Source organism: Planomonospora alba (assembly GCF_039534085.1).
In the GTDB taxonomy this organism is placed as follows: Bacteria; Actinomycetota; Actinomycetes; order Streptosporangiales; family Streptosporangiaceae; genus Planomonospora_B; species Planomonospora_B alba.
Map to the genome: position 1 here is coordinate 1 of NZ_BAAAUT010000001.1, position 55,471 is coordinate 55,471.

At 73.7% G+C, this 55,471-nt stretch carries 54 protein-coding genes and 1 pseudogene (1 of these 55 cut by a window edge); 32 read left to right on the plus strand and 23 right to left on the minus strand.

Going from position 1 to position 55,471, the window contains the following annotated elements:
- Together ABD823_RS00005 and ABD823_RS00010 are read right to left on the minus strand one after the other, a co-directional pair.
- A partial coding sequence (locus ABD823_RS00005) for a M28 family metallopeptidase (protein ID WP_344854418.1) occupies positions 1–1,082 on the minus strand: 1,082 nt, incomplete at its 3' end.
- 162 nt (positions 1,083–1,244) lie between these two features.
- Positions 1,245–2,801 (minus strand): M28 family peptidase, encoded by a 1,557-nt coding sequence (locus tag ABD823_RS00010; protein WP_344854420.1) that lies wholly within the window; start codon positions 2,799–2,801, stop codon positions 1,245–1,247.
- A gap of 257 nt (positions 2,802–3,058) precedes the next feature.
- On the opposite strand from ABD823_RS00010, the gene ABD823_RS00015 reads away from it, so the two are divergent.
- Both ABD823_RS00015 and lipB read left to right on the plus strand, forming a co-directional pair.
- On the plus strand, positions 3,059–3,247 hold the full coding sequence (locus ABD823_RS00015) for a PspC domain-containing protein (RefSeq protein WP_344854422.1): 189 nt from the start codon (positions 3,059–3,061) through the stop codon (positions 3,245–3,247).
- 75 nt (positions 3,248–3,322) lie between these two features.
- Positions 3,323–3,958 carry a lipoyl(octanoyl) transferase LipB gene (gene lipB / locus ABD823_RS00020; protein ID WP_344854424.1) on the plus strand — a complete coding sequence of 212 codons (636 nt, stop codon included), beginning with the start codon at positions 3,323–3,325 and terminating at the stop codon, positions 3,956–3,958.
- A 112-nt stretch (positions 3,959–4,070) separates the two neighbouring features.
- On the opposite strand, the gene ABD823_RS00025 is transcribed toward lipB, so the two are convergent.
- Positions 4,071–5,630 (minus strand): amino acid permease, encoded by a 1,560-nt coding sequence (locus tag ABD823_RS00025; protein WP_344854426.1) that lies wholly within the window; start codon positions 5,628–5,630, stop codon positions 4,071–4,073.
- On the minus strand, positions 5,584–6,603 hold the full coding sequence (locus tag ABD823_RS00030) for a phosphotransferase (RefSeq protein ID WP_344854428.1): 1,020 nt from the start codon (positions 6,601–6,603) through the stop codon (positions 5,584–5,586). The genes ABD823_RS00025 and ABD823_RS00030 overlap by 47 nt, the downstream gene beginning before the upstream one ends.
- A gap of 74 nt (positions 6,604–6,677) precedes the next feature.
- Here ABD823_RS00030 and ABD823_RS00035 point away from each other — a divergent pair, with 74 nt between their 5' ends.
- From ABD823_RS00035 to ABD823_RS00060, 6 genes and pseudogenes are all read left to right on the plus strand, one after another.
- Positions 6,678–9,299, plus strand: coding sequence for a GcvT family protein (locus tag ABD823_RS00035; RefSeq protein ID WP_344854430.1), 2,622 nt, complete (start codon positions 6,678–6,680; stop codon positions 9,297–9,299).
- A gap of 873 nt (positions 9,300–10,172) precedes the next feature.
- Positions 10,173–10,706, plus strand: a complete 534-nt coding sequence (locus tag ABD823_RS00040; RefSeq protein ID WP_344854432.1) for a hypothetical protein — start codon at positions 10,173–10,175, stop codon at positions 10,704–10,706.
- A gap of 303 nt (positions 10,707–11,009) precedes the next feature.
- Positions 11,010–12,068, plus strand: a complete 1,059-nt coding sequence (locus ABD823_RS00045) for a hypothetical protein (protein ID WP_344854434.1) — start codon at positions 11,010–11,012, stop codon at positions 12,066–12,068.
- A 50-nt stretch (positions 12,069–12,118) separates the two neighbouring features.
- Complete coding sequence (locus tag ABD823_RS00050) at positions 12,119–12,400, plus strand: metal-sensitive transcriptional regulator (protein WP_344854436.1); 282 nt, start codon at positions 12,119–12,121, stop codon at positions 12,398–12,400.
- A 112-nt stretch (positions 12,401–12,512) separates the two neighbouring features.
- A pseudogene (locus tag ABD823_RS00055) lies at positions 12,513–12,719 on the plus strand (heavy-metal-associated domain-containing protein); the annotation flags it as partial.
- Between the two features lie 284 nt (positions 12,720–13,003).
- Positions 13,004–15,226 carry a heavy metal translocating P-type ATPase gene (locus ABD823_RS00060; RefSeq protein ID WP_344854438.1) on the plus strand — a complete coding sequence of 741 codons (2,223 nt, stop codon included), beginning with the start codon at positions 13,004–13,006 and terminating at the stop codon, positions 15,224–15,226.
- Between the two features lie 66 nt (positions 15,227–15,292).
- Here ABD823_RS00060 and ABD823_RS00065 read toward each other — a convergent pair whose 3' ends face one another.
- From ABD823_RS00065 to ABD823_RS00080, 4 genes are all read right to left on the minus strand, one after another.
- Positions 15,293–15,940: a Pr6Pr family membrane protein gene (locus ABD823_RS00065; RefSeq protein WP_344854440.1), complete on the minus strand. Its 648-nt coding sequence runs from the start codon at positions 15,938–15,940 to the stop codon at positions 15,293–15,295.
- A gap of 84 nt (positions 15,941–16,024) precedes the next feature.
- The gene (locus tag ABD823_RS00070; RefSeq protein WP_344854443.1) at positions 16,025–16,639 is read right to left on the minus strand and encodes an HAD-IA family hydrolase; all 615 of its coding nucleotides are present in this window, start codon (positions 16,637–16,639) and stop codon (positions 16,025–16,027) included.
- Positions 16,599–17,273 carry a thymidylate synthase gene (locus tag ABD823_RS00075; protein ID WP_344854446.1) on the minus strand — a complete coding sequence of 225 codons (675 nt, stop codon included), beginning with the start codon at positions 17,271–17,273 and terminating at the stop codon, positions 16,599–16,601. Before ABD823_RS00075 ends, ABD823_RS00070 begins: the two co-directional genes overlap by 41 nt.
- Positions 17,274–17,327: 54 nt before the next feature.
- The gene (locus ABD823_RS00080) at positions 17,328–18,011 is read right to left on the minus strand and encodes a hypothetical protein (protein ID WP_344854448.1); all 684 of its coding nucleotides are present in this window, start codon (positions 18,009–18,011) and stop codon (positions 17,328–17,330) included.
- 322 nt (positions 18,012–18,333) lie between these two features.
- Between ABD823_RS00080 and ABD823_RS00085 the strand changes: the two genes are divergently transcribed.
- Both ABD823_RS00085 and ABD823_RS00090 read left to right on the plus strand, forming a co-directional pair.
- Positions 18,334–18,972 carry a LysE family translocator gene (locus ABD823_RS00085; RefSeq protein ID WP_344854450.1) on the plus strand — a complete coding sequence of 213 codons (639 nt, stop codon included), beginning with the start codon at positions 18,334–18,336 and terminating at the stop codon, positions 18,970–18,972.
- Positions 18,973–19,174: 202 nt separating this feature from the next.
- A complete protein-coding gene (locus ABD823_RS00090) occupies positions 19,175–20,266 on the plus strand; it encodes a calcium:cation antiporter (RefSeq protein WP_344854453.1) in 1,092 nt (363 codons plus the stop codon).
- 103 nt (positions 20,267–20,369) lie between these two features.
- Here ABD823_RS00090 and ABD823_RS00095 read toward each other — a convergent pair whose 3' ends face one another.
- The 3 genes from ABD823_RS00095 to yczE all read right to left on the minus strand — a co-directional run bounded on the left by ABD823_RS00095 (position 20,370) and on the right by yczE (position 23,198).
- Entirely contained in the window at positions 20,370–20,615 is a 246-nt protein-coding gene (locus tag ABD823_RS00095; protein ID WP_344854455.1) for a hypothetical protein, read from the minus strand.
- Positions 20,616–20,729: 114 nt separating this feature from the next.
- Positions 20,730–22,490: a glycoside hydrolase family 15 protein gene (locus tag ABD823_RS00100; RefSeq protein WP_344854457.1), complete on the minus strand. Its 1,761-nt coding sequence runs from the start codon at positions 22,488–22,490 to the stop codon at positions 20,730–20,732.
- A gap of 87 nt (positions 22,491–22,577) precedes the next feature.
- Positions 22,578–23,198 (minus strand): membrane protein YczE, encoded by a 621-nt coding sequence (gene yczE / locus ABD823_RS00105; protein ID WP_344854459.1) that lies wholly within the window; start codon positions 23,196–23,198, stop codon positions 22,578–22,580.
- Between the two features lie 76 nt (positions 23,199–23,274).
- On the opposite strand from yczE, the gene yczR reads away from it, so the two are divergent.
- Complete coding sequence (yczR, locus tag ABD823_RS00110) at positions 23,275–24,708, plus strand: MocR-like transcription factor YczR (RefSeq protein ID WP_344854461.1); 1,434 nt, start codon at positions 23,275–23,277, stop codon at positions 24,706–24,708.
- Between the two features lie 54 nt (positions 24,709–24,762).
- On the opposite strand, the gene ABD823_RS00115 is transcribed toward yczR, so the two are convergent.
- Complete coding sequence (locus ABD823_RS00115; RefSeq protein ID WP_344854463.1) at positions 24,763–25,377, minus strand: trimeric intracellular cation channel family protein; 615 nt, start codon at positions 25,375–25,377, stop codon at positions 24,763–24,765.
- A gap of 243 nt (positions 25,378–25,620) precedes the next feature.
- Here ABD823_RS00115 and ABD823_RS00120 point away from each other — a divergent pair, with 243 nt between their 5' ends.
- Both ABD823_RS00120 and ABD823_RS00125 read left to right on the plus strand, forming a co-directional pair.
- A complete protein-coding gene (locus ABD823_RS00120; protein ID WP_344854465.1) occupies positions 25,621–27,459 on the plus strand; it encodes an AMP-dependent synthetase/ligase in 1,839 nt (612 codons plus the stop codon).
- 134 nt (positions 27,460–27,593) lie between these two features.
- A complete protein-coding gene (locus ABD823_RS00125) occupies positions 27,594–28,385 on the plus strand; it encodes a hypothetical protein (protein ID WP_344854467.1) in 792 nt (263 codons plus the stop codon).
- 60 nt (positions 28,386–28,445) lie between these two features.
- On the opposite strand, the gene ABD823_RS00130 is transcribed toward ABD823_RS00125, so the two are convergent.
- Genes ABD823_RS00130 through ABD823_RS00140 form a run of 3 tightly spaced genes read right to left on the minus strand, consistent with a single transcriptional unit; the run spans position 28,446 to position 31,080 of the window.
- Positions 28,446–29,459 carry an NAD(P)/FAD-dependent oxidoreductase gene (locus ABD823_RS00130; RefSeq protein ID WP_344854469.1) on the minus strand — a complete coding sequence of 338 codons (1,014 nt, stop codon included), beginning with the start codon at positions 29,457–29,459 and terminating at the stop codon, positions 28,446–28,448.
- Positions 29,456–30,004 carry an isoprenylcysteine carboxyl methyltransferase family protein gene (locus ABD823_RS00135; protein ID WP_344854471.1) on the minus strand — a complete coding sequence of 183 codons (549 nt, stop codon included), beginning with the start codon at positions 30,002–30,004 and terminating at the stop codon, positions 29,456–29,458. The genes ABD823_RS00130 and ABD823_RS00135 overlap by 4 nt, the downstream gene beginning before the upstream one ends.
- Positions 30,005–30,015: 11 nt before the next feature.
- Positions 30,016–31,080, minus strand: a complete 1,065-nt coding sequence (locus ABD823_RS00140) for a type III polyketide synthase (protein WP_344854473.1) — start codon at positions 31,078–31,080, stop codon at positions 30,016–30,018.
- Between the two features lie 152 nt (positions 31,081–31,232).
- On the opposite strand from ABD823_RS00140, the gene ABD823_RS00145 reads away from it, so the two are divergent.
- Together ABD823_RS00145 and ABD823_RS00150 are read left to right on the plus strand one after the other, a co-directional pair.
- On the plus strand, positions 31,233–32,132 hold the full coding sequence (locus tag ABD823_RS00145) for a UbiA family prenyltransferase (protein WP_344854475.1): 900 nt from the start codon (positions 31,233–31,235) through the stop codon (positions 32,130–32,132).
- 228 nt (positions 32,133–32,360) lie between these two features.
- On the plus strand, positions 32,361–33,548 hold the full coding sequence (locus ABD823_RS00150) for an RtcB family protein (RefSeq protein WP_344854477.1): 1,188 nt from the start codon (positions 32,361–32,363) through the stop codon (positions 33,546–33,548).
- Between the two features lie 66 nt (positions 33,549–33,614).
- Here ABD823_RS00150 and ABD823_RS00155 read toward each other — a convergent pair whose 3' ends face one another.
- Positions 33,615–34,619 (minus strand): alpha/beta fold hydrolase, encoded by a 1,005-nt coding sequence (locus ABD823_RS00155; protein ID WP_344854479.1) that lies wholly within the window; start codon positions 34,617–34,619, stop codon positions 33,615–33,617.
- A 668-nt stretch (positions 34,620–35,287) separates the two neighbouring features.
- Here ABD823_RS00155 and ABD823_RS00160 point away from each other — a divergent pair.
- The 4 genes from ABD823_RS00160 to ABD823_RS00175 all read left to right on the plus strand — a co-directional run bounded on the left by ABD823_RS00160 (position 35,288) and on the right by ABD823_RS00175 (position 38,588).
- The gene (locus ABD823_RS00160; RefSeq protein ID WP_344854481.1) at positions 35,288–35,683 is read left to right on the plus strand and encodes a GNAT family N-acetyltransferase; all 396 of its coding nucleotides are present in this window, start codon (positions 35,288–35,290) and stop codon (positions 35,681–35,683) included.
- A 105-nt stretch (positions 35,684–35,788) separates the two neighbouring features.
- On the plus strand, positions 35,789–36,631 hold the full coding sequence (locus tag ABD823_RS00165; protein WP_344854484.1) for a helix-turn-helix domain-containing protein: 843 nt from the start codon (positions 35,789–35,791) through the stop codon (positions 36,629–36,631).
- A gap of 131 nt (positions 36,632–36,762) precedes the next feature.
- Positions 36,763–37,743, plus strand: a complete 981-nt coding sequence (locus ABD823_RS00170; RefSeq protein ID WP_344854486.1) for an ATP-binding cassette domain-containing protein — start codon at positions 36,763–36,765, stop codon at positions 37,741–37,743.
- Entirely contained in the window at positions 37,740–38,588 is an 849-nt protein-coding gene (locus tag ABD823_RS00175) for an ABC transporter permease (protein WP_344854489.1), read from the plus strand. The genes ABD823_RS00170 and ABD823_RS00175 overlap by 4 nt, the downstream gene beginning before the upstream one ends.
- A gap of 123 nt (positions 38,589–38,711) precedes the next feature.
- Here ABD823_RS00175 and ABD823_RS00180 read toward each other — a convergent pair whose 3' ends face one another.
- Entirely contained in the window at positions 38,712–39,371 is a 660-nt protein-coding gene (locus ABD823_RS00180; RefSeq protein ID WP_425566549.1) for a formylglycine-generating enzyme family protein, read from the minus strand.
- Positions 39,372–39,547: 176 nt separating this feature from the next.
- On the opposite strand from ABD823_RS00180, the gene ABD823_RS00185 reads away from it, so the two are divergent.
- Positions 39,548–40,342 (plus strand): SDR family NAD(P)-dependent oxidoreductase, encoded by a 795-nt coding sequence (locus ABD823_RS00185; RefSeq protein WP_344854494.1) that lies wholly within the window; start codon positions 39,548–39,550, stop codon positions 40,340–40,342.
- Positions 40,343–40,443: 101 nt separating this feature from the next.
- On the opposite strand, the gene ABD823_RS00190 is transcribed toward ABD823_RS00185, so the two are convergent.
- On the minus strand, positions 40,444–40,743 hold the full coding sequence (locus tag ABD823_RS00190; protein WP_344854497.1) for a hypothetical protein: 300 nt from the start codon (positions 40,741–40,743) through the stop codon (positions 40,444–40,446).
- Positions 40,744–40,977: 234 nt separating this feature from the next.
- On the opposite strand from ABD823_RS00190, the gene ABD823_RS00195 reads away from it, so the two are divergent.
- The 4 genes from ABD823_RS00195 to ABD823_RS00210 all read left to right on the plus strand — a co-directional run bounded on the left by ABD823_RS00195 (position 40,978) and on the right by ABD823_RS00210 (position 43,608).
- Entirely contained in the window at positions 40,978–41,523 is a 546-nt protein-coding gene (locus ABD823_RS00195; RefSeq protein ID WP_344854499.1) for a DUF3995 domain-containing protein, read from the plus strand.
- 175 nt (positions 41,524–41,698) lie between these two features.
- On the plus strand, positions 41,699–42,688 hold the full coding sequence (gene moaA / locus ABD823_RS00200) for a GTP 3',8-cyclase MoaA (RefSeq protein ID WP_344854811.1): 990 nt from the start codon (positions 41,699–41,701) through the stop codon (positions 42,686–42,688).
- Between the two features lie 120 nt (positions 42,689–42,808).
- Positions 42,809–43,354, plus strand: a complete 546-nt coding sequence (mobA, locus tag ABD823_RS00205; RefSeq protein WP_344854502.1) for a molybdenum cofactor guanylyltransferase — start codon at positions 42,809–42,811, stop codon at positions 43,352–43,354.
- The gene (locus ABD823_RS00210; protein ID WP_344854504.1) at positions 43,351–43,608 is read left to right on the plus strand and encodes a DUF6457 domain-containing protein; all 258 of its coding nucleotides are present in this window, start codon (positions 43,351–43,353) and stop codon (positions 43,606–43,608) included. Before mobA ends, ABD823_RS00210 begins: the two co-directional genes overlap by 4 nt.
- Before the next feature lie 244 nt (positions 43,609–43,852).
- Here the strand turns inward: ABD823_RS00210 and ABD823_RS00215 are convergent, their stop codons facing one another.
- Complete coding sequence (locus ABD823_RS00215; protein ID WP_344854506.1) at positions 43,853–44,173, minus strand: DUF3099 domain-containing protein; 321 nt, start codon at positions 44,171–44,173, stop codon at positions 43,853–43,855.
- A gap of 74 nt (positions 44,174–44,247) precedes the next feature.
- Here ABD823_RS00215 and ABD823_RS00220 point away from each other — a divergent pair, with 74 nt between their 5' ends.
- Together ABD823_RS00220 and ABD823_RS00225 are read left to right on the plus strand one after the other, a co-directional pair.
- Entirely contained in the window at positions 44,248–44,460 is a 213-nt protein-coding gene (locus ABD823_RS00220) for a dodecin (protein ID WP_344854508.1), read from the plus strand.
- A gap of 66 nt (positions 44,461–44,526) precedes the next feature.
- Positions 44,527–45,621 (plus strand): linear amide C-N hydrolase, encoded by a 1,095-nt coding sequence (locus ABD823_RS00225; RefSeq protein ID WP_344854511.1) that lies wholly within the window; start codon positions 44,527–44,529, stop codon positions 45,619–45,621.
- Positions 45,622–45,729: 108 nt separating this feature from the next.
- On the opposite strand, the gene ABD823_RS00230 is transcribed toward ABD823_RS00225, so the two are convergent.
- Together ABD823_RS00230 and ABD823_RS00235 are read right to left on the minus strand one after the other, a co-directional pair.
- Positions 45,730–47,097, minus strand: a complete 1,368-nt coding sequence (locus ABD823_RS00230; protein WP_344854813.1) for a metallopeptidase TldD-related protein — start codon at positions 47,095–47,097, stop codon at positions 45,730–45,732.
- Between the two features lie 44 nt (positions 47,098–47,141).
- On the minus strand, positions 47,142–48,641 hold the full coding sequence (locus ABD823_RS00235; RefSeq protein ID WP_344854513.1) for a TldD/PmbA family protein: 1,500 nt from the start codon (positions 48,639–48,641) through the stop codon (positions 47,142–47,144).
- 77 nt (positions 48,642–48,718) lie between these two features.
- On the opposite strand from ABD823_RS00235, the gene ABD823_RS00240 reads away from it, so the two are divergent.
- Positions 48,719–49,423, plus strand: a complete 705-nt coding sequence (locus tag ABD823_RS00240; RefSeq protein WP_344854515.1) for a beta-ketoacyl-ACP reductase — start codon at positions 48,719–48,721, stop codon at positions 49,421–49,423.
- Between the two features lie 124 nt (positions 49,424–49,547).
- Complete coding sequence (fabI, locus tag ABD823_RS00245) at positions 49,548–50,312, plus strand: enoyl-ACP reductase FabI (protein ID WP_344854517.1); 765 nt, start codon at positions 49,548–49,550, stop codon at positions 50,310–50,312.
- A gap of 125 nt (positions 50,313–50,437) precedes the next feature.
- Here the strand turns inward: fabI and ABD823_RS00250 are convergent, their stop codons facing one another.
- Both ABD823_RS00250 and ABD823_RS00255 read right to left on the minus strand, forming a co-directional pair.
- Positions 50,438–51,358 carry a hypothetical protein gene (locus ABD823_RS00250; RefSeq protein ID WP_344854519.1) on the minus strand — a complete coding sequence of 307 codons (921 nt, stop codon included), beginning with the start codon at positions 51,356–51,358 and terminating at the stop codon, positions 50,438–50,440.
- Between the two features lie 277 nt (positions 51,359–51,635).
- On the minus strand, positions 51,636–52,580 hold the full coding sequence (locus tag ABD823_RS00255) for an aldo/keto reductase (protein WP_344854522.1): 945 nt from the start codon (positions 52,578–52,580) through the stop codon (positions 51,636–51,638).
- A 65-nt stretch (positions 52,581–52,645) separates the two neighbouring features.
- Between ABD823_RS00255 and ABD823_RS00260 the strand changes: the two genes are divergently transcribed.
- The 4 genes from ABD823_RS00260 to ABD823_RS00275 all read left to right on the plus strand — a co-directional run.
- Entirely contained in the window at positions 52,646–53,344 is a 699-nt protein-coding gene (locus ABD823_RS00260; protein WP_344854523.1) for a histidine phosphatase family protein, read from the plus strand.
- 10 nt (positions 53,345–53,354) lie between these two features.
- Complete coding sequence (locus ABD823_RS00265) at positions 53,355–53,930, plus strand: DUF3090 domain-containing protein (protein WP_344854525.1); 576 nt, start codon at positions 53,355–53,357, stop codon at positions 53,928–53,930.
- Positions 53,927–54,688 carry an SCO1664 family protein gene (locus ABD823_RS00270; RefSeq protein ID WP_344854527.1) on the plus strand — a complete coding sequence of 254 codons (762 nt, stop codon included), beginning with the start codon at positions 53,927–53,929 and terminating at the stop codon, positions 54,686–54,688. Before ABD823_RS00265 ends, ABD823_RS00270 begins: the two co-directional genes overlap by 4 nt.
- A 135-nt stretch (positions 54,689–54,823) precedes the next feature.
- Positions 54,824–55,471, plus strand: the 5' portion of a protein-coding gene (locus ABD823_RS00275; protein ID WP_344854529.1) for an NRDE family protein. Its footprint extends 93 nt past the window's final position; 648 of the gene's 741 nt are visible here — the first part of the coding sequence; the start codon lies at positions 54,824–54,826; its stop codon lies off the right edge, out of view.

A 55,471-nucleotide genomic window follows, 5' to 3' on the forward strand; every position in this document is an offset into this window, starting at 1 on the left:
TGCCCGGAGGTGGCGGTGTCGGTGCCGGACGGGTCGACGGTCCAGCCGGTCGCCGCCTCGAAGTCGTCGGCGTAGACCGTCGTCGCCGGTGGGGCGGCCGCGGCGATCGTCCACACCGCGTAGGCGATCGCGTCGGCGTTGCGGTCCAGCGCGGTGTCGTCGATGTTGGCCGTCGTGTCGCAGGAACGGTGGTAGCAGGGGTCGAAGGCCCGTCCCGCCGTACCGCCCCAGAGCGCGGCCTGCGCGCTGGTCTTGACGCCCTCGGCGCCGGTGAACGTGCCCCCGGCGGGGATGCCGACGCCGATGAACGGGCCGTAGTCGGAGCGGCCGTCGAAGTCGGTGCCCCGCGTCGGCACGCCGATCGAGGCGAAGTAGTCCTGGAGCGTCCTCTCCAGCTCGGCCGAGCCCGCCGGGCCGGGGCCGGCACCGGTGCCGTCGGAGTCGTCGCCGTCGTAGACGAAGTAGCCGGCGTTGGGCGAGCCGACCATGTCGAAGTTGAGATAGCCCTTGATCTTCGAGCGCTCGGCGGCCGGGAGGGTGTTCACGTAGTGCCGTGACCCCCGCAGACCCAGCTCCTCGGCACCCCACCAGGCGAAGCGCAGGTGCTTGGCCGGGGCCAGGCCCTGGCGGGCGACCTCCAGCGCGGTCTCCAGGATGGCGGCGCTGCCGGAGCCGTTGTCGTTGATGCCGGGGCCGGAGGCGACGCTGTCGAGGTGCGCGCCGACCATGAGGACGTCGTCCGGGTCGCCGCCCGGCCAGTCGGCGACGAGGTTGTAGCCGGTCGCGCCGTTGTAGGTGAACGACTGCACGGTGGTGGTGAAGCCGGCGCCGTCCAGCAGGCCCTTGATGTAGTTCACGGAGGCCAGGTAGCCGGGGCGGCCGTGGGCCCGGTTGCCGCCGTTGGCGGTCGCGATGGACTGGAACTGGCTCAGATGGGCCTTGACGGCCGCCAGGGAGACGTCCGGCGGGGCCGCCGCCGAACCGGTCGCGGAGGTCGCGGCCGACGAGGCGGTCAGGGGGGCGAGCACCAGGGGGACGGCCAGGATCGCCGCCGTCCCGATGGTCCGGAGAGTGCGCATCATGCTCCTCGGGTCGGAGGTGGAGGGGGGTGTTCCCGAGCGGCGCGCACCCGGGGTGCGGGTGCGCGCCGTACAGCGTGGTGGTGCGCGGGGCGGGCGGCCCGTCCCGGAGGGGGGAGGGCCGCCCCGAGGCGGACGGCCGGTCCTGTCCGGCCGTCCCGCCGGTTACCTGGCCGCCTCGCCGTGCGCGTGGGCGCGGGCGGGCGCGGCGGCGGACTTCGCCAGGGCGGCGGCGTTCCGGTCGGGGATGCCGGACAGGTCGTAGGCGTAGTAGGCGGTCGCGTAGGCGACGGCCTTGGAGTTGCGCTCCAGCGCGGCGGCGTTGATGTTGGTGATGCCGTCGCAGGCGGCGTGGTAGCAGGGGTCGTACGGGGCGCCGGCGGTGCCGCCGAACCTCGCCGCCTGCTCCGCCGTCTTGACGCCCTCGGCGCCGGTGAAGACGCCGCCGGACGGGATGCCGTTGGCGATGAACGGGCCGTAGTCGGAGCGGCCGTCGAAGTCGGTGCCCTCGAACGGCAGCTTGCGCTTGCCGTAGAACTTCTCGAAGAGCTTCTCGATCTCGGCGGAGCCGGCCGGGCCGGGGCCCGCGCCCTCGGCGTCGGAGTCGTCACCGTCGTACAGGAAGGTGACGTCGTTCGGGGAGGCGATCATGTCGAAGTTCAGGTAGAGCCGGATCTTGTCCTTCTCCGCCTGCGACAGGCCCGCGACGTACTGGTCGGAGCCGAGCAGGCCGAGCTCCTCGGCTCCCCAGAAGGCGAAGCGGAGCTTGTGCTTGGTCGGGACCTTGGCCAGCTTCAGCGCGGTCTCCAGGACGGCGGCGCTGCCGGAGCCGTTGTCGTTGATGCCCGCGCCCTCCGGCACACCGTCCAGGTGCGCGCCGACCATCACGATCTCGCCCTTCTTGCCCCACCGCGAGTCGGCGACGAGGTTCTTGGTGGTGCCGACCGTGGTCTCGGCGTCCACCTTCAGGCGCACGGTGGTGCCCGGGCTGTCGGCCAGGTCGAGGCCGACGGCGGTGCTCGCCATCACGATCGGGAAGCCGAAGCGCCACTCGACGATGTCGAACTCCAGCGGGTCGGTACGGCCCGGCTGGCCCTCGTTGAAGAAGATCACACCGGAGGCGCCCGCGGCCTTGGCGTTGGTCGCCTTGTCGACGAACGGGCAGGTGCCGCGCTGGATCAGCGCGATCCGGCCCGGCACGAAGCCGGCGAAGTCGGAGGCCTCGCAGCCCGCGGTGGAGGTGTTGGGCTCCGCCGGCGTCGGGATGATCGCGTCGACCACCTGGACCTGCGCGGTGACGTCCCCGCGGCTGGAGGAGTGCACGGTCACGAAGTCGGTGCCGGCCGTGTAGCTCTTGGCCTCGGGGGAGACCTGCTGCAGCACCGCGGGGGAGAACTCCTCCCACTTGACCGGGAACTCGACGTCGGTGGTGGTGGTCTGATATCCGGCCCGGCGCAGCTTGTCCTGCACGTAGGCGAGGGAGGCGTCGTAGCCGGGGGTGCCCGCGGCGCGGTTGCCGCCGTTGGCGGTGGCGATCTGCTGGAACTTCTCCAGGTGCTTGTGCACGTTCTTGCCCTTGACCTGGTGGGACAGGGCGGTGGCGAGGATCTCCGGGACGTCGGCGGCAGCCGCGCCGGCCGCCGGGGCGAGGGAGAGGGGAAGCGCGAGGGCCGCGGCGAGGGTGACGCCTATGGCCGCTCCGCGTCGGAATCTCAGGCGCATGACGCTCCTTGGGAGGTTGCTGGGGGGTTCCCATTCCGTACTAGAGCGGAACGTACCGTGATCGATCATTCGCGCCTAGGGCCCCCGGAGGAGATGCGCGAAAGTTACGGAATCCGCCGGCTGCGGCGTCCGGGTGTCACGTTTCCCGTGTGGCCCGTCCCCGACCCTGTCAGGGTTTTCTCAGGGACGCCGGGGGAACGGGGGTCTCTCCGCCGCTCGTTCACCAGATGAGGAACGACGAACCGGGGAGAGGAAACATGCACCGTTCGAGGAACCACCGGATCATCGCCGGCGTCTGCGGCGGCATCGCCGACAGCATGGGCCTGCCGCCCACGCTCGTCCGGGTGCTCTGGCTGCTGCTCTCGCTCATCCCGGGGCCGCTCTGGATCGCCTACGTGGCACTGTGGATCCTCATGCCCCAGGCGCCCGAGAAGCAGTACCGGTGACCGCGCCGGGGGATCCCCCCGGCGGGCACGGCCGCCCGCGGCCTGCGGGACTCCCGCGGAAAATAGACTCGGGGCATGAGGCAACGTCCCCTGTCCCTGATCCAGGACGATCTGGTCGACTACGAGGCGGCCATGGAGCGCATGGCCGACCTGGTCGGCGAACGGCAGCGCGACGAGCGGCCGGACACCCTCTGGCTGCTCAGCCACCCGCCGGTCTACACCATCGGCAGGCGCACGCCGGAGCAGCACCTGCCCGACCCGTCCCGCGGCATCCCCGTCGTGACCACCGGTAGGGGCGGCCAGCTCACCTACCACGGCCCCGGCCAGCTGGTCGGCTACCTGATCGTCAAGCTGGACGAGGGCGAGGGGATCGTCGACTACGTGCGCGAGGTCGAGCTCCGCCTGGTCGACGCGCTGGACGCGCTGGGCCTGCCGGCCGAGCGCCGGGACACCCCGCCCGGCTCCGAGCTGCTCACCGGCGTGTGGACGAGCCGGACCGGCCGGAAGGTCGTCTCGATCGGCATGCGGCAGAGCCGGGGCGTCACCAGCCACGGGTTCGCCCTCAACGTGGACGGCGACCTGACCCCGTGGAACTGGGCGGTGCCCTGCGGCATGCCCGACGTGGAGATGACCTCGCTGGCCAACGAGTCCGTCCCGGCCGCGATGGACGAGGTCCGCGCCGCGGTGGCGAAGGCCTTCGAGGCCGCCTGACCCCGCCGTGCCCGGTCCGGGCCGTCCGTTTCCGGCGTGCCCGGCCGGTCCGGTCCGCCTGAACGGCCCGGTGTGCCCGGCCCGGCGCGTGCGAGCCGGCCGGGACGCGCCGTCAGCCGACGGGCTCGGGCTCGCCCGAGGAGACGCCGGGCTCGTCGGGGGTGTCGTCGACCGTACGGCGCGGCCCGGTGAACCAGTGCCGGGCCGACAGCGCCCACCACAGCCCCACGCCCAGCACCATCACGCCCAGCACGATGGGCGCGTAGTTCACCGCGGTCCAGGTGAAGTCCTCGCTGAACGGCACGGCCTGCGGGACCAGCGGCATGACGAAGTAGACCGAGACCACGGCGATCTCGATGATCGCGATCCAGCACATCACCTTGTACCTGGCGCCCAGGGTCCACGGGCCGGGCTCGAAGCGGTCGCCCATTCGGAGCCGGAGCCAGATCGGGATCAGGAACGCCAGGTACAGGCCGATGACCGCGACCGAGACGACCGCGTAGAACGCCAGCGGGGCCCCGCCCGGGGCCTCGTAGAGCGCGGGCAGGGTGAGCAGCAGCGCCACCGCGCAGCCCAGGACGATCGCGTTGACCGGGGTCCGGTTGGCGTCGACCCTCGACCAGAGCCGCCAGCCCGGGATGGCGCCGTCCCGGGCGAAGGCGTAGGTCATCCGGGACATCGAGGTCACGCAGCTCATGCCGCAGAAGAACTGGCCGACGGTGGAGATCGCGAAGATCGCGGTGGCGAGGTTGCCGGGCAGCGCGGTCTCGAAGATCGCGCCCACGAAGCCGCTCGCCTCGTTGACCGCCTCCACGTCGGTGGCCGCGAACAGGAAGGCCAGCAGCACGATCCAGCCGCCGATCGCCGAGTAGAAGATCGACTGCCACAGGCCCCGGGCGGCGGCCGTGGCCGCGCCCCGGGTCTCCTCGGACACGTGCGCGCACGCGTCGAAGCCGGTGATCGTGTACTGGGTGAGCAGGAAGCCGAGCGGCAGCACGTAGAACCAGTAGGACGAGTCGGAGAAGCCGGAGTTGTTGATCGTCTCGGTGAAGACGAACGAGAGCGACTGGTGCGAGTCCGGGCCGAAGACCAGGATGGCCACGACGGCGGCCGCGCCGAACACGTGCCACCACACCGAGACGTTCTGCAGCAGCGAGATCAGCCGGTGGCTGTAGACGTTGATCAGGGCGTGCAGCACCAGGACGGCCGCGAACAGGACGAACGTGTTGCCGAGCGAGACCTCGAACCCCGGCGCGAACCGGTTGGCCGTGATGTTCATGAAGGTCGCGCAGCCGTAGTCGACCGAGGCGGTGACCGCGATCAGGCCGATGAGGTTGAACCAGCCGGTGAACCAGCCGTGCACCGGCCTGCCCATCTTCGCGGCCCACCAGTAGATGCCGCCGGCGGTCGGGTAGGCCGAGACCAGCTCGGACATGCACAGGCCGATGATCAGGATGAAGACCGAGATCAGCGGCCAGCCCCAGGAGATGGCGACCGGGCCGCCGTTGTTCCACGCCTGGCCGAAGGTGGTGAAGCAGCCGGCCAGGATCGAGATGATCGAGAAGGAGATCGCGAAGTTGGAGAAGCCGCTCCAGGTTCTGGACAGCTCCTGCTTGTAGCCGAGTTCAGCGAGTCGTCTCGCGTCCTCGTCCACCGGGGCCGGTTCGGTCATACAGGCCTCCTTGCGTGATGCGGGGGGTGGCGGGCCCGGGATGCGGCCCCCGGGCCACGGGGCCGGGGCGCGGGCCCCGGACGTCGTCGATCAGCCGCCCGAACCCCGGATCGCCGAGGTCCCGTACGGCCCGCGCGAACTTCCCGGCGGCCTCGGCCTCGTAGTCGAAGTCCGCGGCGGCCGCCTGCTCGCGCAGCAGCCCGTGGTGGACGGAGAACCAGAGGGTCCAGGTGATGTTCGACATGATCAGGTTGAGCCGGACCCGGGCGGTCAGCCGCGGGTCGTCCTCACCGAAGTAGGCGCGGGCGAGCCGGGCGGTGAGGTCCGGGTCGTACTCCGCCTCGGCGGCGATGTCGCCCAGCTCGAAGGCCGGATCGCCGTTCCCGGAGAGCTGGTAGTCGACGATCCGCACCTCCGTGCCGCAGCGGATGAGGTTCGCCGGGAGCAGGTCGTTGTGGCAGGGCACCGAGGGCAGCGGGCGCGCGGCCAGGGCGCGCTCGATCTCGGCGGCCGCCGGGAGCACGTCCTCGTAGCCGTCCGGGGTGCGCAGGCCGTGCTCCCGGCAGAGGGCGAGGAACTGCTCCAGCTTGCGGAAGACGGAGAAGTCGCCTGCGAACCGGGGTCCCGCGTGCAGACGCCGGCAGGCCGCCGTGATGGGCTCCGGCAGCTCCCGCACGGCCGGCGCGTCCAGCGTGACGCCGTCGAGGTACTCCAGGAGCAGGGCGCCGGGCATGCGGTGCAGGACCCGCGGGCCGACCCCCGCCTCGGCGGCCCGCTCGGTGTTGGCGATCTCCTGCTCCAGCGGGATGCCGAGCCCGGCGGCCGAGACGCGCGGGTCGAGGATCCGCAGCAGCCAGCGCCGCCCGTCGGCGGCGTCCACCCGGGAGATGCGGTGGCTGAGGCCGCCCTTGAGCGGCGTCTCGGTGACGGGCTGTCCGGCCCAGTCGCGGACGCGCGCGAGAGTGTCTGGCATGCCGCACTCCTTTGGCCTACCTTCAGACCATTGATCCGATTCTGCGGACGAGTCGTTACAGAGAGGTTCCTGACGTGAGACTTCCCGACTCCGCCCGGGCCGTCGTGATCGGTGGCGGCGTGGCCGGCTGCAGCGTGGCCTACCACCTGGCGAGGCTCGGCTGGAGCGAGGTGCTCCTGGTGGAGCGGCACGAGCTCACCGAGGGGACCACCTGGCACTCGGCCGGGTTCGTGGGCCAGCTGCGCTCCACCGTCACGCAGACCAAGATGATCATGTATTCGGCCGGTCTCTACCCCGAGCTGGCCCGGCTCACCGGGCTGGACCCCGGCTGGCGCGGGGTGGGCGGGCTCCGGCTGGCGACCACGCCGGAGCGGGTGGAGGAGTCGCTGCGCCTGGCCGGGGCCGCCGAGACGTACGGGCTGGACGTGGAGGTGGTCTCCGGCGCGCGGGCGGGGCGGATGCTGCCGCTGCTGGAGACGGCGGACGTGCGGGCCGCGCTCTGGCTGCCGGACGACGGCTGGCTCGACCCGGCGCTGCTGGCCAGGGCGCTGGCGGCCGGGGCGGAGAAGCTGGGCGTGCGGATCCTCACCGGGACCCGGGTGACCGGGTTCGACGTCACCGGCGGCGCGGTCACCGGCGTGCGGCTGGCCACCGCGCAGACCGCAGCGCAGAGCGCCGGAGTCTCCGCGCGGGCCGCCGGAGCCGGGGCGGACGCCGCCGGGAGCGGCGCGCGCGCCGCCAGAGCCGATGCGGAGGCGGAGGAGTGGACCGTCCGGGCCGAGACGGTCGTCATCGCCGCCGGAGCCGCCAGCGGGTGGCTCGGGCGGCTGGCGGGGGCGGACATCCCGGTCGTGCCGATCAAGCACCAGTACGTCGTCACCGCGCCCTTCGGGGTCGCCTCGTCCGCTCCCACGGTGCGGGACCCGGACAACATCGTGTACTTCCGCGAGGAGGGCGGGGGCCTGCTCGTCGGCGGCTACATCCGCAGCCCGGAGGTCTGGGACACGCCCGCCCCACTGGACGAGCCTCGCACGCTCTTCCCTCCCGACATGCCGAAGTTCCAGGAATCGTGGGACGCGGCCGTGCGGCGGGTGCCGGCGCTGGGCCGTACGGAGATCGTGAAGACGGTGCACGGGCCGGAGGCGTTCACCCCGGACGGGGAGTTCCTGCTCGGGCCGACCGCGGTGCGCGGGCTCTGGGCGGCGGCCGGGTTCTGCGTGCACGGGCTGGCCGCGGCGGGCGGCGTGGGCAAGGTCATGGCCGAGTGGATCACCGGCGGCACGCCGGAGTACGACCTGTTCGGCATGGACCTGCGCCGCTTCGGCGGGCACGCCCGCTCCGCCTCCTGGGCGCGGGCCAGGGCGCTGGACGCCTATTCGACGTACTACGACATCGTCTACCCGGGGGAGGAGCGCACCGCCGCCCGGCCGCTGCGCCGTTCCCCCGCCTGGCCGCGGCACGTGGAGCTGGCGGCCGCCTTCGGGGAGAAGGCCGGCTGGGAGCGGGTCAACTGGTTCGCCTCGAACGCCGCCCCGGACGCGGCTCCGGATGGCGGGGCGGTCCCGGACGCCGCTCCGGGCGCGGCCACGGGGGCGGGGACGGGCGCGGCCCCGGTGCGGGGCGCCGTGCCGGGAGGCGGCGCGGCGAGGGGCGGCGCGGCGGGGGAGCGCAGGCCCCGGGGATGGGCGGGACGGGTCTGGTCGCCCGCCGTGCGCGCCGAGTGCCTGTCCACCCGGGACGCGGCCGGGCTGTTCGACCAGACCTCCTTCGCCAAGCTGGAGGTCTCCGGGCCGCGGGCCCTCGCGCGGCTCCAGCACGCCTGCGCCGCGCAGCTGGACCGGCCCGTCGGCTCGGTCGTCTACACCCAGCTGCTGAACGCCCGCGGCGGCATCGAGGCCGACCTCACCGTCACCCGCCTGGCCGCCGACCGCTTCCGGCTGGTCACCGGGACCGCCTTCGGCGTGCACGACGCCGCGCTGCTGCGCGGTCACGGCCTGGAGGTGCGCGACGTCACCTCGGCGTACGCCTGCTACTGCCTGTGGGGGCCGCGCGCGCTGGACATCCTCGGCTCGCTCTCGCCCGACGACCTGGCCTTCGGCTACATGAGGGCGCGGGAGATCAGCGTCGGGAGCGTCCCGGTGCTCGCCCAGCGGGTGACGTTCGTCGGCGAGTTCGGCTGGGAGCTGTACTGCCCGTCGGAGTACGGGCTCACGCTGTGGGACGCGCTCATGGAGGCCGGTGCGCCGTACGGCATGCGCCCGGCGGGCTACCGGGCGATCGACTCGATGCGGCTGGAGAAGGGCTACCGGGTCTGGGGCCTGGACATCACCCCGGAGACCACCCCGCTGGAGGCGGGCCTGGGCTTCGCGGTGGCCCGGGACAAGGACTTCCTCGGCCGGGACGCGCTCGCCGAGCCCGCCCGGCGGCTGTGCTGCCTGGTCCTCGACGACCCCGCCGAGGTCTGCCTGGGCGGCGAGCCGGTCCGGTTGGACGGCGCGCCCGTCTCCCGCGTGACGAGCGGCGGGTACGGCCACCGCGTGGACCGCTCGATCGCCTACGCCTACCTCCCGGCCGGCACCGCCCCGGGCACCCGTGTCCAGGTCGGCGTCACCGGCACCTGGGCGGGCGCCGCGGTGGCGGCCGAACCCCTCTACGACCCGGCCGCGGAACGGGTCCGGAGGCTCCCGTCTCGGTGACGGCGGGTCGCGTGTGGTCTTCGCACGTGCCGGGAGTCGGCTTCCGGGGCTGCCGTCTTCCCCCGGAGGTGTGGCTATCTCATCCTCAGTGCATCACTCGGACGTCGTGTCCACAACTTGTGCTTTTGTCGATTTCTCTGCGCTTATGGGGAAAGCTGCGCAAGAGTTCCCTGGTGGTGCGGGTGCGAACGTGACAAGAATTTCACTTTGGTGGTGCTGTGTTTGTCCAGGTCAAGGCTTTGACAGGTTGATCTACGTCATACGCCCTGTTGGTTCTCTTGTTCGGATGTCAGGTGGAAGGGCTACGCTTTGCCCCACGTGGCGTGCGATCGTCGTGAGACGCCGGTGCCCGCATGGTGTGCGTGCGGCGCTTGGGACCACTCGCGGTCGGGTCGCCACGCCAGGGAAGCAGCCGCCCGGGGGGCGGCGTTCACGCGACAGGAGACTCCCGTGACGGCTTGGCCGCCGTAGCACCTCATCGACCCTCGGGCCTCAGGAGTTCTGGTGGGCGCGCCACGGAAAGCGCGCGATCAGAATGCGGGGCCCTTCGTCGTATCTGAGACCTTCTGGTGCCACCAGGGCGGACAAGGGTCATGCCCTTCTCTGCCGTCGCGGGCGGGCAGGCCCGCGACGGACCGGCTGCACTTGCCCGCCCTGGTGCGAAACCCTCTCCAACTCCATCGATTTCGCATGGAAAGGGCTTGTCATGTACAGCCATCGGAACCTATTCAGTATTCCGGGCCGGACGCAACCTGCTGTGTCCTTCTGTTGCCATTGTGTTGGGTACTCAAAGTACTCGCACGACTACGTGTGTGCGGAGGCAACGGCGATTCCGATCCGGCGTCGGATCGGTCGAGGCCGGCGGGGATAGCCATGAGCCCGACGAAGGGGTCGGGAAAGGACCCGGCGGTCACCGGGACCGGGGTGGGGGTCGCCGTCGTGGCCTTGGGGGTCGAAGCCCTGCTGGTGAAGCAGTTCGTCGCCGAACCCACCGTGAGTCCATGGCTGGTGCTGGCCATGATGGTCTGTCCCGTGGTGCTCGTCGCCTCGGTGGTCGGTCCGTGGTGGATACACGCGCGAACGCATCGGAAGGTCGCGATGGCCTTGGCTCCCAAGATCGAGAGCGAAGGGGCTGTGGTGGAGGTCCTGAAAACGCTCAACGCGGGTGAGGCTCTGCGACGGGGCGAGGAGTCGCACCGGACGGTGGAGGTCGTCTGGCCGCGAGCCGGCGTCGCCGCGGGAAGCGGAGAGGGTGCCGGGGCGGGTCGCGCCGGCGGCGAAAGAGGAGGTGCTGCCGGGAATCCGTCCGAGCCGGAACGGCGATCTGATCCTTTTTCGCTGGTGAGGGAATCGTCCCGTCGCGGAAAACGAAAGTCCTCCGCGCGGAGGGTGCGCAGGCGACGATGACGATGACGGGGCCGGACGGCGTCCGGCCCCGTCATCGTCATCCCGGCCGGGATCCCGGGGGTCGGCGTGTCCTGGCCCGGGGGGTGTGTGCGCACGCGGCCGGGGGGGTGGGAGCCGAGGCGGCCGGAGGGGTGGGTTCCATGTGCCCGGATCGAGACCTCGGCCCGCCTCCGCTGTCCGCCGGTGCCCGCATCGCCGGTCCGCGGATTGTTCCTATACCCCCCCGGGGTTGCGAGACGTTGACGGATGTGGCAGGCTGATGCCGTGAAGATACCCCGAGGGGGTATTCCGAGAGGGGGAGTGATGAACGGCGCGACCAAGGTGGGGGCGTACGTGCTCGGGCTGGCCGCCGTCTTCGGCGGGGCGTTCGGCGTCGGCAGGATCGCCGGGCCGGTGGGGGAGACCGGGCAGGTGGCGGCCGGGGCCACCGGCCGCCCGGCCGCCGGCGGCTCCGGCCACGCGGCCACCGGCGACGGCGGCCATGCCACCGCCGCGCACGCCGGGGCGGAGAAGCCGGGTGGGACGGCGCACGCGGCCGAGGTGCCCGGCGGACTCCAGGTCTCGGCGGGCGGATACACGCTGGTGCCCCGGACCGACGTCGTGGAGCCGGGAGAGGAGACGGACTTCCGCTTCTCGGTGACCGGCCCCGACGGCAGGCCGGTCACCCGGTTCACCCCGCAGCACGACAAGGAGCTGCACCTCATCGTGGTCCGCCGCGATCTGACCGGCTTCCAGCACCTCCACCCGGAGATGGAGGCGGACGGGACCTGGTCGGTCCCGCTGACCCTGCCCGAGCCGGGGGAGTACCGCGCGTTCGCCGACTTCGCCCCCGAAGGGAGGGCGGGCATGACGCTCGGCACGGACCTGTCGGCCCCCGGCGACTACCGGCCGGAGCCCGTCGGCGAGGCCGTGCGCACCGCCACCGTGGACGGCTACACGGTCACCCTCGCCGGTGACCTGGTCGCCGGGCGGTCCAGCGGGCTGACGCTCTCGGTGAGCAAGGACGGCGAGCCCGTCACCGACCTGGAGCCCTACCTCGGCGCCTACGGCCACCTCGTCGCGCTGCGCGACGGCGACCTGGCCTACCTGCACGTCCACCCCGGCGGCGAGCCGGGCGACGGGAAGACCGCGGCCGGGCCCGGCATCACCTTCCACGCGGAGGTGCCCAGTGCGGGGACCTACCGGCTGTTCCTGGACTTCAAGCACGGCGGCGCCGTGCGGACCGCCGAGTTCACCGCGGCCACCGCGGGCGCGCCGGCCGTGCCGGCCGTGCCGGAGGAGGGGCCCGCCGGGGAGAAGGCGGGGAAGGGGAAGCCCGGACACGGGGCCGACGGACACGCCGACGACGGGCACAGCCACTGACCGGAATACCCAAGGGGGGTAGGGTGTTGACCGTGATGGGAGGGAACGACATGCCGGGACACACCCACCACCAGGACGACCGCCTGCGCCGCCTCCGCAAGGTCGAGGGCCAGGTGCGCGGCCTGCAGCGCATGGTCGACGAGGACAGATACTGCATCGACATCCTGACGCAGGTCTCCGCCGTCACCCGGGCACTGCAGGCGTTCAGCCTCGACCTGCTCGACGAGCACATGAGGACCTGCGTCGCCGAGGCCGTCGCCAAGGGCGGCGACGAGGCCGACGGCAAGCTCCGCGAGGCCCACGACGCGATCACGCGCCTGGTCCGGTCCTGACGGCCGCCCCCACGGGGCGCCGTCCGGGCAGCATCCCGGCGCCACCCCGGCGCCGTCCGTAAGACCGCTCGCGGAACGACCGATGAGACCACTCGAAAGGGAGACAACGACCATGACCATCACGACCACCTACCGCGTCGAGGGCATGACCTGCGGCCACTGCGTCGGCTCGGTGACCGCCGAGGTGAGCCGGGTGCCCGGTGTGACCGGCGTGGACGTCGACCTGGCGGCCAAGCTGGTCACCGTGACCAGCCGGGGCCCGCTCGACGACGCCGCCGTCGGCGCGGCCGTGGACGAGGCGGGCTACGAGCTCACCGGACGGGCCGGTGCTCCGGCCGCGGAGACCTCCGCGACCCCCGAGACCCCTGAGGCGCCCGCGGCGCCGGCCGCCGGGCTCCCGGTCATCGAGCTCCTGCCGGCGGACGGGGCCGCGGCCGGGCAGGCGGACTCCTGCTGCGGCTCCGGCGGCTGCCGCTGAGCGCGGCCGCGCCGTCTCCTCCGGGGGCGGGCGACCGTACCCGCCCCCGGAGGAGACGGGGACCCCCGATTACCACCCGCGGCCGGAGGCCGCGCAGGATTGAGTGACGAGTGACAGGAGAGGTCATGTCCGTGACCACCACCAGGCCGCCCGCCGGCGGAGGCGAGATCGAGCTCGCCATCGGCGGCATGACGTGCGCGTCGTGCGCCAACAGGATCGAGCGGAAGCTGAACAAGCTCGACGGCGTGACCGCCACGGTCAACTACGCCACCGAGAAGGCCAAGGTCGTCTACCCGGAGGGCGTCAGCCCCGAGGACCTGGTCGCCGAGGTGGAGAAGGCCGGATACACCGCCGAGCTGCCCCCCGCCCCCGAGCAGGAGGCGGTGCCGGCCGAGGAGCACGACGGGCTCGCCCCGCTCCGCCAGAGGCTGGTCACCTCGGTCGTCCTCTCCGTCCCGGTCATCGCGATGGCGATGGTCCCGGCGCTGCAGTTCGACAACTGGCAGTGGCTCTCGCTCGCCCTGGCCGGGCCCGTCGTGGTCTACGGCGGCTGGCCGTTCCACAAGGCCGCCTGGACCAACCTGCGCCACGGCACGGCGACCATGGACACCCTGGTCTCGCTCGGCACGATCGCCGCCTTCGGCTGGTCGCTGTGGGCGCTGTTCTTCGGTACGGCGGGCATGCCGGGCATGCGGCACGGCTTCGAGTTCGCCCTCGCCCGGGGCGACGGCTCGGGCAACATCTACTTCGAGGCCGCCGCCGGGGTGACCGCCTTCATCCTGGCCGGCCGCTACTTCGAGGCCCGCTCCAAGCGGCGGGCCGGCGCCGCGCTCCGCGCGCTGCTCTCGATGGGCGCCAAGGAGGTCACGCTCGCCTCCGGGAAGACCGTCCCGGTCGAGCGCCTGGCGGTCGGCGACCTGTTCCTGGTGCGGCCCGGCGAGAAGATCGCCACCGACGGGGTGGTCGAGGAGGGCTCCTCGGCGGTGGACGCCTCGATGCTGACCGGCGAGTCGGTCCCGGTGGAGGTCCGTCCCGGCGACACCGTGGTGGGCGCGACCGTGAACGCCGGCGGGCGGCTCGTGGTCCGGGCCACCCGGGTCGGCTCCGACACCCAGCTGGCCCAGATGGCCCGCCTGGTGGAGGAGGCGCAGAACGGCAAGGCCGCCGTGCAGCGGCTGGCCGACCGCGTCTCCGGGGTGTTCGTGCCGATCGTGATCGCCCTCGCGCTGGCCACCCTCGGCTTCTGGCTCGGCACCGGCGACGGCACGGCCGCCGCCTTCACCGCCGCGGTCGCGGTGCTCATCATCGCCTGCCCCTGCGCGCTGGGCCTGGCCACGCCGACCGCGCTGATGGTCGGCACGGGCCGCGGCGCCCAGCTCGGCATCCTGATCAAGGGCCCGGAGGTGCTGGAGTCGACCCGCCGGGTGGACACGGTCGTGCTGGACAAGACCGGCACGGTGACCGAGGGCAAGATGACCCTCAAGGACGTCGTCACCGCCGGCGGCACCGGCCGCGAGGAGGTCCTGCGGCTCGCCGGGGCACTGGAGTCGGCCTCCGAGCACCCGATCGCCCAGGCGGTCGCCCGCGCCGCGGGCTCCACCGCGAAGGTCGAGGACTTCGCCAACGTCGAGGGCCTGGGCGTGCAGGGGATCGTGGACGGCCACGCCGTGCTCGTCGGCCGCCCGCAGCTGCTGGCCGAGTGGTCGCAGCACCTGCCCGCCGAGCTGGAGCGGGCGATGGCCGAGGCGCAGGCCCGCGGCGAGACCGCGGTCGCGGTCGGCTGGGACGGCGAGGCCCGCGCGGTGCTCACCGTCGCCGACGCGGTCAAGCCCACCTCGGCCGAGGCGATCGCCGAGCTGCGCGCGCTGGGCCTGAAGCCGGTCCTGCTCACCGGCGACCACGAGACGGTGGCCCGCCGGGTCGCCGCCGAGGTCGGCATCGACGAGGTCGTCGCCGACGTGCTGCCCGCCGACAAGGTCGACGTGGTCAAGCGGCTGCAGGCCGAGGGCCGCACGGTCGCCATGGTCGGCGACGGCGTCAACGACGCCGCCGCGCTCGCCCAGGCCGACCTCGGCATGGCGATGGGCACCGGCACCGACGTGGCGATCGAGGCCTCCGACCTGACGCTGGTCCGCGGCGACCTGCGGGTTGCCGCCGACGCGATCCGCCTGTCACGCCGGACGCTGGCCACGATCAAGGGCAACCTGTTCTGGGCCTTCGCCTACAACGTGGCCGCCCTGCCGCTGGCGGCGCTGGGCCTGCTCACCCCGATGATCGCCGGCGCCGCGATGGCGTTCTCCTCGGTCTTCGTGGTCAGCAACAGCCTCCGGCTGCGCCGCTTCCGCTGAGCGGCCGGTCCTTCCGCGGCCCCGGTCTCCCGTGCGGGACCGGGGCCGCGCCGTGCGTGGGGCCGGTCAGCCCGCGGCCCCGCTCTCCTGAGGGATCCGGAGCCGCGCCGTACGGGAGACCAGGCGGTGCAGGGCGACGACGGCGTAGCCGAGGGCGGCGAAGGCCGCGGTGAGGACGACCGCCTGGAGCGCGACCCCGTCGTAGCCGAGCCGGTCCACGTCGAGGAACGGATAGGGGTAGCGCCGCTCGGCGTCCGGGGCGAGCAGGGCTCCCCGGACCAGCGCGAAGACGAGGTAGGCGAGCGGGTAGGCCAGCCAGAGCAGCGGCTCGGCCCAGCCGGGGCGCAGGGCCCGGTCGAAGAGCAGCCAGTCGGCGAAGGCCATGGCCGGCGTCACGTAGTGCAGCAGCAGGCTGCCCAGCTGGCTGACGTCGTCGCCCCGGCCGTCGGGGAGCAGGGCCAGCGGGCTGGCGCCGTGGGCCAGTATGAAGTGGTAGACCAGGCCCGTGATCGAGATGAACAGGGTCACCGCGCCCTTGAGGAACGCCGAGGGCGCGGCCCGGCCGGACAGCTGCCAGACGTGGTAGGCCGTCAGCATGATGTTGCTCTGCACGGTGAAGTAGATCAGCGGCTCGTCGCCGGCCAACCAGGTGCAGACCAGTCCTGCCACGCCCGCGACGACCAGCAGGGTGCGATAGATGCTCGTTCCGCTCACCAGCCGACCATACCGGTAGGTATGGCATTAATCGGACAGTGATCCCGCCGGGTCGCCGCGCCCGGCGGGGCGGCCGCGGCGGGTTCAGAGGACCCCCAGGTGGGGGACCGTCCGCTGGACGGGGACGCCGGGCACGGGCGCCGCGCCGGTCCGGTTCACCCAGCAGAAGCCGACCCCGGCCTCCCGTGCGCAGCCGCCGTCGCTCACCGGGGAGTCGCCGACCATCAGGGCGTCGTCCGGTTTGGCCTCCAGCAGGGCCAGGGCGTGGTGGAGCAGCGCGCCGTCGGGCTTGCGCAGCCCCACCTCGGGAGCGATCACCACGTGCTCGAAGAACCGCTCGATCCGCGTACGGCGGAGCTTGACCCGCTGGACCCGGGCGATGCCGTCGGTCACCAGGGCCAGCCTGAAGCGCCGCGACAGCCGCCGCAGCGCCCGGTACGCCTCCGGGAACAGCACGGTGTTGCGGCCGAGGGCCTCCTCGAACGCGGCGGCCACCCCGGGGCCGGCGCCCAGCCGCGCCCAGCGCTCCAGGCGCAGCTCGGACAGCTCGACGCGGCGCTCGCGGTAGGCGGCCCACAGCGGCTCGTTGGCCGCGTGGAAGGCGCGCAGGAAGCCGGGGAGATCCGGCAGGGAGCCGCGGAAGAACCGGCGGTGCACCTCACGGAGCGCCTCGCCCTCGGTCCGGGCGTAGTCCACCACGGTCCCGTCCAGATCGACCAGCAGGACCTGGTGACGCCTCGCCTTCGCCCTCGCCGAGCCCATCGCGCTCCGAACGACCGAGGATCTCCTCGACCACCGCCGCGTCGGCCACGTAGATGTGCGGAACGTCGACGAAGACCCTCATTGACCCACAGCCCACCCCGAGGTCGTCGGCGACCTCGCTCTGGATACTACGCAGGGGCACGTAGTTCAGGTAGGACGTGAGCGCGTTCTGCGACCGGAACGCCGCGGTCATCACCAGCCGCCCCTCCCGGAGGCGGAAGGCCAGGCTGGTCAGGCAGGGCACGGCGTCCGGCCGCTCACCCGGCGCGGTCAGCGAGATCCACCCGCTCTTGCTGTACGGCCGGGCGCGCAGCAGGGCGGTCACCCAGGCGAGCTGGTCCACGCCCAGCAGCCCGCGGAGCCGCCCGCCGTAGCTGTACTTGAACGGCGGCACCACCGCGACCTCGGTGAACTTGCTGGAGTACAGGGCGATCCTGCCCGCGTCGCCGTACGCCGCCAGGAGCGGGTCGTCCCAGCCGGCCCGGTCGATCTCGAACAGCACGGCCGGCGCCTCGATGACCGGGCCCCGGTCGTCCTCGGCCGGCCCGCCCTCGTCCCGCACGTGGCGCATCAGCCACACCCAGCACTCCCCACAGGTCGCGAATCGTCGGAGGAGGTCGGCCATTCAGGTCTCCACGTTGGGGAAATGGAACGGGTTCTGGGGGAGCCGGCGCTGGCGGGAGACGTTGGAGCGCACGTAGTAGACGAGGTAGTGCACCAGCGCCAGCAGCGCGATGACCAGCAGGAGCAGGGTCGCGGTGGGATCGGCCCCGGCCAGGCCGAGCAGGCCGACCGCGATGTAGGCCGAGTTGACCAGGGCCAGCATCATCACGTTGATGCCCGGCCAGGCCAGCGGCGCGTAGGTCTCCGGGTAGCGCGGGTCCACCGGCAGGTTCGGCGACCAGCCGAGCGCGGAGAAGTGGTCCTTGAGCTGGACCACGTAGAGCAGCCGGAAGTTGTTGAGCGCCCGCGCGGTGCGCATGTGCGCGTTCACCGCCTCGATCAGCCGCAGGAACGGCAGCACGCTCAGCAGCCCGAAGGCCGCGGTGGTCGCGAACAGGTACCACGGAACGGTGCTCCAGGAGGTGAGCAGCACCGGGTTGACGACCTTCGCGCTCGCCAGCGCCACGGCGGCGGCGAAGGGGGCGGCGAGCAGGCTCATGGAGAGCCGGGTCATCTTGATGCGTTCGTCCTTGGCCGCGAGATAGACGTTATATGTCCCGGCGAAGTCCACGGAGACGAGCTGGAGGAAATCCTTGACGTCCACGGGCAGGTCGTCGAGGCGCTCGGGGAGGGATTCCGCGCTCATGCGCGGCAGCATCTTCCGCATCGGGACCTCGGCTTCATGAGCGGTTGAACAGACCCGGTAAGGAAATTTTGACGCAGTTGTCAGTTCGGCGCGCACCTTTTACGGACTTGTCTCGAATAACTTTGCCAAGGTCACCGGCGCGGGGCGGGGAATTGCCGGAAAAGGTCTGGCCCGCGCGGCGGGGCGGGGTTCCCGGACCCCGGACGGGGGCGGGGGCCCGCCGCGGCCGGCGGCATCCGGGCGGCGGATCTGACCGGCGGGGCGGGGCCGCGGATCCGGGCGGCGGGATCCGGGCGGGGTGGAGGCGGGGCGCGTCCCTACCATGGGCACCGTGGACATCATCACCGCGCTCGCCTCGTTCGCCGTCGTCGCGGGCCTGCTGACGGTCACCCCCGGGGTCGACACGGCGCTCGTCCTGCGGACCTCCCTGCTGGCCGGCCGGCGGTCCGCCTGGGGCGTGGTCCTCGGCATCCAGGCCGGGACGCTCCTGTGGGGCGTGCTCTCCGCGGCCGGCGTCTCCGCCGTCCTGGCCGCCTCCCGGCTCGCCTACGACGTCCTGCGCTGGGCGGGCGCCGCCTACCTGCTCTGGCTGGGTGCCCGCATGCTCTGGGAGAGCCGCAGGACGGACGGCGCCGCCGCGGCGCCGCCCGAGGCCGCGGCGGGCGGATTCCTCCCCGGTCTCCGCCGGGGCGTGGTCACCAACCTCCTCAACCCGAAGGTGGGCGTCTTCTACGTCGCGATGATCCCCCAGTTCATGCCGGACGGCGTGCCGCACGCGGTCATGGGGCTGCTGCTCGCCGGCGTCCACGTGTGCGAGGGCCTGCTGTGGAGCCTCCTGCTCGTCGGGTTCACCGCCCTGCTGCGCGGCTGGCTGAACCGGCCGGCGGTCAGGCGCGGCCTGGACCGGCTGACGGGGGTCGTCGTGGTCGGCTTCGGGGTGCGCCTGGCCGTACAGGACTGAGCGCCGGCACCGGACGGCGTCCGGCGCGTGCGGCCCGGCGGGGCGCGAGCGCCGGTGCGGGACGGGGTGCGGGGTACGGACCCGGTGGCCGCGGCGGGACGGCGACGGCTCCGTGCCTCTCCGCGGCGGGGAGAGCGGTCGCGGAGAGGCGTGGAGCCGTCGCCGTCCGTGATGGGCGCGCTCCGGTGGGAAGGATGGGGGCATGCTCCGCCTGCCCGCCATTCCGTGGACCACCGCCGCTCCCCTGCTCGCGGTCATGGCCCTGGTCCTTGCCTGGGGACGGGAGCCCTCGATCCCCGCGGCGCTGGTCCTGGGGGTCTTCCTGGCGGCCGCGGTGCTGGCGGCGGTGCACCACGCCGAGGTGGTCGCGCACCGGGTCGGCGAGCCGTTCGGCTCCCTGGTCCTCGCGGTGGCGGTCACGGTGATCGAGGTGGGGCTGATCGTCAGCCTCATGGTCTCCGGCGGGGAGGGGACGGCCTCGCTGGCCCGCGACACCGTCTTCGCCGCGGTGATGATCACCTGCAACGGCATCGTCGGACTGTCGCTGATGGTCAGGACGGTGGGAGGCCGGGTCGCGGTGTTCAACGCCGAGGGCACCGGCGGGGCGCTCGCCACCGTGGCGACGCTCGCCACGGTGAGCCTGGTGCTGCCGACCTTCACCACGAGCACGCCGGGACCGGTGTTCTCCCCGGTCCAGCTGGCGTTCGCCGCCGTGGCGTCGATCGCGCTGTACGGGGTGTTCGTCGTCACGCAGACGGTGCGGCACCGCCACTACTTCCTGCCGATCACGGCCGAGGGCGTCGTCGTCGGCGCCGGCGAGCACGCCGCCCCGCCCACGACGCGGGCGGCCCTGCTGAGCCTCGGCATGCTGCTGGTCTCGCTCGTCGCCGTCGTCGGCCTGGCGAAGACCGAGTCGCCGGCGGTCGAGGCGGCGGTCACGGCCGCCGGCCTGCCGCACTCGGTGGTGGGAGTGGTGATCGCACTACTGGTGCTGCTGCCCGAGACCCTCGCCGCGGTGCGGGCGGCCCGCCGCGACCGCGTGCAGATCAGCCTCAACCTCGCGCTGGGCTCGGCGATGGCCAGCATCGGGCTGACCATCCCGACGATCGCGGTCGCCTCGCTCTGGCTGGAGGGACCGCTGCTGCTCGGCCTGGGCGCCACGCACATGGTGCTGCTGGCACTGACGGTCGCCGTCGGGATCCTCACCGTCGTCCCCGGGCGGGCGACCATGCTGCAGAGCGGGGTGCACCTGGTGCTGCTCGCCTGTTTCCTGTTCCTCGCCGTCAGCCCCTGAGCCGCCGGACCGCGTGGCCCGCCGGAGCGGGCCGTCCTGCGCGGCACCCGGTCCACCCCGGTTCCCCCGCCCGGGGTGGACCGGGTGCCGGCCCGCCGGCGGGTCAGGCCTGGAAGGGACCGGAGCCCGTGGTGTAGTCGGAGACGCCGTCGCCGTCGAGGTCGACCCGGGTCTCGTCGACGTAGCCGTCGCCGTCGTGGTCGAGGTAGACGACGTCGGTGACACCGTCGCCGTTGGTGTCGTAGCGCTCCTCGTCGGCGCGGCCGTCGCCGTCGTAGTCGATCAGCTGGGCGTCGGTCTGGCCGTCGCCGTCGTAGTCGATGTAGTCGCTCGCCACGAAGTCGCTCATTTTCCGATCCTCTCGGTGCGCCGTTCTCGGTGTCGCTGGATGAGAGTCGCGGCGGGACGGCTTTGTTACACCGGGATCGAAGATTTTTCCGGGCCCTCCGCCCGGCGCGCGGGCTCAGTCGAGCGCGCGGGCCGTGTGGATCAGCGGGACGTGGCTGAAGGCCTGCGGGAAGTTGCCCACCAGACGCCCGTAACGGGGGTCGTACTCCTCGGCGAGCAGGCCGACGTCGTTGCGCAGGGAGAGCAGCCGCTCGAACAGCTCGACCGCCTCCCGCCTGCGCCCGATCATCGCCCGGGCCTCGGCGAGCCAGAAGCTGCACGCCAGGAACGCGCCCTCGCCGCCGGGCAGGCCGTCCACGTCGTTGTCCTTGGCCACCGGGTAGCGCAGCACGAACCCGTCCGACATCAGCTCGCGCTCGATCGCCTCGACGGTGCCGACGACCCGGGGGTCGCGCGCGGGCAGGAAGCCGACGGCCGGGATCAGCAGCAGGGCGGCGTCCAGCTCGTGCGAGCCGTACGACTGGGTGAAGGTGCCGCGGGCGCGGTCGAATGCCTTGTCGCAGATCTCGGCGTGGATCCGGTCGCGCAGCGCCTTCCAGCGCGCCAGCGGGCCCTGGCGGCCGAACTTCTCCACCGCCTTGATCGCCCGGTCCAGCGCCACCCAGCACATCACCTTGGAGTGGGTGAAGTGGCGGCGGGGCCCGCGGACCTCCCACAGGCCCTCGTCGGGCTCGTCCCAGTGGCCCTCGAGGTAGTCGAGCAGCTCCCGCTGGATGGTCCAGGCCCGGTCGTCCGGCTCCAGGCCCGAGGCGCGCGCCAGGTAGAGGGAGTTCGAGACCTCGCCGTAGACGTCGAGCTGGAGCTGGTTGACCGCGCCGTTGCCGATGCGGACCGGCCGGGAGCCCTCGTAACCGGGCAGCCAGTCCAGCTCCATCTCCGGCAGGCGGCGCTCCCCGGCGACGCCGTACATGATCTGCAGGTCCTGGGCGCGGCCGGCGATGGCGCGCAGCAGCCACGCCCGCCAGTCGCGCGCCTCCTCGAGGTATCCCGCGCCGATGAGGGCGTCCAGGATCATGGTGGCGTCGCGCAGCCAGCAGTAGCGGTAGTCCCAGTTGCGGACCCCGCCGAGGTCCTCCGGGAGCGAGGTGGTGGGGGCGGCGACGATGCCCCCCGTGGGGGCGTAGGTCAGGGCCTTGAGGGTGATGAGGGAGCGGACCACGGCCTCGCGCCAGCGCCCGGTGTGGGTGCACCTGCCGGCCCACTCGGTCCACAGCGCCTCGGTCTCGTCGAGCTGCTCGAAGGGGTCGATCTCGACCGGGCGCGGCTCGTGGGAGGGGTGCCAGGTGAAGACGAACGCCAGGCGCTGGCCCGCCGACACGCGGAAGGAGCCGTGGTGGGCGTAGCCGCTGCTGCGTAGCGGCACGGGGGAGTGGATCCAGATCGAGTCGGGGCCGCCGACGGCGTGCATCAGGTCGCCGTTGCGGCGCACCCACGGCACGATCCGGCCGTAGTCGAACCGGATACGGATCTCGGTGGCCATCTCCACCGTGCCCGCGACGCCCTCGACGATCCGGACCATGTCCGGGTTGGCCTGCCGCGGAGGCATGAAGTCGATCACTCGCACCGAGCCCTCGGCGGTGTCCCACTCGGTCTCCAGCACCAGGGTGTCCCCGCGGTAGTGCCGCCTGGTGGCCGGCCGCCGCCCGGGGCCGGCCGGTCCGAGCCACCACTGGCCGTGGTCGGCGTCGCCGAGCAGCGCCCCGAAGCAGGAGGGCGAGTCGAACCTGGGCAGGCAGAGCCAGTCGATGGAGCCGTCCCGGCCGACGAGGGCGGCCGACTGCATGTCGCCGATGAGGGCGTAGTCCTCGATGCGCATGGAATCGACGCTAATACCTCGGCCGCCGCCGGGTGGCGCCCGGGACCCGGCGAGTCCCGGGCGCCACCCGGCGGCCCCCGGCGCCCCTCAGCCCTGGGCCTGCGGCCGCGAGAAGCCCAGCCTGGGCATGAAGAACTGGGTGAGGGGCCCGACGGCGAGCGCGAAGACCACCGTGCCGACGCCGACGGTGCCGCCGAGCAGCCAGCCGATCGCCAGCGCGGCCGCCTCGATGAGCGTGCGGGCCAGGCGGATGGACAGGCCCAGCCGGACCAGGCCGGTCATGAGGCCGTCGCGCGGCCCCGGCCCCAGACCGGCACCGATGTACAGGGCGGTCGCCGCGGCGGTCGCCACCACGCCGGCCGCCAGGTACGCCCACCGGGCGGCGAGCGGGCCGGGTTCCGGGAGCAGCCAGAGCGCGGCGTCGGCGAACAGGCCGAGGAAGACGACGTTGCTGAGCGTGCCGACGCCGGGCTTCTGCCGGAGCGGGATCCACAGCAGCATCACCAGCGCGCCCACCAGGATGATCCAGATGCCGACGGACAGGCCCAGGTGGATGGAGAGCCCCTGGTGGAAGACGTCCCATGGGCTCCCGCCGAGGTGGGATTCGATCTGCAGGCCGACCCCGGCGCCGTAGAGCGCCAGGCCGGCGTACAGGCGGAGCAGGCGGTTGGGCAGGGAGTGGAGGGCGGTCAGGGAGAGTTCACTCATAATGGCATGCATCATTCAGGCCATTGAGGCATGGATTCCATATCCAATCGAGGCGAGTGGCCTTATAGTGGCCAGGGTGGACCGATACCTGAGCGGCCCCCAGCTCGCCCGCCTCGTGGAGATCGACCCCGGCACGCGGCCCTACTACCGGGCGCTGGCCGACCGGGTGCGGGCGCTGATCCTCGACGGCCGCATCCCCGTCCGGGCGCGCGTGCCCGCCGAGCGCCACCTCGCCGAGGCCCTGGGCGTCAGCCGCACCACCGTGACCGCCGCCTACGACCGCCTCCGCGAGCAGGGCTACCTGGACAGCCGCCAGGGCGCCGGCAGCTGGACCGCGCTGCCCGACGCCGGCGCGCTCGGCACGGAGAACCCCTGGGTCGGCGCCGGCGACGACGGCCTGCTGCCGATGCACAGCGCCGCCCCGCCCGCCGCCTCCGCGCTGGCCGCGGCGATCGCCCACGCGGGCGAGCACTACCTCCGCCACACGCTGGGAACGGGCTACGACCCGGTCGGCGTCGCGCCGCTGCGTGAAGCGATCGCCGCCCGCTACACCGCGCGGGGCCTGGCCACCCGGCCCGAGCAGATCCTCGTCACCACCGGGGCCCAGCAGGCGATCCACCTGCTGGTCACGGCGCTGCTGGCACCGGGCGACCCGGTGCTGGTCGAGTCGCCCACCTACCCGCACGTCCTCGACACGGCCAGGGCCCGCGGCACCCGCATCGTCCCGGTCGGCATCCCCTCGGGCGGCTGGCACCTCGACCTGCTCACCTCCGCTATGCGCCAGTCGGCCGCCCGCCTGGCCTACCTCATCCCGGACTTCCAGAACCCGACCGGGCATCTGATGGACGACGCCACCCGCGCCGGGCTGGTCGGCGCGGCCCGGCGCTGCGGCACCACGCTGGTGGTGGACGAGACCTGGAGCGAGCTGGCGATCGACGAGGTGCCTCCGGCGGCGCCGCTGGCCGCCTTCGACACCGACGGCCGGGTGATCTCCGTCGGGTCGGCCTCCAAGCTCTGGTGGGGAGGCCTGCGCATCGGCTGGATCCGCACCACCGCCGCCATGGTCCGCCGCCTGGCCGTGCTCCGCGCCGCCATGGACATCGCCAGCCCGCTCTTCGAGCAGCTGGTCGTGGCCCGGCTCTTCGAGGACATCGAGGAGACCCGCGCCGAGCGCCGCCGCGGTCTCGGCGCCTCCCGGCAGGCCCTGGTGGCCGCGCTGCGCGAGCGCGTGCCCGAGTGGGACTTCGCCGTCCCGAAGGGCGGCGGGTCGCTCTGGGTCCGGCTGGAGAGCCCGTCGGCCGGCGCGCTGGCCGAGGCCGCCGCCTGCCACGGGGTACGGCTCGCACCCGGCACCTGGTTCGGCGTGGACGGCACCCTGGAGAGCCGGCTCCGCCTGCCGTTCACCCAGCCGCCCCAGGTCGTCGTCCAGGCGGTGGAGCGCATCGCCGAGGCCCGGGCCAGGGGGCCGTACGGCGCCCGCCCGCCCGAGCCGCTCACCCCCGTGCTCTGACCGGCCCCCGCCGCCGCGGGGCCGCGCTCCGGTCCGCCCCCGCCGCGCCGCGGCTCACTCCTGCGCCGCGACGCCCCGGGCCAGCGGGGCCTGGAGCCGGAAGCGCACGGCCGCGATCCGCAGCCCGAAGGTGAGGACCGCCGCCGCGAGTGTGGCGGGCCAGCCGCGCAGGTCGGCGACGTGGAGCGCGGCCATCAGCGCCGAGCCGAGCAGGGCGGGCACCGCGTAGAACTGGCGGTCGTACAGCAGGATGGGCACCTGCCCCGACAGCACGTCGCGCAGCACGCCGCCGCCGACCGCCGTGATGACCCCGAGCAGCACGGCGTGCAGCGGGCTGAAGCCGGCGTTCATCGCCTTCTCCGTGCCGACCGCGCAGAACAGGCCCAGGCCGGCCGCGTCGAAGACGTTCACCACGGGCATCACCCGCAGGACGTGCGGATGCCAGAAGAACACGATCACCGTGGCGGCCAGCGGCACGACGACGTAGCCGACGCTGGTGAAGGCGACGGGCCGCGCGTCGAGGATCAGGTCCCGCAGGATCCCGCCGCCCAGCGCGGTCATCGAGGCGAGCACGGCCATGCCGACCACGTCCAGCCGCCTGCGCACGCCGACGAGCGCGCCGGAGAGCGCGAAGACGAAGATCCCGACGAGATCGAGCACCTGGGTCACCCGGAAATGCTCCCACGACCGGCCCCGCCGTCCCGTGCCACGACCGGCCCCCACGGCCTCACGTCACGGCCGGAGCCGCCCGCGCCCCGACCGGCCGTGCGGTCCGCGCCGTGCGGTCCGCCGGGGCGCGACGCCTCCGGTAACAGCGGGATTCCTTCTTCCCGTACGGGTCTTGTCCGGTCCGACGAGGTGTGGTGCGATGCATGCCAATCGTGCAAGTGAGCACTTTCTCGGAGGCGCGTCATGGATGAGGTCCTGGATGTGCGCACCGCGATCGAGCAGGAGATCGCGGGCCGTACCGTATGCGCACAGCTGAAGGAGGCGGCGGAGGACAACCCCGACGCGCCCGCCTACTCCGATCCCGCGCCGGGCGGCTGGACCACCCTGACCTACGCCGAGGCCCGGCGGCGGGTGCTCCAGATCGCCGCGGCCTTCGCCGCCCTCGGCGTGGAGCCCGGCGACACCGTCGCGCTGATGATGGTCAACCGCAGCGAGCACGTGCTGGCCGACCTGGGCGCCGTGCACGCCGGGGCCGCGTCCTGCTCGGTCTACGCCACCTTCACCCCCGACCAGGTCGCCTTCGTCGCAGGCGACGTCGGCGCGAAGGTCGCGGTGCTGGGCGGCCGGGCGGAGCTGGCCCGCTGGGAGCCGATCCTGGACGAGCTGCCCCGCCTGACGAGGATCGTGATGCTCCAGGACGCCCCGGCCGGCGACGACCGGTTCATGGCCTGGGACGACTTCCTGGCGCTGGGGCGCGAGCGGCTCGAGGCCGACCCCGCCGGGGTCGACGCCCGCTGGCAGGCGGTCAGGCCGGACGACGTGCTGACCGTCCTGTACACCTCGGGCACCACCGGCAACCCCAAGGGCGTGCCGCTGACCCACGCCAACGTGCTCTACGAGGTCGGCGCCACCGACCGGATGACCACGCTGCCCACCCACGGCACCCAGATCTCCTACCTGACCTACGCGCACATCGCCGAGCGGGTGCTCAGCCTCTACCTGCCGCTGTTCAAGATCTCCCACGTGCACTTCTGCACCGACCTGGCCAACCTCGGCGCGACGCTCGCCCAGGTCAAGCCGGTGATGTTCTTCGGCGTCCCCCGGGTCTGGGAGAAGATCATGGCCCGGCTGCAGGCGCTGATGGCGAGCCAGCCCGCCGAGCAGCAGGAGAACGTCCGCAAGGCGATGGCCGCCGGGCTGGCCTACATCGAGGCCGGGCAGTACGGCCGGACCGTCACCCCCGAGATCCAGGCGGCGTACGAGCAGGCCGACACCTCGCTCCTGTCGATCGTCCGCTCCATGATCGGGTTCGACAACGCCCGCTGGCTGGCCACCGCCGCCGCCCCGATGCCGATCGAGGTGCAGCGCTTCTTCGCCGGCCTCGGCATGAGGATCCTCGACGTGTACGGCATGACCGAGACCACCGGCGCCTTCACCGGCAACACCGACGAGGCATACCGGCTCGGCACCGTCGGCCGGGGCCAGCCCGGCGTCGAGGTCCGCATCGCCGAGGACGGCGAGATCCTCACCCGCAGCCCGCTCAACACCGCCGGCTACCTGAACAGGCCCGAGGCCACCGCCGAACTGATCGACGCCGACGGATGGCTGCACACCGGCGACGTCGGCTCCCTCGACTCCGACGGCTTCCTGCGGATCGTCGACCGGAAGAAGGAGCTCATCATCACCGCCGGCGGCGAGAACATCTCCCCGGCCAACATCGAGAGCCGCCTCAAGGAGCACCCGCTCATCGGCCAGGCCCTCGCCTACGGCGACGGCAGGCCGTACCCGGTGGCGATCCTGACCCTCGACGGCGAGGTCGCCCCCGGCTGGGCGCAGGCCAACGGGATCGAGGCCGCCACCCTCGCCGAGCTCGCCGAGCACCCCGACGTCCTCAAGGCCGTGGAGGCGGCCGTCGCCGCGGCCAACGAGAAGCTCGCCCGGGTCCAGCAGGTCAAGCGCTGGCGTCTGCTCCCGGTGGAGTGGACGCCCGAGACCGAGGAGCTCACCCCGAGCCTGAAGCTCAAGCGCCGCGTCATCCACGCCAAGTACGCCGGGATCATCGACGAGATGTACGCCCGCTGACGGCACCCGGCGCCGCGAGGAGCCCGTCCCGCGGAGGCCGCCGCCCGCGGGACGGGCTCCTTGGCGCTCTCTTGGCCGTCCGCGGGTCTGTCGCCTCCAGGATCATTGCCGGACGCTGTCTAGCGTTCCTGGTCATGACCTTCAGAGCTTTTCTCGTCTCCCTGACGGCCACGGCCTGCGCGCTGCCCGTGGTGGTCGCGGCGGCGCCCGTCGCGGCGGCGCCCGCGGCGCCCGCCGTGACCACCGTGGCCGCCGCGGCGGACCACCACGTGGCGATCCGCTCGATCACCCTGCGCCCGGCGAACCCGGTGGTCCACCCGGACCGGCCGGTCCGCCTGGTGATCGAGGTGGTCGCCCGCGGGGTCTCCGGCCGCGACGGCGTGACGATCAAGGTGGAGCCCGGCGCGCCGCCCGCCTCCGCCCGCCGGCCCGGGAGGGAGCAGGGTCTGCAGCAGGCGGAGGAGAGCACGCAGCGGCGCGTGCCGGGCTGGCGGACCTGGCGGTTCCTGCCGGAGCGGCGGCTGACCCGCTGGTACCCCACCGGCCTGTGGACCGTCACCGCCGTCGCGAAGGCCTCCGACGGCACCCGCGTCGTCCGGCACACCGGCTTCCGGCTGCGCCACGCGACCGACTTCAGCGCGCTCGAGGTGGGCCGGGCGGACGGCGCCGTGCGGGTCAGCGGGGTGCTGAACCGGGTCGACCCGCAGGGATACCTGGACTACGCCCCCTTCCCCCGCCAGCGCGTGGAGATCATGTACCGGCCGGAGCGGGGCGGGGCCTGGCGCACCGTCGCCACGGACGTGACGGACCGGACGGGACGCTTCACCCGGACGGTCCGGGACCACCGGAACGGGCAGTGGCGGGTCCGCTTCCCGGGGACCGGGCGCCACGCCCCCGAGCTGAGCGCCGTCCACCGGATCGGCTGACCGCCCGAACCGCCGTCCGGCGCGGCGTGGGTGCCCAGGCGGGCGGCGCGGTGCGGGCGCTCAGGCGAGCGCGTGCACCGCCGCGCCGAACAGGGCGGGCATGCGCTGCGCCGCCGGGACGATCAACCGCGCCGCCGCGCGGTGCCGCCTGACGGCCAGCAGCGCGCCGGTGAGCACCCGGTGCCGACGCGACAGCCGCGCCCAGGCGCCCTCGTACGCCCGGGGGTCACCGGCGCGCAGGCAGTCCACCAGCGCACGCGCGGACAGCAGGGCGAGCGATATCCCCTCGCCGGTCAGCGCGTCGGTGTACCCGGCGGCGTCACCGACCAGCAGCACCCGCCCGGCGACCCGGGAGCGCACCCGCCGGCGCATCGGCCCGGCGCCGCGCACCGGGGTCGTGGCCGGGCGGTCCAGCCTGGCCAGCAGCGCGGGGAACTCGCGCAGCCGCTCGGCGTAGCCGCCCCGCCGGGAGGTGAGCACCACCACGCCCACCAGGTCCTCACCCACCGGTGTCACGTACGCCTCGCCGCCCGCCGCCCAGTGCACCTCGACGTAGTCCGTCCAGGGGGCGACCGCGTAGTGCCGCCGCAGGCCGTACCGGCGCGGCCCGCCGCCGGGCAGGTCCAGTCCGAGCAGCGCCCGCACCGGTGAGTGCAGGCCGTCGGCGGCCACCAGCCAGCGCGCCCGCATGCCCGCCGCCTCGACGCCGCCGTCCCACTGCCGCAGCGAGGTCACCCGCCCGGGGACGGTCCGCACGCCCAGTTCGGCCGCGCGCCGCGCCAGCGCCGCGTGCAGCTCGGTACGGCGCACGCCCAGCCCGGTGCCGCCCGTGAAGTCCGCCTGGGCCCGGTGGGGCCCGTCCAGATAGCGGATCCCGCGCAGCGGCCGGCCGGCCGGCTCCACGCCCATGGACCGCAGGACGGCGACCCCGCTCGGCATCAGCCCCTCGCCGCACGCCTTGTCCACCGGACCGGGCCGGGGCTCGACCACGACCGCCTCCATGCCGGCCCGCGCCGCGTGGATGGCGGTCGCCAGCCCGGCTGGCCCTCCGCCGGCGACCAGCACGTCGATCATGCCGGGGTCCGCCCCGGTGCCGGGGCGAGCGCGGCCAGGGCGGCGTTCTCGCAGCGGATCCGGACCGCCATCAGCGCCGCGTTGCCGGCCGTGAAGACCACGGCGGTGACCCACGCCCCGTGCACCAGGGGCAGGGCCGCCCCCTCCACCGCCACGGCGACGTAGTTGGGATGGCGCAGCAGCCGGTAGGGGCCGCTCACCACCGCGGGCAGACCGGGAACCACGATGACCTGGGTGTTCCACTGCCGCCCCAGCGCGGCCACGCACCACCAGCGCAGCGCCTGCGCGGCGAGTACGAGGGCCAGCATCGGCCAGCCGAGCGCCGGGACGAAGGGACGGCCGGCCAGGCCCGCCTCCAGCAGGCACCCGGCGAGCAGGCCCGTGTGCAGCGCGACCATCCACGGGTAGTGGCCGCGCCCGGAGACCACGCCGCCGCGGGCCAGGCTCCACCGCGTGTTGCGGCGGGCGACGGCCAGTTCGGCGAGGCGCTCGGCCGCGACGAGCAGGATGAGCAGCAGGTACCACGGCGACAGCTGCCAGAGCACCGTCGGCCCCCTCACCAGCGCAGCAGGACGAGTTCGGAGCAGAAACCCGGGCCCATCGCGATGACCAGGCCCGCACCGCCCGGCGGCGGTCCCAGCGCGATCGTGTCGCGCAGCACGTGCAGCACCGAGGCGGACGAGAGGTTCCCGACCTCGGCCAGCGAGCGGCGCGTGACGTCCAGTGCGCCGGGCGGCAGCCGGAGCGCCTCGGTGACGGCCTCGATCACCTTCGGGCCGCCGGGGTGGCAGACCCAGGCCGCGACCTCGCCGGGGGTCAGGCCGTGCCCGGCCAGGAAGCGCTCCACGTCGCCGGCCAGATGGGTCCTGACCAGGTCGGGGACGCTCGCGTCGAGCACCACCCGGAAACCGGTGTCGCCGACGTCCCAGCCCATCGCCCGCTCGGATCCGGGGTAGAGCCGGCTGCGGGAGGCCACCACCCGCGGGCCCCGCGGCGCCGCGGCCCGCGCCGCGCGCCCGTCGCCGCAGGCCACCACCGCGGCCGCGCCGTCGCCGAACAGCGCACCGGCCACCAGGTTGGCGACGGAGGCGTCGTCGCGCTGCAGGGTCAGCGAGCACAGCTCGACGGACAGCAGCACGGCCACGTGGTCGGGCCAGCCGCGCAGGTAGTCGTCGATCCGGGCGATCCCGGCGGCTCCCGCGACGCAGCCGAGACCGAACACCGGGATCCGCTTGACGTCGGGGCGCAGGCCCAGCCTGCCCGCCAGCCGGGCCTCCAGGGACGGCACGGCCAGGCCGGTCACGGACGTGCACATGATCATGTCCACCTCGTCCGGGGCGATCCCGGCGGCCTCCAGGGCGCCGCTCACCGCCTCGGCGCCCAGTTCGACGGCGGTCTCGACGAACAGGTCGTTGGCCGTCCCGAAACCGTCGATCTTGCCGTACCGGTCGAGCGGCAGGCTCAGGTGGCGGTGGCCGACCCCGGCACCGGCGTGGAAGCGGTCCAGGAGCGAGCGGTCGGCCCCGGCGGGCAGGCAGAGCTCCGCGAACGCGTCCGCGATCTCGTCCTGTGCGTAGCGATGTGGGGGAAGAACGCCGTGGACAGCGGCGATACGGCTCAATCGGGACACCCCCGGCGTGCGGACAGCGGCATACCTGCTCCCTGCCCACGCCGCCCGGCGCCATACCCTCCCGCGCGGGACGGCGACCTCTCCCCTGCTCCGCGCAGGCGCGCGCCCGGCCGTGCGGGCCGGAGCCGTCTAGGATCGCGTCCGTGACGACGAGCGGACCCCCTCGCCGGGACCGCGCCCGGCGCCCTCCCGGCCCTCCGGCGCTGCGGGTGCTCCGGGGGCTGCTGAGGGCCTGCCACCCCGGCCCGACCGCCGCGGTCACCACGCTGACCACCGCGCTGGCCGCGGCGAGCGGACGCGGCGCGGCCGACTGCGCCCTGGTGGCCGCGGCCGTGCTGGCCGGCCAGCTCTCGATCGGCTGGTGCAACGACGCGGTGGACGCCGGCCGGGACCGCGCAGCCGGACGGAGCGGCAAACCGGTCGCCGACGGCACCGTCGGCACCCGGACGGCCTGGACCGCCGCGCTCACGGCCCTGGCGGCGTGCGTGCCGCTCTCCCTCGCCTCCGGCGCGGCGGCCGGGACCGTCCACCTCGCCGGGGTCGCCGCCGCGTGGGCCTACGACCTCGGGCTGAAGGCCACCCGGGTCTCCTGGGCGCCGTACGCCGTCGGATTCGGCGTGCTGCCCGCCTTCGTCACGCTGGGCCTGCCGCACAGCCCGTGGCCGGCCTGGTGGGCGGTGCTCGCGGCGGCACTGCTCGGCTGCGGGGCGCACCTGGCCAACGTGCTGCCGGACATCCCCGCCGACCTCGCCACCGGTGTGCGCGGCTGGCCGCAGCGGCTGGGGCCCGGCCGGGTCCGCGCGCTGATCCCGGTGCCGCTGCTGGCCGGCGCCTGCCTGCTCGTCCTGGCCGCGCCGGGCCCGCCCGGCCCCGCCGGCTGGGCGGCCCTGGCCGCCGCGGGCGCCCTCGCGGGCGGCGGGCTCCTGCTGGGCCGCCGCTCGCCGCGCGCGCCCTTCGTCGCCGCCGTCGCCGTCGCCGGGGTCGCCGTCCTGCTCCTGCTCGCCCAGGGCACCGCGATCACCGCCTCACCACCGGGCGCCTGAGCGCCTCGGCTCCCCGTACGGGACGCCCGCCGTACGGCGCCGTCCGCCGCATGGCGGGCGCAGCCGACCACCGGACGGGGGAGCGGGTCCTCGCCGGAGGGGAAGAGCGTTCGCCGTCCCCGCCGTTCACCGGAATGAGGAGACGTTAATGGGGTTGCGGGGGGTGAGTCCGTTCTGGCGTCATTGTCCTCGTTCGCAATCGATCTCGCCGGAGGGAGGCGACGTGGGATGACGTACAACGAGGTGGCGGGCGGCCGCGCGCCGATCCGGATGTGGACCGATCCGGCCGAGGTCGAACCGGACGTCATGCGGCAGCTGCGCAACGTGTCCGACCTGCCGTGGGTGCACGGGGTCGCGGTGATGCCGGACGTGCACCACGGCAAGGGGGCCACCGTGGGCTCGGTCATCGCGATGCGCGACGCGGTCTCGCCGGCGGCGGTGGGGGTGGACATCGGCTGCGGGATGACCGCCGTGAAGACCTCCTACCGGGCCGAGAGCCTGCCCGACAACCTCCGCTACCTCCGCTCGAAGCTGGAGCAGGCGGTCCCCGTCGGATTCGGCCACCACAAGCGGCCGGTCGACCCGACGAGGCTGCACGGCTTCAAGACCGCCGACTGGGCGGACTTCTGGCAGGGCTTCGACCGCCTGGCGCCCGCCGTACGGGGCAAGAGGGAGCGGGCGGAGGTCCAGATGGGCACCCTCGGGGGAGGCAACCACTTCCTGGAGGTCTGCGCCGACGACGAGGGCACGGTCTGGGTCGTGCTGCACTCCGGATCGCGCAACATCGGCAAGGAACTGGCCGAGCACCACATCGGCGAGGCGCAGCGCCTGCCGCACAACCAGGACCTGCCGGACCGCGACCTCGCGGTGTTCGTCGGGGGCACGCCGCAGATGGACGCCTACCGCAGGGACCTGTTCTGGGCGCAGGACTACGCACGCCGCAACAGGGCGGTCATGATGGCCCTGGTCTGCGACGTGCTCCGGCGCCACCTTCCCGGCATCACCTTCGAGCAGCCGATCTCCTGCCACCACAACTACGTGGCCCAGGAGCGGTACGACGGCGTGGATGTGCTCGTCACCCGCAAGGGCGCGATCCGCGCGGGATCCGGCGAACTCGGCATCATCCCCGGCTCGATGGCGACCGGCACCTACATAGTGAGGGGCCTGGGGAACGCCGCGGCGTTCAACTCGGCCTCGCACGGTGCCGGTCGCCGGATGAGCCGGAACAAGGCCAGGAGGACCTTCACGCTGGAGGACTTCAAGACGCAGACCGCGGGCGTCGAGTGCCGCAAGGACACCGGCGTCATCGACGAGATCCCCGCGGCCTACAAGGACATCGAGTCGGTCATGGCCGCCCAGTCCGACCTGGTCGAGGTCGTCGCCCACCTGCGCCAGCTCGTCTGCATCAAGGGCTGACCGGTTCCGAGGACCTGCGCCGCGGCGGCGGGACCGCCGGCGGCGCAGCCGCCGGGCCGGGGCCGGCTATCCGCCCGGCCGGAGCGGAGGCGGGCCGCCCGCCTCGGACCCGGCGCCGAGGTCCTCGGCGGGGTGGGAGGCCGAACGGTGCCGGAGCTCGGCTGCGGCGCCGGTGTGTTCGAGGATGAGCTCGGCGACGCGGTGAGGCAGCCCGGGAGAGAAGAACCCGTGGCCCATGCCGGGGATGGTCCGCAGCCGTGCACCGGGGATCGCCGCCGCGACGGCCTCGCCGTGGGCCGGTGGGCGGAGCGGGTCCGCCGTGCCGTGGATGACGAGCGTCGGTGCCGTGATGCCGGACAGGGGCACGAGCCGGTCCTCGGTCATCCGCTTGGCGGCCAGGTCGTGGTTGGCGGCGGTGGTCTGGTCGGGGTCTCGTTCGTAGGAGAGCTCGACGTTGCGCCGCGCGGCGTCCTCGTCGAATTCGAGGACGTCGCCGTTCAGTATCCGCCACGTCTCGAGAGCTGCCGCGACGCGCTCCCCGGGCGTGGAGGGGGGTGGCCCGGCGAGGCCGGCGAGGTGCGCCAGGAGCGCCGGCGACGGCGGCGGGAGGTCGTCGGGGTCGGGTGACCGTCCGGACATGGCACGTACCCACGCGTCCCCGGCGTCGTGGCCCATCGGGCCCGTCATGATGGCGGTGAGGGTCGTGACGCGCTCAGGGCGGTGCACCGCCAGCCACTGGGCGATCGCCCCGCCGAGCGAGGCGCCGACGACGTGCGCGGCGGTGACGCCGTGTCCGTCGAGCACGGCTGCGGCGTCGGCCGCCATGTCCGCGAGCGTGTACGGGCGGCTGCCGAAGTCCACGTGCGTCGACCGGCCGGTGTCGCGATGGTCGAACCGGATGACCTGTCGCCCTCCCCTCACCAGGCATTCCACCAGTTCGTCGGGCCATCCGATCCCCTGCGCGGAGGTGCCCATGATGAGCAACACGACCGGATCGCCATCGCTGCCGAAGCGCTCGGTCCACAGGCGAATGTCCGCCGACGTGACGAATTTCCCTCCGACTGATTCCATGCCGATAAAACTAACGCATCAATATCATTAGTGCGAAAATGACATAATGACGAAAATATGCTATAATAATGCTATTCGCGGAGAACTGTCGCGGCCCCATGGTGGGGAAGAGGAATCGTCCCCTTCGCTGAATCGCCGCCCGGGGTCTGCCGGCCTTCAACCTGTGGATTCGCACCGGGTCGAAGGGCGGACCGGTCCCTTCCGGACAGCCGCCGATCAGCTGCGGCCGGTGCCGGATCTCCTTCGGTCCCCCGCCTGGCCACCCGCACCGGCTGAGGCCTTCTCACCCCCGGGCGGGACGCCGCTGGTCACGGCAGGACCGCGGGTACGGCGTTCGCCTGCTGACGTGGAGGGGCTCCCGGTAGACGGATTGACCACCACGATCGCGTCCGTCACGGCCGGGAGCCTCGGGTGCCGCCCTGACGCGCCGCGGTCGATGTGTCGCGTCCGACGCCGGCCTGCGCGGCCGGCGTCATCCGCCGTCACCGCAAAGTGCCCGGCACGCCCCGGCGGCGGTTCGACCCCGGCCGGCGGGCCCTGCTCGTGCCCGTCCGCCTGCGCGAAGGCGAGACGCTCGCCGAGGTCGCGCCGTACGAGGCCACCCGAGGCGGAAAAGCCTCACTGAAAACGCATTGCCGATGACATGGGGATCTTCCTACGGTTGCCCCATGACCATTGCATACGAGTGGCGGGGCCACTTCGACAATGTGGCGATCAACGCACTCCACGCAGAAGGCTTCGGCCATGCGCCCCTGAAGGATGACTGGTGGGCCCAGGTCAACCGGCACAGCCTCGGGTGGGTCTGCGCCAAGGAGGGCGGCGAACTCGTCGGCTTCGTCAACGTGGCATGGGACGGCGCCGCCCACGCCTTCGTCCTCGACACCCTCGTGGCGAGGAGGGTCCGGCGGCGTGGCGTCGGGACCGAACTCGTCGCCGTCGCCGTCAGGGAGGCCCGCGCGGCCAAGTGCGAATGGCTTCACGTCGACTTCGACGATCACTTGAAGGACTTCTACTTCGGGGCCTGCGGGTTCCAGCCGACGCATGCCGGCCTCATCGCCCTGTAGCCGGACACGGTGCGGCCACCGCTTTCCGGCCCGGACTCCGCGCCCACCGCGGCGCCGGTGAGACCTCTCCGCCGTGGGCGGGTATGCGGGGATATGCTCGCGGGCATGCGAGCGGACACCGCGCCGACGACTCAGGACCACGGCGCCTGGGAGGTGGCGGTCCCCACCGGGGGGCGCGCGATCCCGGGCGTCAGGATGGCCGGCTTCCGCGATCGCTCCGGCGGGACGTTCGAGGAGCGCATCCCTCCCGGTCCGGCGATCGCGATCGTGATCGACTGCGGCCCGGGCGGCCTCGGACCCCTCGGCGGCGCCGCCGTCGAGGGCGGCATCGTCGCCGGCATCTGTCCGGCGGCCGCCCGGATGGCCGGACGCGCCATCGACTGCCTCGAACTTCAGGTGGATCCGCCGGCGGCGCCGGATCTCCTCGGCGTGCCGCCGGCGGAGCTCAACGGCGCGCCGCTCGACCTGGCCGAGCTCTGGGGGCGGGACGCCGGCCGGCTGCGCGCGCGGTTGATCGAGGCGCGGTCCTGGGACGACCGGTTCGCGCTGGTCCGCGAGGCGCTCGCCCGGCGCCGCCCTTCCCCGTTCCGCGTCGATCCCGAGGTGGCCGACGCGTGGTGGCGGATCAGGGCCGGCCACGGGCGGGTACCGATCGGCGACCTGCCCGGCCGGTACGGCTGGAGCCGCACGCGGTTCTGGAACCGGTTCAAGTCGCAGCTCGGCGTCACGCCGAAACGGGCGGCGATGATCGTCAGATTCGACCGGGCGCTCCGCCGGCTCGGCACGGCCGCCAGCGTCGCCGAGGTCGCCGCGGAGATCGGCTACGCCGACCAGTCCCACCTCCACCGCGAGGTGCTCGGGTTCACCGGCCGGACCCCGGGCGCGATCGCCTCCGACCCGCTGTGGACGGTCGACAGCACGGCCTGGACGCTGGCGCACACCGCCTGAACATTCGTCCAAGACGGCGGCTCCGGCGCCGGGCACGCTGTCCCCATGACATCGCCGACAGGAAGACCGGTGCACCGGCCGGGGCGCGCCTCGCCGGGCACGTGCCCGCCGCGCGGGGGAGACGCCGCGCCATGAGCCACGAGACACCGGCGATCGAGACCCGGGGCCTGCTCAAGGTCTTCGGCGCCCGCCGGGCGGTCGACGCCGTCGACCTCGCGGTGCCCGGAGGGTGCGTCTACTCCGTGCTCGGGCCCAACGGGGCGGGGAAGACGACCATGATCCGGATGATCGCCACGTTGATCCGCCCCGACGGCGGCACCGCCCGCGTGCTGGGGCACGACGTCGCCGCCGAGGCTGCCCGGGTCAGAGCGCGCATCGCGCTCACCGGGCAGTTCGCGTCCCTCGACGAGGACCTGACCGGGCTCGAGAACCTCATCCTGCTCGCCCGCCTGCGCGGGCACCGGGGCAGGGCGGCCAGGAAGCGCGCCGCCGACCTGCTGGAGGCCTTCGACCTGAGCGCGGCCGCCAGGCGGGAGGTGAAGACCTACTCCGGCGGCATGCGGCGCCGGCTCGACATCGCCGGCTCCCTCGTCGTCCGTCCCGACCTGCTGATGCTCGACGAGCCGACGACCGGCCTGGATCCGCGCAGCCGCGGCCAGGTGTGGGAGAGCGTGCGGGCGCTCGTCGGCGTCGGCACCACCGTCCTGCTGACCACGCAGTACCTCGAAGAGGCCGACCAGCTCGCCGACCGCATCGCCGTCGTGGACCACGGCCGCGTCATCGCCGAGGGCACGAGCGGCCGGCTCAAGGCGCTGGTCGGCGGGGGCACGCTGCGCGTGCGGGTCACCGACGGCGCCGACCGCCCGGAGATCGCCCGGCTCCTGGCGGCCATGCTCGGCGCCGCCCCCGTCCTGGAGCCGGATCCCGCCGCGCTCTCCGTGCGGGTGGACGATCCGGCCGCGGTCGCGAGCGCGCTCGCGGACATCACCGGGCGCGGGCTCGGCATCGGCGAGTACGCACTGGCCCAGCCGAGTCTCGACGAGGTGTTCCTGGCCCTCACCGGAGAACCGGCCGACGGCCCCGTGCCAGGCCGTGAGGAGGCATCGACGTGACCGTCCGGCAGACCACCGAACGCCCGGCGTCCGAGCTCGACACCCGGCTGATCTCCGCGGTCACCGGCGCGCCGCCGCCGGGCGCGGGTGCGGGCGCGCTCCGCGCGACGCTGGCCTTCACCTGGCGCGCCCTGCTGAAGATCAAGCATGTTCCCGAGCAGCTCCTCGACGCCACGCTGTTCCCGATCATGTTCACGCTGATGTTCACGTACGTGTTCGGCGGGGCGATGATCGGATCACCGGAAGCGTATCTGCGCTACGCGCTGCCGGGGATCCTCGCCCAGACGGTCGTCTTCATCACGATGTACACGGCCGTGACCCTCAACACCGACATCGAAAGGGGTTCCTTCGACCGCTTCCGCTCGCAGCCGGTCTGGCGTCCGGCACCGCTCGTCGGCGCGCTGCTGGGCGACACGCTGCGCTACGGCGTCGCCTCCGCGTTCGTGCTCGGCATCTCGATTCTGATCGGATACCGGGCGCCCGGCGGTCTCGCGGGCGTCGCCGGGGCCATCACGCTGCTGGTGGTCTTCTGCTCCGCGCTGAGCTGGCTCTGGCTGATCGTCGGCCTCACCGTGCGGACCCCGGCCGCCGTCATGGGGGCGTCCACCATGATCCTCTTCCCGCTGACCTTCGTGAGCTCGGCGTTCGCGCCGCCGGAGACCATGCCCGCCTGGGTGCGGGAGTTCGTGGCGGTCAACCCGGTGACGCTCCTCGTCGAGGCGGCGCGCGGCCTCCTCGACGGCGTGCCCGACGCCGGGGACGTCACGCGCGTCCTGGCCGTCTCCGGGGCCATGACGGTCGTGTTCGCTCCGATCGCGCTCTGGTTCTACAACCGCAGGACCTGAGCGGTCCCCGTCACCCCACGCGCCCGCGACCCGGCGCGTCACCGCACACGCCCGCGATCCGGCGCCCCGAGGCGGCCGAGGACCGCTTCCCCGCCGCCGGCCGATCGGTTCAGGACGGAACCGTCACGGCCGGGGCGCCGGTGCGGAGCGTGCGACGCGGAACCCCACGTCGTCGATCCGGAAGGTCGGGTGGCTGCGGCGCCGTACCGAGGCGCGGCAGCTCCAGTGCTCGTCGGACCACCCGCCCCCGCGGAGCACCCGGTACGTGCCGTAGACCTCGGCGTCGTAGACGTCCCAGCACCAGTCCCAGACATTGCCCAGCATGTCGTGCAGGCCCCACGCGTTGGGCAGCCGGCCGCCCACGGCGTGGACCCGCCCGCCGGAGTTCCCGCGGTACCAGGCGATCTCGTCGAGCGGGCCGTAGCGCGGGCCCGCGGTGCCGGCACGGCAGGCGTGCTCCCACTCGGCCTCGGTCGGCAGCCGGTACCCGTCGGCGGAGGGGTCCCACTCGACCGCCCCGCCGTCGGCGCCGAGGCGGTAGGCGGGCGTCAGCCCCTCCTGCAGGGACGAGGCGACGCAGAAGCGGACCGCGTCCCACCACGAGACGCCCTCGACGGGCAGCCGGTCGCCCCGGGCGCTGCTCGGCCGCTCACCGGTGACCCGCGCGTACCACGCCTGGGTGACGGGGAACGCCGACATCCGGAACGGCGCGACCTCGACCGGCCAGCTGCGCCGCGTCCGCCGGTCCGACAGCGTCACCCGCCCCGGAGGGACGGCGACCAGCTCGTTTCCCGCGTCCACTGCCACGGCGGACCAGCCTACCGGTGCCCTGCGATCCCTCCGCGGCCCCCACCCCGGGGAGCCGCGGAGACGGCCGGCGGCGAGGGGCGGCGGCGGACCCCGCCGGGAGGTGCCGACCGGGAGGTGTCCGGCGGACGCCAGGGGGAACACCGCATCCCATGCGCATCGATCTCACGGGAAAGACCGCTCTGGTGACGGGATCGACCCAGGGCATCGGCGCGGCGATCGCCACCGGCCTGGCCCGCGCCGGGGCGCGCGTCGGTGTCAACGGGAGATCCGGGGAGTCGGTGGGCGCGGCCGTCGAGCGCATGCGCGCCGAGATCCCGGACGCCGACCTGGTCCCCGCGGCCGGCGACGTCGCCACCGACGAGGGCACCCGGCAGGTCCTGTCGGCGCTGCCGGAGGCCGACATCCTCATCAACAACCTCGGCATCTTCGGCGCCCGGCCCGCCCTCGACATCAGCGACGACGAATGGCGCCGCTACTTCGAGGTCAACGTGCTGGCCGCGGTCCGCCTGACCCGCGCCTACCTGCCCGGCATGACCGGGCGGTCCTGGGGGCGCGTCCAGTACATCGCCAGCGACTCGGCCGTCGTCATCCCGGCGGAGATGATCCACTACGGCATGACCAAGACCGCGCTCCTGGCGGTCTCACGCGGCTTCGCCAAGGAGGCGGCGGGCACCGGGGTCACGGTGAACTGCGTGATCGCCGGCCCCACGCACACCGGCGGCGTCGAGGAGTTCGTCTACCAGCTCGTCGACCGCGACCTCCCGTGGGAGGAGGCGCAGCGCGCCTTCATGCGCGAGCACCGCCCGCAGTCGCTGCTCCAGCGCCTGATCGAGCCCGAGGAGATCGCCAACATGGTCGTCTACCTGAGCTCCCCCCTCGCCTCCGCCACCACGGGCGGGGCGGTCCGGGTCGACGGCGGCTACGTGGACGCGATCCTCCCGTGACCGGCCCCCGGAAGGGGGCCTCCCCGGGGACGGTGCGATCCCGTAGCGCCGGGACCGGACACGGCCGGAGGACCCGTCCGCCGCGAGCGGCCCGGCGGGTCTCACTCCCGCACGGGGAGGGCGGTGAGGCCGGCGGGCTCCTCCTGGGCGAAGGCGATCACGATGTATCTGCCGTTGGCGTAGCTGACCACCGGACGTCCGAGCATCTCGCCCACCCTGCGGGCGACGCTCTGGAACAGCTCCGCCGTCTCCGGGGTGTCGGCGCTCACCCTGAACCGCCCGGCGGTGGCCAGGTGCTCGGCGACGAGGGGGGCGAAGTTAGCCTCGGCCCGGATCCTCTCCTCCGCGCTGAGGGGGGTGCGCCGGAGCGCGGGCCGCGTGCCGTGGGGGTCGGAGGTCATCACCGGGCTCCTCGTGTTCGCCGTTTCCCCCAGGATGCCACCGGCCGCCCGCCTCCGGGCCGGTCACCGGGCGGCCGGTGACCGCGCGGGCACCCGCCCGGCGCCCCTTTCCGGACGCGCGGAACGGGCGGTGAGCGGTCCGGGGCGGAACCGATCGTTCCGCCGGCGCGTTGGCCCGGTATGACGGTGACGGGACCGGCGGCACCGGGCGGCCGGGCACGGGGACGACCGGCGGTGCACCCGGCGTACGTCACGTGCGTGTGCACCGCCGCCTACGGCCTGATGAAACTCGCCCAGGCGCTGGGCGCGAACGCCCTGGCGGACAAGGACCCGCTCCCGCCGGACCTGCGGCAGCGGCTGCTCGCGCGCGACCCGTTGTTCGTGGCCAGCCACTGGGTGCTGTTCACCGTCGCGGTCGTCGGCGTCGTCGTCGCGCTGGCGACCGTGCGCCCGTGGGGAAGGCGCTTCCCGCGCCGGATCCTGCTCACCGCCGCGTGGACGGCGGGGATCTTCATGATCGTGCGGTCCTTCGGCCCGGTGGGCTTCGGCTTCATCGGCGACGCGCTGGTGCTCACCGGCCTGCGTCCGCCCCCGCCGCAGCATGCCGCGCCGGCCCGCGAGCTGGCGCGCTGGGATTTGATGCTCTGGTCGCCGTTCTTCCTGGTGTGGGGCCTGTCGTGGACGGCGACCGCCCGGCGGCTCACCCGCACGGTCCGGGGAGAGCGCAAGACCGGAGCCGGCGGAGGGCGGGCCGGCGGCACCGCCGCACCTCCCCGGTGATCCCGGACCGGGACCGCCGCGCCGTACGGCCCGCGCCGCAAGTCCCGTACGGCCGGCGGAATCACCCGGGCGGCGCGATCGTTGTCAGGCTGGGAGGTCCGGTTTTTGGGCGGCTGAGGGGGTCGGCCTTAGGCTGGCTCCCTGTCTGGACGACGACGGATGAGGGGTGGCGCCCGTGCTGCGCGACGCGTTCGGCCGAGTGGCGACGGATCTTCGGGTGTCCCTCACGGACCGCTGCAACCTGCGCTGCTCGTACTGCATGCCGCCGGAGGGCCTCGACTGGCTGCCCAAGCCGGAGCTGCTGACCGCCGAGGAGATCGTCCGGCTGGTCACCATCGGGGTGGAGCGCCTGGGCATCACCGAGGTCCGCTACACCGGCGGCGAGCCGCTGCTCCGCCGCGAGCTGGTCGACATCGTGGCCCGCACCACCGCGCTCACCCCCGCCCCCCAGGTCTCGCTGACCACGAACGGCATCGGGCTGGCCCGGCTCGCCGAGCCGCTGGCCGTCGCGGGGCTCCACCGGGTCAACGTCTCCCTCGACACCCTCGACCGCGAGACGTTCGTCAAGCTCGCCCACCGCGACCGGCTGGCCGACGTCCTGGCGGGCCTGGCCGCCGCCGAGGCCGCCGGGCTGCGCCCCGTGAAGATCAACGCGGTGCTGATGCGCGGGATCAACGAGCACGAGGCCGTGCCGCTGCTGGACTACTGCCTGGAGCGGGGCTACGAGCTGCGCTTCATCGAGCAGATGCCGCTGGACGCCCAGCACGGCTGGCGCCGGGAGAACATGATCACGGCAGACGAGATCCTCGCCGTGCTGCGGGCCTCCTTCGACCTGACCGAGGCCGACCCTGCGGAGCGGGGCAGCGCCCCCGCCGAGCTGTTCCTCGTCGACGGCGGCCCGGCCCGGGTCGGCGTGATCGGCTCGGTCACGCGCCCGTTCTGCGGTGCCTGCGACCGGGTACGGCTCACCGCCGACGGCCAGATCCGCAACTGCCTGTTCGCGACCGAGGAGTCCGACCTGCGCGCGGCGATGCGCTCCGGCGCCTCCGACGACGAGCTCGCCGAGCGCTGGCTGGCGGCGGTCCGCGCCAAGAAGGCCGGGCACGGCATCGACGACCCGTCCTTCCTGCAGCCGTCCCGCCCGATGTCGGCCATCGGCGGTTAGCGCCCCGGGGAGCAGCGCCGTGCCCGGGTCGCGAGACCGCCGCAGTCCCGTCCGCGCCGCCGCCCCGCCGCGGGACCGGCGGTCCGCGGCGCCCGGCCGCGGTGGGCCGGTGCCGTCGCCGTGAGCGGCTACGACGCGCTGATCCTCGCGGGTGGGAAGGCCTCCCGGCTCGGCGGGCGGGACAAGCCGGGCCTGCCCGTGGGCGGCGTCCCCCTCATCGAGCGGGTGGCCGCCGCCGTGCCCGGCGCCGACCGCCTCATCGTGGTGGGACCGGAGCGGCCCGGGCTGGAGCGGGCGGTCTTCCGCACCGAGGACCCGCCGGGCGGCGGGCCGGTCCCGGCGCTGCGGGCCGGGCTGGCGGAGGTGACCGCCCCCCGGGTGGTGCTGCTCGCCGCCGACCTGCCGCTCCTGCGCGCCGAGCACGTCGCGGCGCTGCTCGCCGCCGAGGGGGCCGGCGCGGTGCTCGTCGACGACGGCGGGCACGAGCAGTGGCTCGTGGGTGCCTGGCGTACGGCGGTGCTCGCCGAGGCGCTGGCCCGCTACGGGGGGCGGTCGCTGCGCGGGCTGCTCGCCCCGCTGGAGCCGGCCACTCTCCACCTGCCCGGGGAACCGTGGTTCGATTGCGACACGTTGGACGATCTGGAGCATGTGAGGAGCAAGGCGTGAACGTGCTGGAGGAGTGGACCGCGCTGGTCTGCAGGGAGCTCGGCGTCGATCCGGCCCGGGTGGACCGGGATGCGTTGCTCGACCTCACCAAGGACGTCGCCCACGGCGTGGCCCGTCCGGCCGCACCGCTGACGGCCTACATCCTGGGCCTGGCGCAGGGGGCGGGGACGGCCCCGCCCGACGCGGCGGAGCGGGTGGCCGGGCTGGCGCGCGACTGGGAGCGGGCGACCACCGAGACGATGGGCGACGCCTAGGCGGCCCGGCCGGGGAGCCGGGGGAGGACGGCAAAGGCGGGGTAAAGGCCGGGTGAAGGGGTCCGGCGGGAGAGAAGCGGGGAAAAGAAGGGCGGCGCCGGGTGGTTACGGGGGCAAACCACCCGGCGCCGCTTCATCGGCGTTCCGACGGGGGCCCGGAACGCCGGCACCAGTGCCCCGACGGGGGACCAGGGCACTTGGTTAAAGCGTACACCTACAACCCGTGGGATGCGTCAAGACTTGGTCACGACCCAATCTCGCGTCGGTGCCGCGGAATCTCGTTCTGACCTGTGTCGGCGGCGCCGGAGTCGCCGGGGCGGGGGGAGACCTCCCGGCGGGGGGCGTTGGCCCCGACCACGGCGATGTACGGCAGGAAGATCGCGCCCGCGAAGAGCAGGAGCTTGACCGCCATCGGGGCGGGCACGGTGAAGGCGAGGACCAGGCAGATCAGCCGGATCCCCATCTTGATCAGATAGTTCCGCTCACGCCGCCCGATGTCCTCGCTGAGCGAGGGCCGGGCGTCGGTCACCTCGTGGACCACCTCGCGTCTGCGCCATCCCCTCACACCTTCCACCGTAGACCTCGGATCGATCGGGGGCGAACGGTCATGTGCTCAGGGCTTCCGGGTAGGACGACGGAATGACGGATCGAACGTACCGGGTGACCGAGATAGTCGGCACGTCGGGGGAGAGCATCGAGGCGGCCGTCCGCAACGGCATCCGCCGCGCCGCACAGACCCTGCGCCACCTCGACTGGTTCGAGGTGACCGAGGTGCGCGGCCACATCGTCGACGGGGAGATCGGCCACTTCCAGGTGGGCATGAAGGTCGGGTTCCGTCTTGAGGACTCCTGATCCGGGAGGATCCCGGCCCGCGGGCGGCTCTTGCCGCGCGGGACCCGGCGGCGCACACTGGCGGGTGTGGCAGGCCCCCGCCGGAGCTTCTGCGCCGCCCTGGCCGCCCTGGCCGTGGCGGCGGCCGGAGGCTGCTCCGCGCCGCCGCCGCGCGAGACCGCCCCTCCTCCCTCCGCGGGCACGGGGACCGGGCCCGCGCAAGCCTCCGCGAGCGCGCGGGCCGATCCCGCGCCGGCCGCGCAGCCGCGGCCGGTGCTCACCCAGAGCGCGTCCGACATCCGGCGGACGATCGAGAGCCTCCGCCGGGTGGACGACCTCCCCCTCTACGAGATGACCTTCCACGGGTCCTACGACAGGAGGGCGCCGCTCGACGAGCGGCTGCTCTCCGCGCAGGCGGGCGACTGGGCGTGCTCGCTGTTCGCCCTGCCCGCGTCCGCGGACGGCGGCCCGGCGCTGTTCGGCCGCAACTTCGACTGGGACGACCACCCCGCGATGATCGTGCACGCCGACCCGCCCGACGGCCACGCCTCGCTCTCCCTGGTGGACCTGTACTACGTGCTCGGCGACGCGGGCGCCCCCGACACGGCGGATCCCCTGACCCGGCGCCGGATGGCCCACGCCGTGCTCACGCCCTTCGACGGGGTGAACGACAGAGGCCTGGCCGTCGGGATGGCACAGGTCCCCGACGGCGAACTCCCCGCCAGGAGGGCCGGCCGGCCGGCCGTGGGCAGCGTCCGCATCATGCGGATCATGCTGGACGAGGCCGCGACTGTGGACGAGGCGCTGGAGATCATGCGCGGTCACGACATCGACTTCTCCGGCGGGCCGCAGCTCCATTACATGATCGCTGACGCCACCGGCAGGTCGGTCGTCGTGGAGTTCGCCCGCGGCAGGCTCAACGTCATCGAGGAGCGGGCGCTGACCAACTTCGCCATGACCGGCACCGGCCCGCGGCGGCGGATGGCCGACACCCGCTACCGCACCCTCGTCTCCGGCATGCCGGGCGTGCGGGACGGCGAGGACGCGATGGCCCTCCTGGCGCGGGTGGCCCAGGGGCACACCCGCTGGTCGGTGGTCTACGACCTGCGCGACGCCACGGCGCGGGTGGTGACGGGCAGGCGCTGGGAGCGGGTGCACACCGTCCCGCTCGTCCGGCGCTGACTCCCGGCCGCCCGCCGCAGGGTCCCGCCGGTGCCGCGCTCCGCCCGGGCGGAGCCGTTCCGCGCGCGGGCCGTTCCGGCGGACGCGCCGGAACGGCCCGCCGCCGTCTCAGCTGGCCTGGCTGACCGTCGACATGTTGAAGTCCGGGACCCGGAGCGCGGGCATGACCGTGCGGGTGAAGTACTCGTTCCACTCGCGCGGCAGCGTCCGCTCGCTCGCTCCGATCTCGGTGACGCGGCGGAGGAGGTCGACCGGGCTCTCGTTGAACCGGAAGTTGTTGACCTCCCCGGTCACCTCGCCGTTCTCCACCAGGTAGACGCCGTCACGGGTCAGACCGGTGAGCAGCAGGGTCTGCGGGTCCACCTCGCGGATGTACCACAGGCAGGTCAGCAGCAGCCCCCGCTCGGTGGAGGCGATCATCTCCTCCAGCGACCTGCCCCCGGACGGCCCTTCCATGATCAGGTTGTCGATGGCGGGGGTGGCGGGCAGGTCCGTCAGCTCGGCCGAGTGCCGGGTCTGGATCAGGTTCGCCAGCGCACCGTCCGCGATCCAGTCGGTCGGGGCGAGCGGCAGGCCGTTGTCGAACACCGAGCTCTGCCGGCCGGAGGCGTGCGCGATCACGAACGGCGCGGACTCCAGGCCCGCGGCGGCCGGGTCGCTGTGCAGCCGGAGCGGGAGCGGGGCGAGGGTCTCCCCGACCCGGGTGCCGCCGCCCGGCTTGGAGAAGACCGTACGGCCCTCGAAGGCGTCGCGCGCCCCGGCCGTCCAGTACAGGTAGATCATCAGGTCGGCCACGGCCCCCGGCGGGAGCAGCGTCTCGTAGCGGCCCGCGGGCAGGTCGACGCGGTTCTTCGCCCACTCCAGCCGACGGGCCAGCGAGGAGTCCAGCGCGGCCACGTCCACGTCCGAGAAGTCGCGGGTGGCCACGCCCGCCCACGCCGAGCGCCTCATGTCCGGGGACTTGGCGTTGAGCTCCAGCCGGCCGGTGGGCTGGGCGTGCCGCAGCCGGGTGCCGGTGGAGGACCCCACGAAGGTGGTGGTGACGGTGTGCTCGGCGTAGCCGTACAGCCTCCGGCCCCCCGCCTCGGCGGCGGAGAAGGCCTCGCCCAGCGCGGGGGCGAGGGCGCCGAACACGCCGATCGAGGTGGGGTCGGCGGGCGCGTCCCAGTCGGCGGAGACGCCGCCGGCCACCAGCGGCCGGGCGTCCTCGGACGGCTGCGCGTCCCGCGCGGCCCGGTCGGCCGCGGCGACCACGTCGGCCAGCTGGTCGGGGCGGACCGCGGCCCGCGACACCACGCCCGCGCCGCTCCCGACGACCGAGACCACGGTCAGCTGCAGGGAGCGGGAGACGCCGTTGGTGGTGAGGGTGTTGCCCGCGAAGCGCAGGTTGGCGCTGGAGCCGGCGTCGACGATGACGACGGTGTCGTCGGCCGTCGACAGCTCCAGGGCCTTTTCGATCATCTCCTGGGGGCTCATGCCGCTCCTCGTCCGCTCGCTCTCCGGGGTGTTCTCGAACCCGCTCACCTGCCGCCCTCCTCCACGGTGTTGAGGACGCGCACGCCGCGGAAGAGCGCCGACGGGCAGCCGTGACTGACCGGGGCGACCTGGCCGGGCTGGCCCTTGCCGCAGTTGAACGCGCCGCCCAGCACGTAGGTCTGCTCGCCGCCGACGGCCTCCATCGAGCGCCAGAAGTCGGTCGTCGTCGCCTGGTAGGCCACGTCGCGGACCTGCCCGGCCAGCCGGCCGTTCTCGATGCGGTAGAACCGCTGCCCGGTGAACTGGAAGTTGTAGCGCTGCATGTCGATGGACCAGCTCTTGTCGCCGACGACGTAGACGCCGCGCTCCACCCGGGAGACGAGCTCCTCGGTGGAGGGCCCGCCGGGCGCCGGGCGCAGCGAGACGTTGGCCATGCGCTGGATCGGCATGTGCCCGGGGGAGTCGGCGAAGGCGCAGCCGTTGGAGGCGCCCAGGCCCTTCATCCGCGCCATGCGCCGGTCGAGCTGGTAGCCGACCAGGATGCCGCCGGAGACGATGTCGAACTCCTTGGCGGCCACGCCCTCGTCGTCGTAGCCGATGGTGGACAGGCCGTGCTCGGCGGTGCGGTCGCCCGTCACGTTCATCACCGGCGAGCCGTACACCAGGTCGCCGAGCTTGTCGAAGGTGGCGAAGCTGGTCCCGGCGTAGGCCGCCTCGTAGCCGAGGGCGCGGTCCAGCTCGGTGGCGTGCCCGATCGACTCGTGGATCGTCAGCCACAGGTTGGACGGGTCGATCACCAGGTCGTAGACGCCCGCCTCGACGGAGGGGGCGTTCAGCTTCTCCTCCAGCAGCGCCGGGATCTCGGCCAGCTCGGCGGGGAAGTCCCAGCCGGTGCCGGTGAGGTACTCGTAGCCCCGGCCGACGGGCGGGGCGAGCGTGCGCATCTCCTCGAAGCGGCCCTCGCCGACCTTCATCGCGCTCAGCTCCGGATGCAGGCGCACCCGCTGCTGGGTGGTGACGGTGCCCGCCGTGTCGGCGTAGAACTTCTGCTCCTTGACCTGCATCAGCGAGGCCCGGACGTGGTCCACGCGCGGGTCCTTCAGCAGGCCGGCCGACCAGTCGGCCAGCAGCGCGGCCTTCTCCCGCAGGGGGACGCCGAACGGGTCGACCTCGTAGGAGGAGACCCAGGTGACGTCGGCGTGGACCGGCTCGGGGGCCAGCTCGATGGGCTCGCGGTTGACCGCGGCGGAGATGACGGCCACCTCGACGGCCTGCTCGGCCACCGCGGCCGCGGCCTCGGGGGTGAGCTCGATGCCCGAGGCGAAGCCCCAGGTGCCGTTCTTGACGACGCGCACGGCGTAGCCGAGGTCGTCGGAGTCGATGGAACCCTCCAGCCGCGCGTCCGACAGGCGCAGGGTCTCCGCGCGGACACGCTCGAGCCGGAAGTCGGCATGCTCGGCACCGAGGTCACGGGCACGCTGCAGGGCCGCGTCCGCCAGCCGCCTCATGGGCAGGGCGAGGAAGTCGGAATCGATCTGGCGCATGTCCACGATCCTAGACCTGCGATCTTGTCCCTCGCGGATAACAGGTCTACCGGCAAGTAACGGATAGCGTCGGCTCCATGGCTCGATCTGTTCTCGTAACCGGCGGCAATCGCGGCATCGGCCTCGCGATCGCCCGCGAACTCGCACGCGCCGGTGACGCCGTCGCCGTGACCTACCGCTCCGGGGAGCCGCCCGAGGGGCTGTTCGGCGTGCAGTGCGACGTCACCAGCATGGCCGACGTGGACGCGGCGTTCGGCAAGGTCGAGGCCGAGCAGGGCCCGGTCGAGGTGCTCGTCGCCAACGCGGGCATCACCCGGGACACGCTGCTGCCGATGATGAAGGAGGAGACCTTCACCGAGGTCGTCGACGCCAACCTGACCGGCGCCTACCGGGTGGCCAAGCGCGCCACCAAGGGCATGCTCCGCCTCAAGCGCGGCCGGATCGTGCTCATCTCCTCGGTGGTGGCGATGAGCGGCTCGGCCGGGCAGACCAACTACGCCGCGTCCAAGGCCGGAATGATCGGTTTCGCCCGCTCGGCCGCCCGCGAGCTGGCCTCGCGCGGCATCACCGTGAACGTCGTCGCCCCGGGCTTCGTGGAGACCGACATGACGGCCGTGCTGGACGAGGCCCAGCAGGAGCGGATCCGCAAGAACATCCCGCTGGGCCGGCAGGCCAGGCCCGAGGAGATCGCCAAGGCCGTCGCCTTCCTGGCGAGCGAGGACGCCGCCTACATCACCGGGGCCGTGATCCCCGTGGACGGCGGCCTGGGCATGGGCCACTGAGCACGGCCACCGCGCGCAGGGCCACCGCGCCCGAGGCCATCGCACACAAGGTCGCCGCACGCACCGGGAACCGGGCGCGCACCCTCGCGGGCATCCGCGGAGCACTTCACGAAGGACGGTATTCATGGGAATCCTCGACGGCAAACGGATCCTGGTCACCGGCGTCCTGACCGACGCCTCGATCGCCTTCTCGGTGGCCAGGCTGGCCCAGGAGGAGGGCGCCACGATCGTGCTGACCGGCTTCGGCCGGCTCAGCCTGGTCGAGCGCATCGCCAGGCGGCTGCCCGAGCCGCCCCCGGTGATCGAGCTGGACGTGCAGAACACCGAGCACCTCGACTCGCTGGCCGAGCGGGTGGGCGAGCACCTGGGCGGGCTCGACGGCGTGGTGCACTCCATCGGCTTCGCCCCGCAGAGCTGCCTCGGCGGCAACTTCCTCAACACGCCGTGGGAGGACGTGGCGACCGCCCTGCAGGTCTCCACCTACTCGTTCAAGTCGCTGGCCGTCGCCTGCCTGCCCCTGCTGAAGGAGGGCAGCGCCATCGTCGGCCTCGACTTCGACGCGAGCAAGGCCTGGCCGGTCTACGACTGGATGGGCGTGGCCAAGGCGGGGCTGGAGTCCTGCTCCCGCTACCTGGCGCGAGACCTCGGCAGGCACGGCATCAGGGTGAACCTGGTCGCGGCCGGGCCGCTGCGGACGATGGCGGCCAAGAGCATCCCCGGCTTCAGGGAGTTCGAGGACAGCTGGCCGGAGAAGGCGCCGCTCGGCTGGGACCTGGCCGACACGGTGCCCGCGGCCAAGGCGTGCCTGGCGCTGCTGTCGGACTGGTTCCCGGCCACGACCGGTGAGATCGTGCACGTCGACGGCGGCGTGCACGCGATCGGCGGCTGACCGCGCGCCCGTGCGGGCCCCGCACGGGCGGCGTACGGCACGGGCCCCTGTAAGTCGTACGGCACGGGCCCCTGCAGGCCGTACGGGCGCGCCCGCGCCGGAAGGACCCGGCTGCCCGCGCGGCCCTAGGCGACGCGGTGCCGTCCCACGCGCAGCGGCTCGAACGGGATCGACTCCTCGTCGGCCCGCCTGGCGTACATCAGCCGGACGGCGAGGACTGCCGCCGCGAGCAGGGCGGCGGTGAGGGCGGTGCCGGCCGGGTCGGACGACCTGCTGGGCGTGACGGCCCGCTCCTCCGGCATGCGCTGCTGGAGCTCCTGGATGAGGGGACCGGGCCAGAGCGGCTCCACCCGGGGCGCCTCGACGTCGACGGCGGGCTGCTCGGACAGCACCGGGTCGCGCACCTCCGTGGTGTGCGTCCGGGGCTCCGGCTGGCGGGGGCGGGCCGGGAAGTGCGAGGGGAGCGGGGCCTGCGACCCCTCCTTCTCCCGGTCCTCGCGGTCCTTCTTCCCCGGTCGTTCCCGATCGGTCTCCGGCCTGCGGCTCTGCCCCGGGCGGGGCCGCGCGGTCGCGGCCGGCCGCGTACTCTGCTCGGGTGCCGAGGACGCCGGGGAGCCGCCGCACCCGCCGCCGACGGAGACGCAGACGTCGAGGAGGTCGGGCAGCACTCCACCGCCGTCTCGGCCCGGCCCCCCGCTCCCGTCCTTTCCCTCCGGCTCGGACGGGGGCTTGGCGGAGGCGCCCCCGCTCCCGGGCGTCGCCTTCGGCTTCGCGGTCGGCACGGCCTGGCCGAGCGGCTTGAGGACCTTCTCCGTCGTCTGGTCGAGCCCTTCGGTCACCGGGGACAGGACGGAGCCCGTCAGCCCGTCCACGGCGTTGGTCACACCGTCCACCGCCTGGCAGAGCCCGCCGGTGACCCCGCCCAGCAGTCCGCCGCCCTTGTCGCAGTCGGCCGCGTGCGCGGCGCCCGCGGATGCGGTCGCGACCACGGAGAGCCCGCCGCCCAGCGCCAGCGCCAGCGCACCGGCCGAGATCGCAGATCGCATCTCTCCCCCTCGCACGTCGGCGGTGGCATGCCCGCGACGCCTGACTGAACCCCTCCTGCCATCCGAATGACAGTTTTGTGTGAAGGTCGAACTTTTCCACGGAAAGTTGCGATTCGGTATCGACTAGTGACACGCGAGAAAGACTCTCGTTCTATATGGCTTCCCCGTGCGCACAAGGATTTCCGCTGCGCTCCTCCGTCTCTTGCCGTCCCTGTTCCGGCAGGGTTCCCGTGGTGTTCCGGCTGTTTCCGGCCTTCCCGGCTTTTCCGGTCCGGTCTCAATCCGCGGAGACGTCGTCGAGCGCCTCCCTGATCGCCACCGGCAGCGTCAGGTCCTCCGCCCCGAGCGCGTCGACCAGCTGGGCCCGGGTGCGCGCGCCCACGATGGCCGCGGCCACCCCCGGCTGGTCGCGGACCCAGGACAGGGCCACGGCCAGCGGGGAGACACCGAGGCCCTCGGCGGCGGTGGCCACCGACTCCACGACGCGGCGGCACCGCTCGTCGAGGTACGGCGTGACGAAGTCGGCCAGGTGCGGGGTCGCCGCCCGGGAGTCGGCGGGGATGCCCGTGCGGTACTTGCCGGTGAGGACTCCGCGCCCCAGCGGCGACCACGCCAGCACCCCGGCGCCGACGTGCTCGGCGGCGGGCAGCAGGTCGCGCTCGGGCTCCCGGGCCAGCAGGGAGTACTCGACCTGGGCGGCGACGATCGGCGTGCGGCCGGGGACGGCCTGCTGGGCGACGGCCGCCGCGGCGAGCTGCCAGCCGGTGTAGTCGCACACCCCGGCGTAGGCCGCGCGGCCCGAGGAGACGATGACGTCCACCGCGGCCAGGGTCTCCTCCAGCGGCACCTCGGGGTCGAAGGCGTGCAGCTGCCACAGGTCCACGTCGTCGACCCCCAGGCGGGACAGGGAGGCGTCGGCGGCGGCGATCAGGTGCCGCCGGGAGGCGTCCCGGGGACGCCTCCCGGCCGGGGTGAGCACGGCCTTGGTGGACAGCACCAGCTCCGAGCGCGGCACCGTGTCGCGGAGCAGGCGCCCGAGCAGCCGCTCGGCCTCGCCGCCCGTGTAGACGTCGGCGGTGTCGATGAGGGTGCCGCCGGCGTCGGCGAAGGCGCGGAGCTGTGCCGCGGCGTCCTCCGCGCCGGTGTCGCGCCCCCACGTCATCGTCCCGAGCCCGAGGCGGGACACCGACAGGCCGCTCCGGCCGACATAGCGCTGCTCCATGATCCGGCCAGGTTACCGCCCGGATGGGTAAAAACGAGGGAGCGACTGCTGCAACACTTGGTGCCGTGACGACGCTGTTGCTGGCAAGACACGGCCTGACCCCGCTCACCGGCCCGGTGCTGGCCGGGTGGACCCCGGGCGTCCATCTCAGCGACGCCGGCCGGGCCCAGGCGGACGCCCTGGCGCTGCGGCTGGCCTCCCTGGAGCTGGACGCGATCGTCTCCAGCCCGCTGGAGCGCTGCCTGGAGACCGCGCGGGCGGTCGCCGGCGGGCGCGGGCAGGAGGTGCTGACCGACGAGCGGTTCGGGGAGTGCCGCTACGGCGAGTGGACCGGCCGCCCGCTCGCCGAGCTCGCGAAGGACCCGCTCTGGCCGGTGGTGCAGGCCCACCCGAGCGCGGTGACGTTCCCCGGAGGGGAGTCCCTCGCCGCGGTCCAGCACCGCGCGGTGACCGCCGTCCGCGAGTGGAACGCCCGCCTCGGCCCCCGCGGCGTCTACCTCGTCTGCAGCCACGGCGACGTGATCAAGGCCGTGGTGGCCGACGCCCTGGGCCTGCACCTGGACCAGTTCCAGCGGATAACGGCCGACCCCGCCTCGCTCACCGTCATTCGCTACACCCCCTTGCGCCCCTTCGTGCTCAGGCTCAACGACGTGGGCTCAGATGTGACCGGATTGCGACCCCCGGAGGGTTCGGAGGAAGTGGACGGGGGAGAAAACTCCACCGTGAGCGACGCCGCAGTCGGCGGCGGATCCGGGACCACGTAAGGTCGGGGCTATGCCGGTGTTCGACTACGACCCACCTGAGAGGTTCGTGGCTGGTGCGGTGGGGCAGCCGGGCTCGCGGGCCTTCTTCCTGCAGGCCCGGGGCGCGGGGAGGCTGACCACCGTCGGGCTGGAGAAGTTCCAGGTGGCCGCGCTCGCGGACCGTCTCGACGAGCTGCTCGACGAGGTGCTGCGCCGCAGCGGGGGCAGCGCCCAGGTCCCCGCGGCCGCGCCGGAGGGCCTCACCGACAACGACCCTCTCGACATGCCCATCACCGAGGACTTCCGGGTCGGCACGATGACGCTCGCCTGGGACCCCGAGACGTCCCAGGTGGTGATCGAGGCGCAGGAGGCCGTGGCGGAGGACGAGGAGTTCGAGCCGTCCCTCCTCGCCGAGCCCGCCGTCCTGCGGGTCCGCATCAGCCCGGCCGCGGCCAGGGCCTTCAGCCGGCGGGCGATGGCCCTCGTCGCCGCGGGCCGCCCGCCCTGCCCGCTCTGCGGGCTCCCGCTCGACGCGGAGGGGCACATCTGCGTGCGGCTCAACGGTTTCCGGGGTAGTGCCGCGTCATCCGCTGGAGGAGGCGAATGAGTGCCGAAAGCGAGCCCACGCTGAGCGCGCCGCCCGCGGCGGGACTGGACGACGCCTCCGCGCTGAGGCTGCTCCGCGACGGTCACCTCGAGGTCGCCGGCCGGCTGGTCGAGGCGACGAACATGACGCTCTACTGCTCGGTCCGGCTGGGCGGTCTCGCCGCCGCCTGCGTCTACAAACCGGTGCGGGGGGAGCGGCCGCTCTGGGACTTCCCCGACGGCACCCTGGCCGCCCGGGAGGTCGCGGCCTTCGAGGTCTCCGTGGCGACCGGCTGGCGGATCGTCCCCCCGACGGTCTACCGGGACGGGCCCTTCGGCCCCGGCATGTGCCAGCTGTGGGTGGACGCCGATCCCGAGGCCGACCTGATGGCGCTGATCCGCAGCCGCCAGCCCGCCCTGCGGCGGATGGCCGTCTTCGACGCCGTCGTCAACAACGCCGACCGCAAGGGCGGCCACCTGCTCCCGCTCGCCGACGGGCACGTCTACGGGGTGGACCACGGCGTCTGCTTCTCCACCGAGGACAAGCTCCGCACCGTGCTCTGGCAGTGGCGCGGCAGGCCCCTGTCCCGGGAGGCCGTGAACGTCCTGGCCCGCCTGGAGCGGGAGCTGGAGCGGGGCGCTCTGGGCCGCCGGCTCCGGGAGCTCCTCACGCTCGCCGAGGTGGAGGCCACCTGGATGCGGGTCCGCAGGCTCCTGGACACCGGGACGCACCCGCGGCCCTCCCAGGACTGGCCCGCCCTGCCCTGGCCGCCGATCTGAGCCGCCCGCCCCGGGGCGGGGCCGTGCTCCGCTGGTATCCGGCGGGCCGCGTGGCCGGGCGGGCCGTGCCCCGTCCGCGCCCGTGCGGGCGGCCCGGTCCGGGCGGGCCGCCGGCGGAGGCGTAGCCTGCCGGGCATGTGCACGGTTGTCGTCAGCGTCGCCCCCGGCGCCGCGGTCCCCCTGGTCCTGGCCGGCGTCCGTGACGAGTTCACCGGCCGCCCCTGGACGCCCCCGGCGGAGCACTGGCCCGGACTGGTCGGCGGCCGGGACCTGCTCGCGGGCGGCACCTGGCTGGCGGTCGACCCCGCCGCCCGGCGGGCCGCCGCGCTGCTCAACGGCCACGGCGTGCCCGCGCCCGAGCGGGGCCGCCGCTCCCGGGGCGAGCTGCCGTTGCTGGCGGCGGCCGAGGGCCGGCTGCCGGAGCTGGACCTGACCCGCTACGACCCCTTCCACCTGGTGCTGGCCGAGCCCGCCGGAGCGCGCCTGTGGAGCTGGGACGGGGCCGCGCGGACCGCGACGGAGCTGCCGGCCGGGACCCACATGATCGTCAACAGCGGGCTGGAGAGCGGCGAGGAGAACGAGCGCGTCGCGTTCTTCCGCCCCCGGTTCGCCCGGGCCCCGCGGCCCGCCGCGCTGGACGGGCCGTGGGGGGAGTGGGCCTTCCTGGCCACCGGGGCGGGCCTGCCGGCCGGCGACCCGCGCGCGATGATCGTCCGCCACGAGCTCCCCGACGGCCGGGTGTTCGCCTCCCTCTCGGTCACCCTGCTCGCCCTCGCCGCCGAG

What these genes read in the sequence shown, in the direction of transcription:
- ABD823_RS00010 (WP_344854420.1), bottom strand. Translation starts at nt 2,801, where the DNA reads ATGCGCCTGAGATTCCGACGCGGAGCGGCCATAGGCGTCACCCTCGCC.
- ABD823_RS00015 (WP_344854422.1), top strand. Translation starts at nt 3,059, where the DNA reads ATGCACCGTTCGAGGAACCACCGGATCATCGCCGGCGTCTGCGGCGGC.
- lipB (WP_344854424.1), top strand. Translation starts at nt 3,323, where the DNA reads ATGAGGCAACGTCCCCTGTCCCTGATCCAGGACGATCTGGTCGACTAC.
- ABD823_RS00025 (WP_344854426.1), bottom strand. Translation starts at nt 5,630, where the DNA reads ATGACCGAACCGGCCCCGGTGGACGAGGACGCGAGACGACTCGCTGAA.
- ABD823_RS00030 (WP_344854428.1), bottom strand. Translation starts at nt 6,603, where the DNA reads ATGCCAGACACTCTCGCGCGCGTCCGCGACTGGGCCGGACAGCCCGTC.
- ABD823_RS00040 (WP_344854432.1), top strand. Translation starts at nt 10,173, where the DNA reads ATGAGCCCGACGAAGGGGTCGGGAAAGGACCCGGCGGTCACCGGGACC.
- ABD823_RS00045 (WP_344854434.1), top strand. Translation starts at nt 11,010, where the DNA reads ATGAACGGCGCGACCAAGGTGGGGGCGTACGTGCTCGGGCTGGCCGCC.
- ABD823_RS00050 (WP_344854436.1), top strand. Translation starts at nt 12,119, where the DNA reads ATGCCGGGACACACCCACCACCAGGACGACCGCCTGCGCCGCCTCCGC.
- ABD823_RS00060 (WP_344854438.1), top strand. Translation starts at nt 13,004, where the DNA reads ATGTCCGTGACCACCACCAGGCCGCCCGCCGGCGGAGGCGAGATCGAG.
- ABD823_RS00075 (WP_344854446.1), bottom strand. Translation starts at nt 17,273, where the DNA reads ATGCGCCACGTGCGGGACGAGGGCGGGCCGGCCGAGGACGACCGGGGC.
- ABD823_RS00080 (WP_344854448.1), bottom strand. Translation starts at nt 18,011, where the DNA reads ATGAGCGCGGAATCCCTCCCCGAGCGCCTCGACGACCTGCCCGTGGAC.
- ABD823_RS00085 (WP_344854450.1), top strand. Translation starts at nt 18,334, where the DNA reads ATGGGCACCGTGGACATCATCACCGCGCTCGCCTCGTTCGCCGTCGTC.
- ABD823_RS00090 (WP_344854453.1), top strand. Translation starts at nt 19,175, where the DNA reads ATGCTCCGCCTGCCCGCCATTCCGTGGACCACCGCCGCTCCCCTGCTC.
- ABD823_RS00095 (WP_344854455.1), bottom strand. Translation starts at nt 20,615, where the DNA reads ATGAGCGACTTCGTGGCGAGCGACTACATCGACTACGACGGCGACGGC.
- ABD823_RS00100 (WP_344854457.1), bottom strand. Translation starts at nt 22,490, where the DNA reads ATGCGCATCGAGGACTACGCCCTCATCGGCGACATGCAGTCGGCCGCC.
- yczE (WP_344854459.1), bottom strand. Translation starts at nt 23,198, where the DNA reads ATGAGTGAACTCTCCCTGACCGCCCTCCACTCCCTGCCCAACCGCCTG.
- ABD823_RS00120 (WP_344854465.1), top strand. Translation starts at nt 25,621, where the DNA reads ATGGATGAGGTCCTGGATGTGCGCACCGCGATCGAGCAGGAGATCGCG.
- ABD823_RS00125 (WP_344854467.1), top strand. Translation starts at nt 27,594, where the DNA reads ATGACCTTCAGAGCTTTTCTCGTCTCCCTGACGGCCACGGCCTGCGCG.
- ABD823_RS00130 (WP_344854469.1), bottom strand. Translation starts at nt 29,459, where the DNA reads ATGATCGACGTGCTGGTCGCCGGCGGAGGGCCAGCCGGGCTGGCGACC.
- ABD823_RS00150 (WP_344854477.1), top strand. Translation starts at nt 32,361, where the DNA reads ATGACGTACAACGAGGTGGCGGGCGGCCGCGCGCCGATCCGGATGTGG.
- ABD823_RS00155 (WP_344854479.1), bottom strand. Translation starts at nt 34,619, where the DNA reads ATGGAATCAGTCGGAGGGAAATTCGTCACGTCGGCGGACATTCGCCTG.
- ABD823_RS00160 (WP_344854481.1), top strand. Translation starts at nt 35,288, where the DNA reads ATGACCATTGCATACGAGTGGCGGGGCCACTTCGACAATGTGGCGATC.
- ABD823_RS00165 (WP_344854484.1), top strand. Translation starts at nt 35,789, where the DNA reads ATGCGAGCGGACACCGCGCCGACGACTCAGGACCACGGCGCCTGGGAG.
- ABD823_RS00170 (WP_344854486.1), top strand. Translation starts at nt 36,763, where the DNA reads ATGAGCCACGAGACACCGGCGATCGAGACCCGGGGCCTGCTCAAGGTC.
- ABD823_RS00185 (WP_344854494.1), top strand. Translation starts at nt 39,548, where the DNA reads ATGCGCATCGATCTCACGGGAAAGACCGCTCTGGTGACGGGATCGACC.
- ABD823_RS00190 (WP_344854497.1), bottom strand. Translation starts at nt 40,743, where the DNA reads ATGACCTCCGACCCCCACGGCACGCGGCCCGCGCTCCGGCGCACCCCC.
- ABD823_RS00220 (WP_344854508.1), top strand. Translation starts at nt 44,248, where the DNA reads ATGACGGATCGAACGTACCGGGTGACCGAGATAGTCGGCACGTCGGGG.
- ABD823_RS00230 (WP_344854813.1), bottom strand. Translation starts at nt 47,097, where the DNA reads ATGAGCCCCCAGGAGATGATCGAAAAGGCCCTGGAGCTGTCGACGGCC.
- ABD823_RS00235 (WP_344854513.1), bottom strand. Translation starts at nt 48,641, where the DNA reads ATGCGCCAGATCGATTCCGACTTCCTCGCCCTGCCCATGAGGCGGCTG.
- ABD823_RS00240 (WP_344854515.1), top strand. Translation starts at nt 48,719, where the DNA reads ATGGCTCGATCTGTTCTCGTAACCGGCGGCAATCGCGGCATCGGCCTC.
- fabI (WP_344854517.1), top strand. Translation starts at nt 49,548, where the DNA reads ATGGGAATCCTCGACGGCAAACGGATCCTGGTCACCGGCGTCCTGACC.
- ABD823_RS00250 (WP_344854519.1), bottom strand. Translation starts at nt 51,358, where the DNA reads ATGCGATCTGCGATCTCGGCCGGTGCGCTGGCGCTGGCGCTGGGCGGC.
- ABD823_RS00255 (WP_344854522.1), bottom strand. Translation starts at nt 52,580, where the DNA reads ATGGAGCAGCGCTATGTCGGCCGGAGCGGCCTGTCGGTGTCCCGCCTC.
- ABD823_RS00265 (WP_344854525.1), top strand. Translation starts at nt 53,355, where the DNA reads ATGCCGGTGTTCGACTACGACCCACCTGAGAGGTTCGTGGCTGGTGCG.
- ABD823_RS00270 (WP_344854527.1), top strand. Translation starts at nt 53,927, where the DNA reads ATGAGTGCCGAAAGCGAGCCCACGCTGAGCGCGCCGCCCGCGGCGGGA.